The following is a 56,858-nucleotide window of genomic DNA, read 5'->3' on the forward strand; positions in this document are numbered from 1 at the left end:
AGTCATGCACGAAGGACTATCGTCGGTCTCCAGTCATACACCAAGGCGGATCCTGTTGGCGGCACAGGAGGGACTGGCCCGAAACAAATGTGGGAGCGGGTTTACCCGCGATGCGCCGCGCGGGCGGCGCTCGATCTCACAGGCACTGCAACCTTATCGTCGAACACCCCAGGCGAAAATGATTTTTGCTACCCCGATTTTGATTTGCACTGCCACACAAGTTGGCTATGGTCGGGGTTTGCCCCAGGCCCTGAGCCTGACCGCGCCATCGCAAGGACCCCGTATGAGCCTGTCACTTCTCAGCCGTTATGCCTTCTTCACCGCTTGTGTACTGTTCACCCTGGCGAGTCTGCCGTTCCTCCACCACGAATGGCTGTGGCCGTTCACCCTGGTCACCGGGGTGCTCAGCCTGATCGGGCTGTTCGACCTGCTGCAACAACGCCACGCGGTGCGCCGCAACTATCCGATCCTTGGCAACATCCGCTACCTGGTCGAGGCCATCCGCCCGGAAATCCGCCAGTACCTGCTGGAGGCCGACAGCGACGCCCTGCCCTTCTCCCGTGCCCAACGCTCGCTGGTATACGCCCGAGCCAAGAACGAAGCCTCGGACAAACCCTTCGGCACCCTGATCGACGTCTACGAGTCGGGCTTCGAATTCATCGGCCACTCCATGCGCCCGGCGCCACTGACCGACCCGGCAAGCTTCCGGGTCATCGTCGGCGGGCCGCAGTGCAGCCAGCCGTATTCGGCGTCGATCTTCAACATCTCGGCCATGAGCTTCGGTTCGCTCAGCGCCAACGCCATCCGCGCCCTGAACAAGGGCGCCAAGCTGGGCAACTTCCACCACGACACCGGTGAAGGCAGCATCAGCCCCTATCACCGCGAAAACGGTGGCGACCTGGTGTGGGAGCTGGGCAGCGGCTACTTCGGCTGCCGCACCGCTGACGGTCGCTTCGACCCCGAACGCTTCGCCGCCCAGGCCCGCACCCCGCAGGTACGGATGATCGAGATCAAGATGAGCCAAGGCGCCAAGCCCGGCCACGGCGGCATCCTGCCCAAGCACAAGGTGACCCAGGAAATTGCCGAAACCCGTGGAGTGCTGATGGGCGAGGACTGTATCTCGCCATCGCGCCACAGCGCCTTCTCCACCCCGATCAAGATGATGCACTTCATCGCCCAGCTGCGTGAACTGTCTGGCGGTAAACCGGTGGGCTTCAAGTTCTGCCTGGGCCACCCGTGGGAATTCATGGGCATCGCCAAGGCCATGCTGGAAACCGGCATCCTGCCCGACTTCATCGTGGTTGATGGCAAGGAAGGCGGCACCGGCGCCGCGCCGGTGGAGTTCACCGACCACATCGGCGTGCCGCTGCGCGAGGGCCTGCTGTTCGTGCACAACACCCTGGTCGGCCTGAACCTGCGCGACAAGATCAAGCTCGGCGCCAGCGGCAAGATCGTCAGCGCCTTCGACATCGCCAGCGTGCTGGCCATCGGCGCCGACTGGGCCAACTCGGCGCGCGGGTTCATGTTCGCCATTGGCTGCATCCAGTCGCAGAGCTGCCACACCAACAAGTGCCCGACCGGCGTGGCCACGCAAGACCCGCTGCGCCAGCGCGCCCTGGTGGTGCCGGACAAGGCCCAGCGGGTGCTGAACTTCCACCACAATACCCTGCGTGCGCTGGCCGAGATGCTGGCCGCAGCGGGCCTTGACCACCCGGCACAGCTGGAGGCCAAGCACCTGGTGCGGCGCGTGTCGGCCACCGAGATCAAGCTGTTCTCGCAGATGCATGTGTTCCTCAAGCCTGGGGAACTACTGACCGGCGAGGTCGATGGGCAGTTCTATTCGCGCATGTGGCAGATGGCCCGGGCCGACAGCTTCGAGCCGATGGCGGCCTGAGCGCGCTCAGTTGATCCGTGCCGATTGCTCGGGCATTGCAAACAGCAGTGCCCGAGAGTCGCCCTTGTCCACCTCTTCCAACTTGAGCCAATCCTGTTCCATCCGCTTCTCGATCTCAGTGACTTCACCACTGGTCACCCACCAGACCCGTTTGTATTGGCTTGCCAACGTTCGCGGTTCAGTTACGACGTGTTCAAGACTTGATGGATAAAGCAGGGTGTCCGCATCGAGTTCACCAACGCTGTAAACCAGTGGCGCCGAACCCGTCTTGTTGTAGAAATCAATCGTAAGCGACCAGAAAGCGTTGTCACTCGTCAACAATGCATCACCTGGCTGCCAGTGCGCGGCAACCTGGGCCATGACGTAATCAAGCCGGTTGTTCACCCATTCGTTGCCACCGCGCAAGTTGAACGCCCGATTATACAGATTTGCCAGACCCACCCCCTCAAAGAACAGGCAGGCGATGAGCAGTGTGACCTGCCATTTCCATCGGAGTCCATTCATTGCCACCGCCAGCAGAATGGGTAACCCGAGAAAGGCAAACACGAGGTAGCGCTCCACATACAACGGCAAAACAAAGGAGAACAGCCATGTCACACAGACGGGCACAAAACAATAGATGACTAACAATGCGCCAGCCTTATCAGGCTCTTTGCTTTGACGAGCAGCACGGGCGGCCGCGACAAAGATCAGGACCGTCAGCACCATCGTCATGATGCCCATGACCGACGAGTCGCCACCTAGCATGAATGCAATCCAGAGGCTTTGCGGTAGGGTGACCAGCGTCACAGGCGCGATCCAGCTCACCATGCCGGTATTTTCATGAACCTGCCCATACAAGGTCGGAAGCCAAGGCAGGTAAGCACTCGCAATGAGCAGATTGCACAACCACCACCGCTGCATACTGATCAGGCGCTGCCCGCCCGGTGCTCGGGCAAACAGAACATACACCCAGCCGACCAATGCCCCCAAGGCAGCAAAGTAATGGGTATACAAGCCGGCAATCATCAATAACGCATAACCCAGCAAGTAACGGCTGTACTGCTGCTGTGCCCATGACAACAACATGTAGGCGGCAGAAAGCATGAGCAAGCCGAGCAGCCCGTACATACGGGCTTCCTGGCTGTAATAAACAGCAATCGGAAACATCGCCAATAACAGACCCGCCATCACGGCAATACGTCGCGAAGCCATGCGATGCGCCAATAGCATACCCGCCGCAACTGTCACTACCCCTAGAACGACATTGAGACTACGGATAGCTACGACCCCATCGCCAAAGCCTGTCATCCACGCATGCAAGAGCAGATAGTACAGAGGCGGATGAACGTCCTGGGCTGTGAAATAAATTGCCCGATCTATCGGCATTCGAGCCAGCCATACGCTGAATGCTTCGTCGTACCAGACAACTTGCAGGTCAAGTTGGTAAAGCCGGACAGCGAGTGCCAGCAACAGAATCCCTACCACAGCGATCGGCCCCGTCACACTTGCCCGGCAATCATTTAGAATGCGCATTATTCCTCCTTGAAGGTCGAGCGTGTCTTCCGACTGCTCCGGCGTCCTGCCAAGGCCCGAATTACATAGCGTGGTCGATGCTTGGACTCCATGTAGATTCGCCCGATGTACTCACCCAGCACGCCGATGCCGATCAGCTGTACACCGCCAAGGAACAGAATGGCGGTCATCAACGAGGGATAGCCCGGCACCGGGTTGCCAAACAGCCATTTGTCGATGACCTGGCAGGCCGCGCTCAATAGCGCGAGCAATGCGATTACACCGCCTACATAAGTCCAGAGTCGCAACGGCATGGTACTGAACGAGGTAATCCCATCCAGGGCAAGATTCCACAGTTTCCAGCCATTGAAGCGGCTCTTCCCTGCCGTGCGCGAAGCGCGGTCATACTCGACCACCGCAGTCTTGAAGCCAGGCCACGACAGCATGCCTTTCATGAACAGTTGCTGTTCAGGCATCGACTTGATCACCTCCACGACCTTGCGATCGAGCAGGCGGAAATCACCGACGTTTTCCTCGATGCGAATCTGCGAAATGCGGTTCAGCAGTAAGTAGAACCCCGCTGCCGTGCAGCGTTTCAAGTAACTGTCGCATGAGCGGTCACGACGTTTGGCGAGCACGACATCGAAGCCTGCCCGCCATTGTTCGATCAGCTTGGGAATCACTTCGACCGGGTCTTGCAGGTCGACGTCTATTGGAATGACAGCATCGCCACAGGCCTGTTCCAGCCCGGCGAACAGCGCGGCTTCCTTGCCGAAGTTGCGTGAAAGGTCGATGAGGGCAACATCGGGATCACCGGCGATCAGTTGGCGGATCTGTTTTTCGGTCCCATCCAGACTACCGTCATTGATAAAAATCAGTTCGACCTGATCTGCCTGGTTGGCAAGCGCCTGGCGCACTGCGTCATAGAATGGCCTGATCGCCTGCTCCTCATTGAAAACCGGCACGATCAGCGAAATATCCATCTACGCTTCTCCGTGAAGACCCATCGCGCAAATACAAAGCCCAGCAACAGGCTGACCAGGCAGAACAGCCCGACGGTCAACGGCGGTGGCCAGCCTTGGCTGTCGGCGAGGCATCCCAGTGACACACTGAGGCTGCCCATCCCCGCCACGAATACGCAGTAGCGCATGAACGAAACGGGCACCCTGAAGGTGAACCGGGCATTGGCAATGTATGAAAAGGACAGCGCCACCATGAACGCGACCAGGTTGCTGAGGGCCTGGTCGTTGCCCGCCAGTTGCATCGCCGCAAACACCACGACATGAATAGCGGTGTTGAAGGTGCCCACGATCAGATACTTGAGGAATGCTGGCATTCTGCGATGCATGCGTGTTCGAGCCTTCCCTGCTTGGCCTTTAAGCCAAGCTAGGGGAAATCAGGCAATGGGACTACTGACAGAAATGCCAGTTGACGGTGATGGCGAAGCGGCCCGTGGCTGCAAGGTTGGACGGCGCGGCAGAGTTGCAGGATGGGGCGGGGATCGCTGGCCGGTGCAGTTGCTGACCGCATTGGGCGGGCTGGTGGCCATGCTGATGCTGGCGGGCGGGCTGGACTGGAACCAGCAGTTGGGGCAACGCGTGGCAGCGACCCCGGTGATCGGGCAAGGGGCAGCCTAGCTGCCCCCCTTTCACATCAGGAAGCCGGGCTGACGATGCCCTGCTCCTGCTTGGGTGCAAGACGGAACGCGTAATACAGCACGGTGAGCAGCACCAGGAATGCCGGGCCGATGTACAGCGCCACGCGGGTATCCTCGAAGTACGCCATCAGGCCCACTACCAGCACCAGGAAGGCCAGGGCCAGGTAGGAGCTCAGCGGCCACAGCCACATGCGGTACTTCAACGCCTTCTGCTCGGCGGTCGAGAGGCCGGCGCGGAACTTGATCTGCGCCAGCAGGATCATCACCCAGGTCCAGATCGCACCGAAGGTGGCAATCGAGGTTACCCAGACGAACACCTTTTCCGGCACCAGGTAGTTGGCCAGCACGCCCAGCAGCAGCGCACCGATCGACAGCAGCAGTGCATTGCGCGGCACGCCGCTTTTCGAAGTGCGGGCGAAGGCGGCCGGGGCCTGGCCGTTCTGCGCCAGGCTGTAGAGCATGCGCCCGGTACTGAAGATGCCGCCGTTGCACGACGACAGCGCAGCGGTAATCACCACGAAGTTGATGATCCCGGCAGCGGTCTTGATACCCAGACGCTCGAAGGTCATGACGAACGGGCTGCCCTGGCTGCCAATGCCGTCCCATGGGTAGATCGACAGAATCACGAACAGGGCGCCGACGTAGAACAGCAGGATGCGCCAGAACACCGAGCCGATCGCCTGGGGGATGGTTTTCTGCGGGTTGCGAGCTTCGCCGGCAGTAAGGCCGATCATTTCCACGCCCAGGTAGGCGAACATCACCATCTGCAGCGACATCAGCACGCCCGTCACGCCGTTGGGCATGAAGCCGCCGTTGCTCCACAGGTTGGAGATGCCCACGGCGACGCCATCATTACCGAAACCAAAAGCGATCACGCCAATGCCGCCGAGGACCATGGCAATGATGGTGACGATCTTGATCAGGGCGAACCAGAACTCGAATTCACCAAACGCCTTGACCGCGATGAGATTGACTGCGCCCATGCTGCCCAGCGCCATCAAGGCCCAGATCCAGCGCGGCACATCGGGGAACCAGATGCCCATGTAGATGGCGACGGCAGTGATTTCCGCGACGCAGGTCACCAGCCACAGGAACCAGTAGTTCCAGCCGGTGAGAAAGCCAGCCAGCGGGCCAAGGTAGTCCTGGGCATAGCGGCTGAACGAACCGGCGACCGGGTTGTGCACGGCCATCTCGCCGAGGGCACGCATGATCACCAGGATCGCCAGGCCACCAATGATGTAGGAAAGCATGATCGCGGGACCGGCCATTTCGATGGCCTTGGCCGAACCGAGGAACAGTCCGACGCCGATACAGGCGCCCAGCGCCATCAAACGGATGTGCCGTTCGCCCAGCTCACGCTTGAGCGGGCCGCCCTCGATGGGCTCGGCAGGGGCAGAAGGGTTGCCGACTGGCATAGCAATACAACCTCATTTTGTTATTGGAGTAGACCTTCGTGCAGCACCAGCCCTGCCGATAGGCGGGACGTTGGCTTGCCAGGCTGGCCTCGTGGGCCGGCTCGTGTGCCGGGCTAGAGCGGCCGGCACGGCGAAGGGCCGAGCAGTATAGGAAGTCCGATACAGGGGTTTTCGCTGTATAACCAGGAAAATTCAGCGAGTTTTTCGGAGCTGGCGCGCCAGCCCCCATTTCCACTACCACCCTACCAACAACGTCATAGGAATAAACCCACACCAAAGCCGCATAGTCCTACGCCACTATTCTCGGCTTCCTACAAATTTTTCACCTGTTCCCACCAACGTCTAAGCTTCAGACAAGCAAGACGAAGATATCTGGCCGGATAGAAGACTATGGGCGCACTGTGGCAATCGGAACCAAGCAGAACGGAAGCATCTGAAGCACCTCCGGCCATGACGCCACAACCGCAGCCCCCACGTCAGCGCAGGCTCTGGTGGCGGCTGATTTTCCTGATCCTGCTGGTGGCACTGATCGCCATCGGTTTTGCTGCCTACGACGAGTTCCGCACCTCCAACCTGCAGTCACGCGAATTCAGCAAGCTGGCCACCACCCTCACCTATTCGCTGCAGCCAGGGCCGAGCGATGCGATCATCTATCCGGGCGAAGGGCCCTTCGACAAGCGCCTGGGCTACAGCGGGCTGGGCGAGTTCCTGCCACGCCTGCTCAAGCGCGACTACCTGATCAGCGAGCAGGTGCGGTTTTCCCCGGCGCTGATGCGCTATGTCGAACACGGCCTGTTCGCGCCATACATCGAAAAGATCCAGGCCGGCCTGTCGATCACCGACTGCCGGGGCGAGACGCTGTACCAGTACAACTACCCGCAACACCTGTACCCGGATTTCGCCTCCATTCCGCCGGTGATGGTCAACAGCCTGCTGTTCATCGAGAACCGCGACCTGCTCGATACCAGGGACGTGAAGAACAACCCGGCCGTGGACTGGCCGCGCTTTGCCAAGGCCGCGTACAGCCAGGTGGCGAAGTACCTGGCCCTGCCTGGCCAGTCAGCGGGTGGCAGTACCCTGGCCACCCAGCTGGAGAAGTACCGCCACTCACCGGATGGCCTGACGGTCAATGGTGCCGAGAAGATTCGCCAGATGATCTCGGCCAGCGTACGCGCCTACCAGGGCGGCCCCGACACCAGCGAAGCGCGCCACCGGATCGTGCGTGACTACCTCAACAGCGTGCCGCTGTCGGCTGTGCCCGGGCATGGCGAAGTGCACGGCATGGCCGAGGGCCTGCGGGTGTGGTACGGCGCCGATTTCGACCAGGTCAACCAGGCGCTGAACTCCACCGCCACGGACCCGGAGAGCATGGCCGCACGCGGCCTGGCCCTGCGCCAGGTGCTGTCGCTGATGATTGCCCAGCGCCGCCCTTCGCATTACCTGTCCAAGGGCCGGGTCGAACTGGCCGAACTCACCGACGCGCATATCCGCGTACTGGCGGCCGCCAACATCATCGAGCCACCGCTGGCCAGTGCGGCGCTGGCCAGCAAGGCGGTCTACCGCGACTGGGTTGCCCAGCCGACCATCGTGCCGATCATCACCAACAAAGGCATCAGCCTGGCGCGCAACCGCCTGGCAGCCATGCTCAACCGCCCGCTGTACGATCTCGACCGCCTCGACGTGTCAGCCACCAGTACCCTGCAGGCCGACCTGCAATTGCAGGTCAGCCAGTACCTGAAAAACCTTGCCGACCCGGAGTTCGCTGCGCAGATGGGCCTGATCGGCGAACGCCTGCTCACCGCCAAGACCACCGACCAGGTGAGCTACAGTTTCACCTTGTTCGAACGCACGGCCGATGGTTCGCGGGTGCGGGTCCAAACCGACAGTACCAACCAGCCGTTCGACATCAACGAAGGCAGCAAACTGGAACTGGGTTCGACCGCCAAGCTGCGGGTGCTCACGACCTATCTGGAGATCATCGCCGAGCTGCACGACAAGTACGCCGGCAAACCTGCCGCCGAGTTGAAGAAAGTCGAAGTCGCCGAGCTCGACCGCATCACCCAGTGGTCGCTGGAATGGCTGGCACAGAACAGCAAGAACCAGAGCCTGGACGCCATGCTCGATGCGGCGCTGGAGCGCAAGTACTCGGCCAATACCGGCGAAGCCTTCTTCACCGGTGGCGGCATGCATGTGTTCAACAACTTCCGCAAGGAAGACAACAACCGCAACCCGACCCTCAAGGATGCCTTGCGCGAGTCGATCAACCTGCCGTTCATCCGCCTGATGCGCGACCTGGTGCGCTACGTCACCTACCAGCAGCCGTTCAACCGCGTGCCGCTGCTCAAGGACGACTCCGACCCACGTCGCCAGGAATACCTGGCCCGCTTCGCCGACAAGGAAGGTACCAGTTACTTGATGCGCTTCTGGAAGAAGTACCAGCGCAAGACATCGCAACAGCGCCTGGACACCTTCCTCGACAGCATGCGCGCCACCCCGCAGCGCCTGGCTGCGGTGCACCGCTACCTGTTCCCGGAAGCCGGCCAGGAAACCTTCAATGCCTTCGTCCGTGCCCACAGCAAGGATGACAAGATCGCCCTGGGCAAACTCACCGACGGCAAGCTGGCGGAGATGTACGAAGCCTATGGCCCAGGCAAGTACGACCTGCCCGACCAGGGTTACATCGCCAAGGTCCACCCGCTGGACCTGTGGCTGCTGGGCTACCTGTTGAAGAACCCGAGTTCCACGCTCACCGAAATGGTCAACGCCAGCCGTTTCGAGCGCCAGGAGGTCTACAGCTGGCTGTTCAAGAGCCGGCACCAGGGTGCGCGTGACAGCCGCATCCGCACCATGGTCGAGATCGAGGCGTTCCTCGACATCCATCAACGCTGGAAACGCGTAGGCTACCCGTTCGATCATCTGGTGCCGTCGCTGGCAACCGCCATCGGCAGCTCCGGCGACCGCCCGGCCGCGCTGTCGGAACTGGTCGGCATCATCCAGAATGACGGCGTGCGCCTGCCGACGCTGCGTATCGATACCCTGCATTTCGCCGCCCATACGCCCTATGAAACCAAGCTGGTCAGCGACCCGGACCGTGGTGTGCGGATCCTGCCTGTGGCAGTGGCGCGGGCGCTGAAGGGTGCCATGTCACAGGTGGTCGACGCCGGGACCGCACGGCGCATCTCCGGCAGCTTCAAGCTCAATGACGGCACGCCGCTGGTAATGGGCGGCAAGACCGGTACCGGCGACAACCGTATCGAAAGCTTCGGTGCTGGCGGGCGGCTGATCGGCTCGCGTTCGCTGAACCGTACCGCCACCTTCGTGTTCTTCCTCGGCGACAACCACTTCGGCACCCTGACGGCCTTCGTGCCTGGACGCTCGGCTGAGGCGTTCAAGTTCACGTCGGCATTGCCCGTCCAGGTGCTCAAGGGCATGGCACCAATCCTGATGCCGTACTTACAACCGGGCAACCCGAACGAATGCAAGCCACCGCAGATTGCGATGCATGGCAACGATTCATCCAAGACGTAGATGATAATCATCGGCATTTAGAGGCTTGTGTTTAGATATATCTTGAGTAATATCTTGCGATATATCTAAACACCGGAAGCCTGCTAATGCGTGACCATGGCGCACATGACCCTTTTGAACGCCGCCCCGCCCGTGGCGAGCGTGGCCCGCGGGTGTTCGCCCCGGGTGACCTCAAGCTGCTGATGCTGTCGATGCTCTGCGAGCAACCGGGCCACGGCTATGACCTGATCCGCCAGATCGAGAACCTGTTCGACGGCAACTACACGCCGAGCCCCGGGGTGATCTACCCCACCCTCAATTTCCTCGAAGAAGCCGAACTGATCAGTGGCCAGGTGCATGGCAGCAAACGCCTGTACGCCATCACCGCAGCCGGCCGTACCGCATTGGCCGATCAGGCCGTCGCCCTGGATGGCGTGCGCATGCGCATCGAAGTCAGCAAGCGCGCCCTGCGTGGCCATGACCGCCCGCCGGAAATCCACGAAGCGGTCGGCAATTTGCGCCATGCCCTGCACATGCACAGCGGCCGCTGGACACCGGAAGAAATCGAACGGGTACGCAACCTGCTCAACGACACTGCCAAGGCCATTGCCTGCGGGCCAACCGATCCAGTCAGGGAGAATCCTCATGAGTGACACCATTCACCGCGTCAATCACGAAATCCGCCAACGTCGCTTGCAGGTACTGCGGGTGACCGACCTCACCCCGCGCATGCGCCGCATCACCCTGGGTGGCACCGAGCTGCAGGGTTTCACCAGCCTGGGCAGTGACGACCACATCAAGTTGCTGTTCGCGGAAACTGCCGAGCAGCAGCAAGCCATCGACGCCCGCAACCTGGGCCGTGACGGCGGCGCTCGGCCAACCATGCGCGAGTACACGCCGCGCCGAATCGACCTGGCGGCCAACGAACTGGACATCGACTTCGTGCTGCACGGCGACGGCCCTGCTTCGACCTGGGCTGCACAGGCAGAACCTGGGCAGACGTTGAACATCGCCGGGCCTCGGGCATCGATGGTGGTGCCGGATATCTTCGACAGCTACCTGCTGGTGGGTGATGAGACGGCGATCCCGGCGATTGGCCGGCGACTGGAAGAACTGCCGGCGGGGCGTCGGGTGCTGGCGGTGATCCAGATCGAGGATGAACAGGAGCGCCAGCCGTTGCCGAGCAAGGCTAACGTTGAGGTGATCTGGCTCAAGCGCGATGAAGACTTGCTGGGGCTGCTCAGAAAACTGACGCTACCGGAAGGCGAGCTGTACAGCTGGGTGGCACTGGAAAAGTCGCTGACCCGCCAGGCCAAAGCCCTTTTGCTGGAAAAAGGTGTGGCGGAAGACGCCCTCAAGGCCGCCGCTTACTGGCGCGCCGATGGGACTGCAGACGGCGACTGAGGATCCCGACCGTGATCCCCTGTAGGAGCGGCCTTGTGTCGCGAAAGGGCTGCGAAGCAGCCCCAGGATTTCAGCGGCGCCGCAGATATTGCCGGGGCAGCGACGCAGCCCTTACGCGACACAAGGCCGCTCCTACAGATCAAGCAACCCTGCGCGATCCCCGCCACCGGTCCAGCGCCAGCAACACCAGGCCAATCCCCCAGAACCCCGCCAACACCCCCAGGGCATTGAGCATGACCTGCCCGTAGCCCAGGCTCGCCACGTCGATGAACGGATAGGAATACACCCCAATCTCACGCCCCCGCCACAGTGCATAGGCGAAATACACCGCTGGGTAAAGCGCCCACACCATCAGGTGCCGGAACCGCAGGCTGCCCTTGGGCACCTCGAACCACCAGTACAAGGCAAACAGCAGCGGCATCACATCGTGCAGCAGTTCATCCGCCAGCCACTGCCAGCCCTCGGGCTGCCACAGGTGGCGCAGCATCACGCTGTAGGCAAGGGCCACCAGCACGATGCTGGCAGCCACCGCCGAACTCACCGATGGCGACAGAAAGAAGCGCTTTGCCGCGGACTCGCGGCCAAAGGCCGCGTAGCTGAGCACCGTCGCCACCAGGGTATTGGTCAGTACCGTGAAGTAACCGAACACATTGATCAGTCCGCCAATCAGACTGGCCTGCTCCTGCCAGCGCGCCAGCAGCACCAGGTAAACCTGCACCGCCAGGCCGAACCAGCCAAGCAACGCCATTGACGTCAGCCAGGGGCGCCGTGGCATGTCAGGCCTGACGCTGCAGCTTCACGTACAACTGCTCGACCTTCTCCCGCGCCCAAGGGGTCTTGCGCAGGAAGGTCAGGCTCGACTTGATGCTCGGGTTGCTCTTGAAGCAGCGCACGTCAACGCGTTCGGCCAGGCCCTGCCATTGGTAGTGCGCCACCAGTTCGGTGAGGATCTGTTCGAGGGTCTTGCCGTGCAGCGCGTTGTGTTGGGCCGTGCTCATGCCAGTGCTCCGTAGGAAAGATGCGCACCTTACACGAGTGTAGTGGCGGGTGGGATGTGTGGTGCTTGTGGAAAAACCGCTGGCCAGGCGCAAAACCTCTGTGCTGAAATGGCAATGTTATATTGTAACAACACTAAATATCTGCCAAGGAACGCCTCATCCCCATGCTGCACATCCCGCTTCGTCTCTCCCCCCTGGCTGTCGCCCTGTGGCTCGCCTCATCACCCAGCCAGGCCGTGGAACTGGAACCCCAGGTCATCACTGCCAACCCGTTAGGCAATCGTCAACTGGCTGCACCCAGCACCGTCCTGGAGGGTGACGACCTGCTGCAACAGCAGCACGGCAGCCTCGGTGAAACCCTGAACAAGCAACCCGGCGTGGCCTCCACCTGGTTCGGCCCTGGCGCCAGCCGCCCGGTGATTCGTGGCCTGGATGGCGACCGCATTCGTATCCTGCGCAATGGCGTGGGGGCTCTGGATGCCTCGTCGCTGTCCTACGACCACGCGGTGCCGCTGGACCCGGTCACGGTCGACCGCGTGGAGATCGTCCGCGGCCCGGCCGCCCTGCTCTACGGCGGCAATGCCATCGGCGGCGTGGTCAACACCTTCGACAATCGCATCCCCGATTCACCGATCGAGGGCATCCACGGTGCCGGCGAACTGCGCTACGGCGGCGCCGACACCACCCGCAGCAGCGCCGGCAAGCTGGAAGCCGGTGACGGCACCTTCGCCTTGCACCTGGACGCCAACAGTCGACAGTTCAACGACCTGCGCATCCCCGGCTACGCGCAGAGCACCAAGGTCCGTGACGCCGACGCACCAGGCAGCCGCCACCGCCTGGAAAACAGCGACGGCCGCCAGGATGGAGGCGCGATCGGCGGTGCCTACAACTGGGAGCATGGCTACGCCGGCCTGTCCTACAGCCGCTACGACAGCAACTACGGTTCGGTGGCCGAATCCGGCGTGCGTCTGGACATGAAGCAAGACCACTACGCCTTTGCCTCGGAACTGCGTGATCTGGATGGCCCCTTCAGTTCGGTCAAGGTCGATGCCGGCTACACCGACTACGAGCACAGCGAGATCGAAGAAGGCGAGGTGCATACCACCTTCAGGAACAAGGGCTACGAAGCCCGTATCGAAGCGCGTCATCAGCCGTTCGGCCCGCTTGAAGGAGTGATCGGTGCGCAGGTCAGCCGCAACGAATTCTCGGCATTGGGCGAGGAAGCCTTCGTCCCGCACACCGACACCGACAGCCTGGCGGTGTTCATGCTCGAACAATGGCAGGCCACCGAGCGCCTGAACCTGAGCCTGGGCGCCCGCATGGAACATACTCGGGTCGAACCTGATGCCAAGGGTAACGAGAACTTCGTCGATGCCGACAGCGCCAGCAGTTTCAATGCTTTGAGCCTGTCTTCGGGCGCGGTGTACCAGCTCGACCCGATCTGGTCGCTGGCGGCCAACCTCAGCTACACCGAGCGGGCCCCGACGTTCTACGAGCTTTATGCCAACGGCGCCCACGTGGCCACCGGCGCGTATGAAGTCGGTGATGCCAGCCTGAACAAGGAAAAGGCCATTTCCGCCGACCTGGCCCTGCGCTTCGACAATGGCACCCACAAGGGCAGCGTCGGGGTGTTCTACAGCCACTTCCGTAACTACATCGGCCTGATCGGCACGGGTAACCTGCGTGAAGGCCATGATCACGACCATGACGAGGATGATCACGACCACGATCATGACGATGGCGGCTTCCCTGAGTACCAGTACCAGGGCGTGCGTGCGCGCTTCTACGGCATCGAGGCACAAGACCGCTGGAAGCTGCTCGAGAACCGCTATGGCAGCTTCGCGCTGGAACTGTCCGGCGACTACACCCGGGCCAAGAACCTCGACCGTGGCGAGCCCTTGCCGCGTATTGCCCCCTTGCGGCTGAACAGTGGGCTGGTATGGGAACTGGACCGCTGGCAGGCGCGGGTCGATGTGCAGCATGCCGCGTCGCAGCATCGCAAGCCTGAAAATGAGACCAGTACCGATGGCTACACCACGCTCGGCGCCAGCGTCGGCTACCGCTTCGATATCGGCCAGAGCCAGTGGCTGGCCTTCGTGCGTGGGGAGAACCTGACCGACCAGACCGTGCGCTATGCAAGTTCGATCCTGCGCGATATTGCCCCCGCGCCGGGGCGCAGTGTGGAAGTCGGGTTGCGCACCACATTCTGACCTGACGCGGTTCCTGTGGGAGCGGTTCACCTGCGAATGCGGCATGTGCGCTGGCATCGCATTCGCGGGTGAACCCGCTCCCACAGGTGGCGCATCACACCTCTGCCACAGGGTTTGTTACCAGATCGGCAACAATCAACTGCGACAATTTGTCTTTTTTTCTTACAACTTCCCCTATATCCTCCCGGCCGCAAGCTGAATCGCTTCATCCAGCATTCCCAATTGCCATATACATCGAAGAGCACGCTTTTCGGTGCGCTTGCCCTTTGCTCAATAATCAAAAAGATAGCGCTATCTCATGTTCCAACTGCCCAAAACCCGCTACACCGGCTTTGCCCTCATCGCTTTCACCGCCGCCCTGCCGAGCACGGCCAGTGCCAGCGAACCCTTCGCCAAGGACTCTCCCTGGATGTTTGGCGACTGGGGCGGCAGCCGCAGCGAGCTGCTGGACAAAGGCTACGACTTCACCCTCGGCTACACCGGCGAGATGGGCAGCAACCTGCACGGCGGCTACGACCACGACCGCACGGCCCGCTACAGCGACCAGTTCACCTTTGGCAGCCACCTGGACCTGGAGAAGATCCTCGGCTGGAACGACACCGAGCTGCAGCTGACGGTCACTGAACGCCACGGCGATAACATCAGCAATGACCGCATCAACGACCCGCGGGTCGGCGGCTTCACCTCGGCTCAGGAGGTCTGGGGCCGCGGCGAAACTTGGCGGCTGACGCAAATGTGGATCAAGCAGAAATATTTCGACGGTGCCCTGGACGTGAAAGTCGGCCGTTTCGGCGAAGGCGAGGATTTCAACAGCTTCCCCTGCGACTTCCAGAACCTGGCTTTCTGCGGCTCGCAGGTGGGCAACTGGGTTGGCGGCATCTGGTACAACTGGCCGGTCAGCCAGTGGGCCATGCGCGTGCGCTACAACCTTTCCCCTGAGCTGTACGCCCAAGTCGGCGTGTACGAGCAGAACCCGTCCAACCTGGAATCGGGCAACGGCTTCAAGCTCAGCGGCAGTGGCACCCAGGGCGCGGTGATGCCGATTGAACTGGTGTGGAGCCCACGCTTCCAAGACCTTAAAGGGGAATATCGCGTCGGCTACTACTACAGTAATGCCAAGGCACAGGATGTTCTCAAGGACGGTAATGGCCAGCCAGCTGCCATCAGTGGCGCCGCCTACCGCAGCAGCTCAAGCAAGCACGGCTTGTGGCTCGGCGCCCAGCAGCAGGTCACTTCGCTGGCGTCCGACCAGTCGCGCGGCCTGAGCCTGTTCGCCAACGCCACGGTGCACGACAAGAAGACCAATGTCATCGACAACTATGTTCAGGCAGGACTGGTTTACAAAGGCCCCTTCGACGCCCGCGCCAAGGACGACATCGGCTTCGCCGTCGCCCGCGTGCACGCCAACCCGGCCTACCGCAAGAACGCCCGCCTGGCCAATCAGGTGGCCGGGCTCGACGACTATGACAACCCGGGCTACCTGCCGGTGCAAGACACCGAATACAGCGCCGAACTCTATTACGGCATTCACCTGGCCGACTGGCTCACGGTGCGCCCGAACCTGCAGTACATCCGCCATCCGGGCGGGGTGTCGCAGGTCGACAGCGCGCTGATCGGCGGCCTGAAGATCCAAAGCACTTTCTGACCACCTTTCTACAACGGAGAACCTAAAATGAGCACTGACAGTGCCAACCAAGGAACCCGCTGGCTACCACGCCTGATGGGCGTGCTGCTGTTGCTGATGGGCCTGGCCCTGCTGGCCGGCGGCATCAAGCTGAGCCAGCTGGGCGGATCGCTGTACTACCTGATTGCCGGTATCGGCTTCGCCGTGTCGGGTGCCCTGCTGCTGGCCAAGCGCCGCCTCGCCCTGGGCCTTTATGGCCTGGTGCTGCTGGGCAGCACGGTGTGGGCCATGCTGGAAGTGGGCCTGGACTGGTGGCAACTGGTACCGCGCCTGGCCATCTGGTTCGCCATCGGCGTAGTGCTGCTGCTGCCGTGGGCACGCCGTCCGCTGACCGGCCCTGCGGCCAAGGCCAACACCGCGCTGCTGAGCGTCGCCGTGCTGGCTTCGGGCGCCTGTGCCCTGGGCAGCCAGTTCACTCACCCGGGTGAAGTGTTTGGCGAACTCGGCCGCGACAACAGCGAAATGGGCAGCGCCGCACCGGCCATGCCGGATGGCGACTGGCAGGCCTATGGCCGTACCGAGCACGGCGACCGCTATTCGCCGCTGCGCCAGATCACCCCGCAGAACGCCTACCGCCTGGAAGAAGCCTGGCGTATCCGCACCGGTGACCTGCCGACCGACAACGACCCGGTCGAACTGACCAACGAAAACACCCCGCTGAAAGCCAACGGCATGCTCTATGCCTGCACCGCCCACAGCAAGGTGCTGGCCCTGGACCCGGACACCGGCGCCGAAATCTGGCGCTACGACCCACAGATCAAGACCCCGGTCGGCACGTTCAAGGGCTTCGCCCACATGACCTGCCGCGGCGTCTCGTACTATGACGAGAACAGCTACGTCAGCCGCGACGGCAGCCCGGCACCTAAGGTGTCCGACGCCGGCCAGGCCGTGGCTCAGGCCTGCCCGCGCCGCCTCTACCTGCCGACCGCCGACGCCCGCCTGATTGCCATCAACGCCGACAACGGCAAGGTCTGCGAAGGCTTCGCCAACCAGGGTGCGATCGACCTGACCACCGGTATCGGCCCGTTCACCGCAGGCGGCTATTACTCCACCTCGCCCGTGGCGATCACCCGCAGCCTGGTGATCATCGGTGGCCATGTGACCGACAACGAGTCGACCAACGAACCGTCTGGCGTGATCCGCGCCTATGACGTGCACGATGGCCACCTGGTATGGAACTGGGACAGCAACAACCCGGACGACACCAAGCCACTGGCCCCCGGCAAGATGTACAGCCGCAACTCGGCCAACATGTGGTCGCTGGCCAGCGTCGACGAGGACCTGGGCATGGTCTACCTGCCGCTGGGCAACCAGACCCCTGACCAGTGGGGCGCCGACCGCACCCCAGGCGCCGAGAAGTACAGTGCCGGCGTGGTTGCCCTGGACCTTGCCACCGGCAAGGCACGCTGGAACTACCAGTTCACCCACCACGACCTGTGGGACATGGACGTCGGCAGCCAGCCGACCCTGGTGCACCTCAAGACCAAGGACGAGATCAAGCCAGCGATCATCGTGCCGACCAAGCAGGGCAGCCTGTATGTGCTCGACCGCCGCGACGGCACGCCGATCGTGCCGATTCGCGAGATCCCGGTTCCGCAAGGCGCGGTCAAGGGTGACCACACCGCACCGACCCAGGCCCGCTCTGACCTCAACCTGCTTGGCCCTGAGCTGACCGAGCAGGCCATGTGGGGCGCCACCCCGTTCGACCAGATGCTGTGCCGCATCCAGTTCCGCGAGCTGCGCTACGAGGGCCAGTACACCCCGCCGTCCGAACAGGGCAGCCTGGTCTACCCAGGCAACGTCGGCGTGTTCAACTGGGGCAGCGTGTCGGTCGACCCGGTACGCCAGCTGCTGTTCACCTCGCCTAACTACATGGCCTTCGTGTCGAAGATGGTGCCGCGTGAGCAGGTGGCTGCCGGGAGCAAGCGCGAAAGCGAGACCAGCGGCGTGCAGCCGAATACCGGCGCGCCCTACGCAGTGACCATGCACCCGTTCATGTCGCCAATCGGCATCCCTTGCCAGGCGCCTGCCTGGGGCTACGTGGCGGCCATCGACCTGTTCACCAACAAGGTGGTATGGAAGCGCAAGAACGGCACTACCCGTGACAGCACCCCGGTGCCGATCGGCATGCCGGTGGGCGTACCGAGCATGGGCGGCTCGATCGTCACCGCAGGTGGCGTCGGCTTCCTCAGTGGCACCCTCGACCAGTACCTGCGCGCCTATGACGTGAACAACGGCAAGGAACTGTGGAAGGCCCGCCTGCCAGCGGGTGGCCAGGCCACACCAATGACCTATACCGGCAAGAACGGCAAGCAGTACGTGCTGATCGTCGCCGGCGGCCATGGCTCGCTGGGCACGAAAATGGGCGATTACATCATCGCTTACAAATTGGCTGAGTAAGCGCTGCCAGTCTGACATGCACGACCCTGTGGGAGCGGCCTTGTGTCGCGAAAGGGTCGCGCAGCGGCCCCATGATCTCTGCTGGTGCACAGATTTTGGGGCTGCTGCGCAGCCCTTTCGCGACACAAGGCCGCTCCCACACCATTGAAACCCATTCTCCCCCGCCCCATCTAAGCACCATAGTCATTCACGCAGGTGCCCCATGAGCGACCAGCAGGATTTCCCGGAACAACCCGACGAACACAACGCAATCGAACAGCCTGACACCAAGGTCGATATCGGCCACGCCCTCGCCCTGCCCGGCCAGCAGTTGCCGGACAAGGTCTACGTGATCCCGATCCACAACCGCCCGTTCTTCCCCGCACAAGTGCTGCCGGTGATCGTCAATGAAGACCCCTGGGCCGAAACCCTCGACCTGGTGGCCAAGACCGAACACCATTCGCTGGCACTGTTCTTCATGGACACACCGCCGGAAGACCACCGCCATTTCGACACCTCGGCCCTGCCGGAGTACGGCACCCTGGTCAAGGTGCATCACGCCAGCCGCGAAAACGGCAAGCTGCAGTTCGTCGCCCAGGGGCTGACCCGGGTGCGCATCCGCACCTGGCTCAAGCATCATCGCCCGCCGTACCTGGTCGAGCTCGAATACCCGCGCCAGCCAGCGGAACCGACCGACGAGGTCAAGGCCTACGGCATGGCACTGATCAACGCGATCAAAGAGCTGCTGCCGCTCAACCCGCTGTACAGCGAAGAGCTCAAGAACTACCTCAATCGCTTCAGCCCCAACGACCCGTCGCCGCTCACCGACTTTGCCGCTGCACTCACCTCCGCCACTGGTAACCAGCTGCAGGAAGTGCTCGACTGCGTGCCCATGCTCAAGCGCATGGAAAAAGTCTTGCCGATGTTGCGCAAGGAAGTGGAAGTGGCGCGCCTGCAAAACGAGATTTCCGCCGAGGTCAACCGGCAGATCGGCGAGCACCAGCGTGAGTTCTTCCTCAAGGAACAGCTCAAGGTCATCCAGCAGGAGCTGGGCCTGACCAAGGACGATCGCAGCGCCGACCTCGAGCAGTTCGAGCAGCGGCTTGCCGGCAAGACCCTGCCCGAGCAGGCGAAAAAGCGCATCGATGAAGAAATGGGCAAACTGGCCATCCTCGAGACCGGCTCGCCCGAATACGCGGTCACCCGCAATTATCTGGAATGGGCCACCGCCCTGCCCTGGGGGCTGTACGGCAAGGACAAACTCGACCTCAAGCATGCGCGCAAAGTGCTCGACCAGCACCATGCTGGCCTGGACGATATCAAGGAGCGCATCCTCGAATTCCTCGCCGTTGGCGCCTGGAAGGGCGAGATCAGCGGCTCGATCGTGCTGCTGGTGGGCCCGCCCGGGGTGGGCAAGACCAGCATCGGCAAGTCCATCGCCGAATCCCTCGGCCGGCCGTTCTACCGCTTCAGCGTCGGCGGCATGCGCGACGAGGCCGAGATCAAGGGCCATCGCCGCACCTACATCGGCGCCCAGCCGGGCAAGCTGGTGCAGGCGCTGAAGGAAGTCGAGGTGATGAACCCGGTGATCATGCTCGACGAGATCGACAAGATGGGCCAGAGCTACCAGGGCGACCCCGCCTCGGCGTTGCTGGAAACCCTCGACCCGGAGCAGAACGTCGATTTCCTCGACCATTACCTGGACCTGCGCCTGGACCTGTCCAAGGTGCTGTTCGTGTGCACCGCCAACACCCTCGACTCGATCCCCGGGCCGCTGCTCGATCGCATGGAAGTGATCCGCCTGTCCGGCTACATCACCGAAGAGAAAATGGCCATTGCCAAGCGTCACCTGTGGCCCAAGCAGCTGGAAAAGGCCGGTGTGGCCAAGACCAGCCTGAGCATCAGCGACAGCGCCCTGCGCACGGTGATCGAGGGCTATGCCCGGGAAGCTGGCGTGCGCCAGCTGGAGAAACAGCTGGGCAAGCTGGTGCGCAAGGCCGTGGTCAAGCTGCTGGACGACCCGGATGCCAAGCTCAAGATCGGCAACAAGGACCTCGAGGCCGCCCTGGGCATGCCGGTGTTCCGCAGCGAGCAGGTTTTGGCAGGCAAAGGTGTGATCACCGGCCTCGCCTGGACCAGCATGGGCGGTGCGACCCTGCCGATCGAGGCGACGCGTATCCACACCCTGAATCGCGGCTTCAAGCTAACCGGCAAGCTGGGTGATGTGATGAAAGAATCCGCTGAAATCGCCTACAGCTACGTCAGTTCCAACCTTAAACAGTTTGGCGGTGACCCCGGCTTCTTCAACGAAGCGTTCATTCACCTGCATGTGCCCGAAGGTGCGACGCCCAAGGATGGCCCGAGCGCCGGCATCACCATGGCCAGCGCGCTGTTGTCGCTGGCCCGCGACCAGGCGCCGAAGAAAGGCGTGGCCATGACCGGCGAGCTCACCCTCACCGGCCAGGTACTGCCGATCGGTGGCGTGCGCGAGAAGGTGATCGCGGCGCGGCGGCAGAAGATCTTCGAGCTGATCCTGCCGGAGCCGAACCGTGGGGACTTCGAAGAGCTGCCGGACTACCTGCGCGACGGCTTGACCGTGCATTTCGCCAAGCGCTTCGCTGACGTGGCCAAAGTCCTGTTCTGAACCTTTACCGGCCTCTTCGCGGCTAAAGCCGCTCCCACAGGGAAATCACAGTTTTCCAGCGCTGTGCCGTACTTGTGGGAGCGGCTTTAGCCGCAAGAGGCCGGCACTGGCAGCACAAAATTCCTCGATCATCGGGTATCCTCAGGCCATCGCCAGTCTTCGGAGCCACCATGACCGCACCTCGCCTGCTCGTTCCCCTGAGCCTCGCCCTGCTCGCCGCCTGCGCCCAACAGCCGAAGCAAACCGTCGAACTGGACGCCGAAAGCGAATGCCCCAAGCGCCTGCAGGTCGGCCAGAACCTCACCCTGACGCTGCCCAGCAACCCCACCACCGGCTACCGCTGGCTGGTACAGAATCCGGCCTCCAACGTGCTGCACAGCCTGGGCCCCGAGGTCTACAGTGCCCCCGAGGACACCGGTATCGTCGGCAGCTCGGGCATTTCGACCTGGCGTTACCAGGCCCGCGCCGCCGGTGAAGGCCATTTGGTGCTGGTCTACCAGCAGCCCTGGGCGCCGGAAGTACGCCCGGTACAGACCTTCGATTGCGCCATCCGGGTCAACTGAACGCAAAGCGCTGGTCAGCCAACCATGCATCCAACTCGCGGTTTGGCTAGAATGCCGGCCCTGCATATCGCCAGCCGCCTGGATTCACCGTGAGCAAACAACCCGACCGCCTTTTCGCCCAACCTCTGGAGCAAGTCCCCGACTTCGTGTTCAACGAAGATGTGGTGCGTGTGTTCCCGGACATGATCAAGCGCTCGGTGCCCGGTTACCCGACCATCGTCGAAAACCTCGGCGTGCTGGCCGCGCGCTTCGCCCAGCCGAACTCTGCACTTTACGATCTGGGCGCCTCGCTGGGCGCCGTCAGCCAGTCGCTGCGCCGCCATGTGCGCAGCGACGGTTGCCGGGTGATAGCGGTGGACAATTCCGCCGCCATGGTCGAACGTTGCCGCCAGTACCTCACCGCCCAGGACTCGATGTTCCAGGAACTGCTGCCGGTCGAGGTGCTGGAAGCCGATATCCTCACCCTGCCCTTCGAGCCGGCTTCGGTGGTGGCAATGAACTTCACCCTGCAGTTCATCGCCCCTGAACAACGCCTGGCGCTGCTCAGCCGGATCCGCCAGGCGCTGCTGCCCGGCGGTGCGCTGATCCTCTCGGAGAAACTGCGCTTCGCCGATGACAACGAGCAGACCCTGCTCAACGAACTGCACCTGGACTTCAAGCGGGCCAATGGCTACAGCGAACTGGAAATCGCCCAGAAGCGCAGCGCCATCGAGAACGTGATGAAGCCCGACACCCTGCAAGCCCATCAGGAACGCCTGCACGCGGCCGGCTTCACCAAGGTGGTGCCGTGGTTCCAATGCCTCAATTTTGCCTCGCTGATAGCCCTGCCATGATCGATCTGTCCCCCCTCGTCCGCCGCCTGGCGGGCACGCCCCTGGCTTCCTGGTCCCAGGGCCTGCAAGCACAACTGCAAGCCAAGCTGGAAAAAGGCCACGGCGACCTCGACCGCTGGCGCGGCGCGCTGGATGCGCTGCCGGCCCTGCAGCCCAGCGAAATCGACCTGGCTGATGGCCTGCGCCTGGATTGCGAGTGCGATGACGCCACCCGTGCGCAGATGCGCCAGGCGCTGATGGGCCTGTCACCTTGGCGCAAGGGGCCGTTCGACCTGTTCGGCGTGCATGTCGACACCGAGTGGCGCTCGGACTGGAAGTGGTCGCGGGTCGGCCCGCACCTCGACCTCAAGGGCAAGCGCGTGCTCGACGTTGGCTGCGGCAACGGCTATTACCAGTGGCGCATGCTCGGTGCTGGTGCCGACATGGTCATCGGCGTCGACCCCAACTGGCTGTTCTTCTGCCAGTTCCAGGCCGTGCAGCGATACCTGCCCGACCTGCCCGCCTGGCACCTGCCATTCGCCCTGGAAGAGCTGCCGGCCAACCTCGAAGGCTTCGACACCGTGTTCTCCATGGGCGTGTTCTACCACCGCCGCTCGCCCATCGAGCACCTGCTGGCGCTCAAGGACTGCCTGGTCAAAGGCGGCGAGCTGGTGCTGGAAACCCTGGTGATCGAGGGCGACGAAAACCAGGTACTGGTGCCCGAAGACCGTTACGCGCAGATGCGCAATGTCTGGTACCTGCCATCGGTACCGGCCTTGGAGCGCTGGTTGCGCCGTGCCGGGTTCAGCGAGGTGCGCTGCGTGGACGTGAGCGTTACCAGCATCGAGGAGCAGCGCAGCACCGAATGGATGCGCTACCAGTCGCTGGGCGATTTCCTCGACCCCGACGACCACAGCAAGACCATCGAAGGCCTGCCCGCCCCACGCCGCGCCACCCTGTTGGCGCGCAAATAAAAAGGGCGTCCATGTGGACGCCCGAATCACAGCTGTACCGGGGAGCAGTGCCGGCACAGCTGCCGTTGCCTTAGTCCTTGGCCACCTCGCGGGCCTTCTCCTGCGCCTTGCGCTCGCGCTCGGCGATCGCCTGTTGCGTGTCGCCGTGCAGGCGCTCCTGGTCCTGACGGAATGCTTGCCAGAACTGCTTGGAACGTTCGCCGCCGCCTTCGGCGTAGGCGCTGGCAGCGCCCAGGGCGAGGGTCGCCAGCAACAGGTATCGGGTCAGGTTCATCATGCTTGCCTCGTTGATAAGCGATCAGACTGGGCCATCGTATCCTCGGGCAGCTAACGGCAAGGTGAGGCGCGCATTACAGTCTTGCAATGTGGCCTTGGCAGACAGGCAGATAACACCAGGATTACAAATCCGTTATCTACGCCGATGGGCCATTTGCATGCCGTAACATCCTGCGGCTTGACCCTGAAGCCCCTTCAGGCTTGAGAATCCTGCCCTTTTCCAGCCATACCGAGCCCACCCATGCGCCTGCTGATCATCGAGGACGAACTGCGTACCGCCGACTACCTGCAACAAGGCCTGCGTGAAAACGGCTACGTGGTCGACTGCGCCCACACGGGCACCGACGGCCTGCACCTGGCGCGCCAGCAGCCTTATGAGCTGATCATTCTCGACGTCAACCTGCCCGAACTCGATGGCTGGACGGTGCTGCAGCGTCTGCGCGCCGAATCGGCCACGCGAATCATGATGCTGACGGCCCATGGCCGCTTGTCGGACCGGGTCAAAGGCCTGGACCTGGGCGCAGATGACTACCTGCTCAAACCGTTCGAATTCCCCGAGTTGCTGGCGCGCATCCGCAGCCTGCTGCGGCGTAACGATCAACAACTGCAACCGAGCACACTGCGCGTCGCCGACCTTGAGCTCGACCCCGGCCGCCACCGCGCCTACCGCGCCGGCAAACGCATCGACCTGACCGCCAAGGAGTTCGCCCTGCTCCACCTGCTGATGCGCCAGAGCGGCGAGGTGCTGTCGCGCACGCAGATCATCTCGCTGGTGTGGGACATGAATTTCGACTGCGATACCAATGTGGTCGAGGTTTCGATCCGCCGCCTGCGGGCGAAGATCGACGATCCGTTCGAAGACAAGCTGATCCACACCTTGCGCGGCGTCGGCTACGTACTGGAGGCCCGTGTGTGAAGTACGCCAGCCTGTCCCTGCGCCTGGGCCTGAGTGTGACCCTGATGGGCGCCGCGCTGATATTGCTGCTCGCCTGCCTGGCGGTGTTCGCCCTCGACCACGAACTGGACAGCCGCGCCCGCAGGGACCTCGCGCGCAAGATGTTGCAGGTGGAACATAACCTGCGGGTCGACCTGCGCAGCGAAGACCTTGGCAGCCGCGCCCATCCGTTGCTCGACCTGGTGATGGGCCACGACAACCTCAGCCTCAGCATACTGGCCCTTGAGGGGCGCCACCCGCACCTGCTCAGCCTCGGCCCGGCCCTTGAATCCCGGGTGGGCGAATTGCATACCGATGCACGGCTGAACTACCACGAATGGCGTGACAGCAGCGGTAATCAGATCCTTACCGCCACCCGGCAGATGCGCCTGCGCGACGACACCCCGGTGCGGGTGATGATGTCGCTCAACCGCGCCGACGACCATGCCCTGCTGCAAGCCTACCTGCACTCGACGCTGCTGGCCCTGCCCCTGCTGCTGCTGCTGATCGGCGCTGGCGCCTGGTGGCTCGTGCAACGCGGCTTGCAGCCGCTGCGCCACTTCCGTCGCATCGCCGGCAAGGTCTCCGCCCAAGACCTGCAACACCGCCTGCCCGCGACCGGCTTACCGCTGGAGCTGGCAGAGCTGGCGCGCAGCATCAATGTGATGCTCGATCGCCTGGACCAAGGGGTGCGCCAGCTTTCGCAGTTTTCCGATGACCTTGCCCACGAGCTGCGCACCCCGCTGAGCAACCTGATGGGCAAGGCCCAAGTCACCCTGGCCCGTGAACGCGATGGCGAACACTACCGGGAAGTGCTGGAAGACAGTGTCGAAGAGCTGACCCGGCTCAACCGCATCATCAACGACATGCTGTTCCTCGCCCAGGTCAGCCAACCCCAGGCGCAGGTGGCGCTCAAGCCGCTGGCGTTGGCGGACGAAGCGGCGCAGGTGAGCGAGCTGTTTGCCTTCAGTGCCGAACTCAAGAACATCGAGCTGCGCTTGCAGGGCTGGGGGACGGCGCTGGGGGACCGTTTGATGTTCCAGCGGGCGCTGTCGAACCTGTTGAGCAATGCCATTCGCCATGGGCCTGAAGGACAGGCGGTGAAGCTGGGCATCGAGCGGCAAGGCAGTGAGGTACGGGTGTGGGTGGAGAACCAGGGGCCGGGGATTGCCGAAGAACACTGGCCGCAGCTGTTTGAGCGGTTCTATCGCGTGGGATCGGGGCGATCGCGGCTGGAGGGCGGGACGGGATTGGGGTTGGCGATCGTGAAGTCAATCATGCAGTTGCATGGGGGGCGGGTCGAGGTCCGCAGCAGGCCTGAGGGACCCACGCGGTTTACCCTGCTGTTTCGGGCTGAGTAAGGGGTTACCTGCACTGGCCCTTTCGCGGGCATGCCCGCTCCCACAGGTACTCCACAGGCCTTGAGGCTTGCGCAATACCTGTGGGAGCGGGCTTGCCGGCGAAGATGCCATTACAGGCAGCCAAGGGATCAGCGCGAAGCCGCGACGATCAATGCCTTCATTTCGGCCACAGCGGCCTTGAAGCCTACGAACAGCGCATGCGCAACCAAGGCATGGCCGATGTTCAGCTCATTGATGCCCTTGATCGCTGCCACAGCCTCGACGTTATGGTAATGCAGGCCATGCCCGGCATTGACGATCAGCCCCTGGCCCACGCCAAACGCAACGCCATCGACGATGCGTTGCAGTTCCTCCGCCACTTCGGTCGGGGTCTGTGCATCGGCATAACGCCCGGTGTGCAACTCGATAGCCGGCGCACCGACACGGCGCGAAGCCTCGATCTGCCGCTCGTCGGCATCGATGAACAGCGACACTTCAGCACCGGTACGCGATAAGCGCTCGACCGCCGCCTTGATCCGCGCCTCCTGGCCGGCCACGTCCAGGCCACCTTCGGTGGTCAGCTCCTGACGGGTCTCTGGGACCAGGCAGATATGCGCCGGGCGAATCTTCTCGGCAAAGGCCATCATCTCTTCAGTGACGCCCATTTCGAAGTTCATGCGCGTCTGCAGCACGTCCTTGAGCAGCAGCACGTCGCGCTCCTGGATATGCCGACGGTCTTCGCGCAGGTGCACGGTAATGCCATCGGCGCCCGCTTCCTCGGCATCCAGCGCAGCCTTGACCGGGTCCGGATAGCGGGTACCGCGGGCCTGGCGCAGGGTTGCCACGTGGTCGATGTTGACGCCGAGAAGCATGCGGTTGCTGTGAGTCACGAAAGGCTCTCCTGAGGATTGAGCCACACAGCATACGACGTGCTCAGCGCTTGCGAAACAGTTCCCGGCTGACCAGCGGTTTTGCCCCCAGATGCACTGCCAGGGCCTGACGCATCAGGCGCTTGGCCGCCAGCAGGGCGCCGGGGGCGTCCCAGTCGGCCTGGGCCAGGGCCAGCAGCTCGGTGCCGTTGAACAGTCCGGGCTGGGCCAGGTACACCCGTTCCAGGCCGGCATCGACCCGCAGCCGGTACAGGCCGTCGGCTTCGATCAGGTCGTCGTTGACGTCGTGGTGGAGCGAAAAGGCGTAGCCCAAGTCCTCCAGCAGCCGCCACTCGAAGGAGCGCAGCAAGGGTTCCAGCGACCTTCCCTCGGCCAAGGCCTGCAGGGTCAGCGCGTAATGCTCGAACAGTTCAGGTTGCGGTGCCTCGGCAGGCAGCAGGCGCATCAGTAGTTCATTCAGGTAGAGGCCGCTGAACAGCGCGTCGCCATGCAGCCACGCAGCAATACCGACCGTGTCCAGGCGCCTGACGTTCTTCAGCTCACCTTTGCCGAACAGTTCCACTTCCAGCGGTACGAACGGCCGCACCAAGCTGCCACCCTTGCCGCGTGCACGGCGCAGCACCGCACGCAGGCGGCCCTGGGGCGTGAAGAAGTCCACCAGAGCACTGGTTTCCTTGTAGGCGCGGCTGTGCAGGACGTAGGCCGGCTGCGGGGTGGGTTGGTCCATTTACGATCTCTGAGCGGGCTTGACGCGACCTCTGTAGGAGCGGCCTTGTGTCGCGAAAGGGCTGCGCAGCAGCCCCAGAATCTGTGTGCTTGTTGAGATCTTGGGGCCGCTCCGCGCCCCTTTCGCGACACAAGGCCGCTCCTACAGGTGTGCGCGCTAAGGCTTAGAGGTCGCCGTAGCCCAGCGAACGCAGGGCGCGTTCGTCGTCGGACCAGCCGCCTTTGACCTTGACCCAGAGGTTGAGCATGACCTTGGAGTCGAGCAGCACCTCCATGTCCTTGCGCGCCTCGGAGCCGATGCGCTTGATCCGTTCGCCCTTGTCACCAATGATGATTTTCTTCTGGCCATCGCGCTCGACCAGGATCAGTGCATGGATGTGCAGCACGTGGCCCTGCTGCTTGAATTCTTCGATTTCCACGGTGATCTGGTACGGCAGCTCGGCGCCCAGCTGGCGCATGATCTTCTCGCGCACCAGTTCGGCGGCGAGGAAACGGCTGCTACGGTCGGTGATCTGGTCTTCCGGGAAGAAATGATCGTTTTCCGGCAGGTGCTTGGCGATCTGGGCTTCCAGCGCGTCCAGGTTGTGGCCCTGCTGCGCGGAAATCGGCATCACTTCGGCGTTCGGCAGTTGTTCCTGCAGCCACTGCAGGTGCGGGATCAATTCGGCCTTCTCTTCCATGCGGTCGGTCTTGTTGACAGCGATGATCAGCGGGCCGGTCACGTACTGCACGCGCTCAAGCACCAGCTGGTCCTCGTCGGTCCACTTGGTGCGGTCGACCACGAAGATCACCACGTCGACGTCCTTCAGGGCCGCCGAGGCGTTGCGGTTCATGTAGCGGTTCAAGGCCTTGTCGTTGGCCTTGTGCATGCCCGGGGTATCGACATAGATCGCCTGCACGTCACCCTCGGTCTTGATACCGAGCATGTTGTGGCGTGTGGTCTGCGGCTTGCGCGAGGTGATCGCCAGCTTCTGGCCGAGGATGTGGTTCAGCAAGGTCGACTTGCCCACGTTCGGGCGGCCGACGATGGCCACGTAACCGCAGCGGGTCGGATTGTTATCAGTCATTGCCATTCTCCACGCCCAGGGCGATCAGTGCAGCAGCGGCGGCGACCTGCTCGGCGATACGCCGGCTGACGCCCTGGCCACGGCTCTTGTTGTTCAGCAGCACCACTTCGCATTCGACGAAGAAGGTGCGGCAGTGCGGTTCGCCCTGGATGTCGACCACCTCGTAACGCGGCAGCTCGCAGCTGCGCGATTGCAGGAACTCCTGCAGGCGGGTTTTCGGGTCCTTGTTGGTGTCGACCAGGGTCAGGCCTTCGAACTCGTCGGTCAGCCAGGCGAGAACACGCTCGCGCGCGGTCTGCATGTCCGCATCCAGGTAGATGGCGCCGATCAGCGCCTCCAGGGCATCAGCCAGGATCGACTCGCGGCGGAAGCCACCGCTCTTGAGCTCACCCGAGCCCAGGCGCAGGTAATCACCCAGGTCGAAGCCACGGGCCAGGCGGGCCAGGGTCTCGCCCTTGACCAGGCGGGCGCGAAGGCGCGACAACTGGCCTTCACGGGCCTGTGGGAAGCGCTCGAACAGCGCCTCGCCGGCGACGAAGTTGAGAATGGCGTCACCGAGAAACTCCAGGCGCTCGTTGTTGCGCCCGGCGTAGCTGCGGTGAGTCAGGGCCAGCAGCATCTGCTCCTGGTTCTTGAAGGTGTAGCCGAGCTTGCGCTCGAGACGGGCAAGGGAAGCACTCATGCAGCCACCCGTTGGTTGTTCAACGCGTTGTTCAAATCAACATCCTGAAAGACTGTTTGGCTGTGGTCCGTCGCGGCGAGCGGCGAATCTCTCGTTCCTTGAGAACACAGCCTATGTCAGAAATGCATTCGGCGCTGTCTGCAGGACAGCGCCGAAGGGTATCAATGGATCAGGCCGACCCGCGACAGGTTGGGCAAGTGGCTGAGCTTGGGCTCTGGCCAGCTCATCCACACCGCGAAGGCCTTGCCGACGATGTTCCGGTCCGGAACCATGCCGTGCAGCTCTTTAGGGATTTTCGGATCATCCCAGTAGCGGCTGTCGTTGGAGTTGTCGCGGTTGTCGCCCATCATGAAGTAATGGCCGGCCGGCACGGTCCATTGCTGGTCCGGCGGCATGCGATAACGGGTCATCTCCTTGCGGATCAGGTGCTCGGCTTCGCCGAGCTTTTCCTTGTACAGCTCGGCACTGCCCAGGGTACCTGGCTCGGCACCGACCAGCTGCTCGGCAATCGGCTGGCCGTTGACGAACAGCCGCTTGTCGCTGGTGTAGCTGATCTTGTCGCCTGGCAGGCCGACCACACGCTTGATGTAGTTGACGTTCGGGTCGCTTGGGTAGCGGAACACCATCACATCGCCGCGTTGCGGGTCACCCACCTCGATGACCTTCTTGTCGATCACCGGCAGGCGGATGCCATAGGAGAACTTGTTCACCAGGATGAAATCGCCCACTTCCAGGGTGGGCTTCATCGACCCTGAAGGGATCTGGAACGGCTCGACCAGGAACGAGCGCAGCACCAGCACGATGAACAGCACCGGGAAGAACGACTTGCCGTATTCGACCAGCAGCGGCTCTTTGCTCAGGCGCTCGACCACCGCCATTTCTGGTTGGGTGACGCTGCCCTGGTAGTTGGCGATCGCTGCCCGCCGGCGCGGAGCCAGGAACAGCAGATCGATCAAGCCCAGCAGACCGCAGACAAAGACGGCGATGACTAGCAACAGCGGGAAATTTAGCGACATAGGACCTAGCTATCCAACCTGAGCACGGCGAGGAAGGCTTCCTGTGGAATCTCCACGTTGCCCACCTGTTTCATGCGTTTCTTACCGGCCTTCTGCTTCTCCAGCAGTTTCTTCTTACGGCTGACGTCACCACCGTAGCACTTGGCCAGTACGTTCTTTCGGAGCGCCTTGACGGTCGTCCGCGCGATGATCTGGCCGCCAATGGCAGCCTGGATCGCTACGTCGAACATCTGCCGAGGGATCAGCTCCTTCATCTTCTCGGTCAACGCACGGCCCTTGTAGGCCGCGTTGTCGCGGTGCACGATCAATGCCAGTGCATCGACCTTGTCGCCGTTGATCAACACATCCAGCTTGACCAGGTTGGCCGACTGGTAGCGATCGAAATGATAGTCCAGCGAAGCATAGCCGCGGCTGGTCGACTTCAGGCGATCGAAGAAGTCAAGTACCACTTCGTTCATCGGCATGTCGTACCGCACTTGCACCTGGCTGCCGAGGAACTGCATGTCGCGCTGCACGCCACGCTTCTCGATGCACAGGGTGATGACGTTGCCCAGATGCTCCTGCGGCACCAGGATGGTCGCGGTGACGATCGGCTCGCGGAAATCGGCCACGGACGAGACATCCGGCAGCTTCGACGGGTTGTCGACGACGATGGTTTCGCCGGTCTTGAGTTCGAGCTCGTAGATCACGCTTGGCGCGGTGGTGATCAGGTCCAGGTCGTATTCGCGCTCCAGGCGCTCCTGGATGATCTCCATGTGCAGCATGCCGAGGAAGCCGCAACGGAAGCCGAAGCCCAGGGCGTCGGAGCTTTCCGGCATGTACTGCAGCGACGAGTCGTTGAGGGTCAGCTTCTGCAGGGCGTCGCGGAAGTCCTCGAAATCGTCGGAGCTGACCGGGAACAGACCGGCATACACCTGCGGCTGGATCTTCTTGAAGCCTGGCAGCACTTCGACCTCAGGGGTCGAGGACAGGGTCAGGGTGTCACCGACCGGCGCGCCGTGAATGTCCTTGATGCTGGCAATGATGAAGCCTACTTCACCGGCCTTCAGGTCGGCGGTCTGGGTGTGCTTCGGGGTGAACACACCGACGCTGTCGACCAGGTGCACCTTGCCGGTGGACTTGACCAGGATCTTGTCACCTTTCTTGACGCGGCCGTGGCGCACACGCACCAGCGAGACCACGCCCAGGTAGTTGTCGAACCAGGAGTCGATGATCAGCGCCTGGAGTGGCGCTTCAATATCACCTTCCGGCGCAGGGATGGTCTGTACCAGACGCTCCAGCACCTCGTCCACGCCCATGCCGCTCTTGGCGCTGCAGGCTACGGCGTCGGTGGCGTCGATGCCGATGATCTTCTCGATCTCGTCCTTGACGCGGTCCGGATCGGCCTGGGGCAGGTCCATCTTGTTCAGCACCGGCATGACTTCCAGGCCTTGCTCGATGGCGGTGTAGCAGTTGGCCACCGACTGGGCTTCGACGCCCTGGCCGGCGTCGACCACCAGCAGCGCACCTTCACAGGCTGCCAGCGAACGCGAAACTTCATAGGTGAAGTCGACGTGGCCTGGGGTATCGATGAAGTTCAGCTGGTAGACCTTGCCGTCCTGCGCCTTGTAGTTGAGCGTGACGCTGTGGGCCTTGATGGTGATACCGCGCTCGCGCTCCAGGTCCATGGAATCCAGTACCTGGGCCTCCATTTCGCGCGCCGACAGGCCACCGCACATTTGAATGAAACGGTCGGCCAGCGTCGACTTGCCATGGTCGATGTGGGCGATGATGGAGAAATTGCGGATATGACTCAAATCACTCACGGGTCAACACTCGGAAAAGGCTGCGAGCCGGACGCCCGCCGAAAAATAGCCGGGAATTGTACCTTAAGCTGCTGGGATATGGGAGATTCCTCTATCGGACTGTACACAGCATTCGTGCCTGCAATTGTGAACTTTCATGAAAAAGGGCAGCCGAAGCTGCCCTCTGCTACCCCCGAGCCCGCTTATTCAGCGAGTTTGAAGGTGATAAAGCTGGCACGGCCCTGACGCAGCACGCGCATCGACACCGAACGGTTCTTCGGCAGGTCCTTGGCAATTTCAGTGAACTGCTTGGCTGACACCACCGCCTGGTTGTTCAGGTGGCTGATGATATCGCCCGGACGCAGACCGATCATCGCCGCCGGGCCGTCCTGAACTTCCTTGATGACCACGCCACCCTTGAGCTCAAGGGTCTTCTTCTGTTCGGCGGTGAGGTCAGACACGGACACGCCCAGGCGGTTGCTGTTGCGCTCGGCGCCGCCTTCGGGGCCGGTACCGGCGCCGATGTCAGCATCGTCATCCGGCATCGGGCCGACGGCGACGTCCAGGGTCTGGCGCTTGCCGTTGCGGATGATTTCGAGCTTGGCCCTCTCGCCATCCTTCAGGCTGCCGACCAGGTGCGGCAAATCGGCCGACATGACGATCGGCTGGCCGTTCATGCTCAGGATCACGTCACCCACCTGCAGGCCGCCCTTGGCAGCCGGGCCGTTTTCCAGCACCTGCGCCACCAGGGCGCCCGCCGGCTTGTCGAGGCCGAACGATTCAGCCAGGTCCTTGTTGACCTCCTGGATCACCACGCCCAGCCAGCCACGGCTGACCTTGCCGTCTTTCTTCAGCTGATTGGACACATCGAGGGCCACGTCGATCGGGATGGCAAAGGACAAGCCCATGAAGCCACCGGAACGGGTGAAGATCTGCGAGTTGATACCGACCACCTCGCCCTTCATGTTGAACAGCGGGCCACCGGAGTTACCCGGGTTGATGGCCACGTCGGTCTGGATGAACGGTACATAGGTGTCGTTGGGCAGGGTACGGCCCTTGGCGCTGACGATGCCTTTGGTCACCGAGTGGTCGAAGCCGAACGGCGAACCAATGGCCAGCACCCACTCACCGACCTTGAGCTTCTCGGAGTCACCCAGCTTGACGGTCGGCAGGTTCTTGCCCTCGACCTTCAGCAGGGCCACGTCGGTGCGCGGATCGGTGCCGATCAGCTTGGCTTGCAGCTCGCTGCGGTCAGACAGGCGGACGATGATCTCGTCGGCATCGGCGACCACATGGTTGTTGGTCAGTACATAACCATCGCTGGAGATGATGAAGCCCGAGCCCAGCGACATGGCCTCGCGCTGGCGGTCACCGCGCGGCGAACGCGGCTGCTGTGGCATGTTGCGTTCGAAGAACTCGCGGAACATCGGCGGCAGGCCTTCGAGGTCCGGCATCTGCCCGGAGGCGACACGGTCCGGCAGTTTCTGCTTGGTGCTGATGTTGACCACGGCCGGCGAGGCCTGCTCGACCAGGGTGGTGAAGTCCGGCAGGGCTTCATCGGCCTGGGCACTGAGCACCTGGCCGAGCATCAGCACAGCGGCGAACATCGTTAGGTAGGATTTCAAACGTGGTATTGACATACGGCTCCCGTCACAACGAGCGGTAGTTGGAAATAGCCCTGCACAAAGCAGCAAAGGCCAGACTCCTGGAAGCCTGACCTATAAAAAATTTGCCGAAGGATTGCAAATGACAATGCTTTAATTTCATTTCAGCCGCGTGTCCGTTCGCCTTTGCATTGCCCTTGATCCGGCCCGCAAAAGCGCGCCGTCACTGGCGCGCCTGGGCATCCTGAGGCCGCATCGACAGCGCGATACGTTCTGCCGTACCCAGCGGTATTTCGCCCACCACGGTGACCTGAACTTTGCCTTTGGGCGTGTTCAGTCGCCGGGAAACGGCCGAGGTCGGGCCAAGCTGGGTGCGTACATCGGCACCGGCGTCATCCTTCACGGGTTCGAGGAACACCGAGAAACGGGCCAGGCCATCGTCATACATCAGGCTGCTGATCGAACTGTTCCGCTCCGGGTCGCGGCGTACCGTGCTGTTGATCAGTTCGAAGCCCGGCGGCAGCCAGTCGGAGCGCCAACCGCCAACCGCCTCGCGGGTGCTGTTGGCCACATGCTCGACAGGCTTGCACGCGGCGCTGGCTTGCAGCTCCTGGTCGGTAGGCAAGTCGTCGGTGTCCAGGCGGGTCATCTGGAAGCGCTCGAGCAGTTGCCCTTTGTCATTGAGCATCAATGAGCGCAGCGGCAAGCCGGTACGGCGGTCCAGATGGAGTTCGAATGCGTAGCGGTGCTGGTCACGCGGTGTCAGCGTGACAATCACCGCGTCACGGTCTGCAACCCGAGACTTGCCCGCCACCGTGAGGTCATACCAGCTCATCAGTTTCAGAGGATCGAGCGAGCGCTGTGCAGAATCGGGAGGGTTGCCCACCCCGCTTGCCAAGGCACCACTGACGCACTGCACCTTACCGTCCACGCGCACGATTTCCTGGGCGGAGCCATCGAGCTGAAGAAGCCGCTCGCTGACCTTGCCGTCCTGAACGCGATGCCAGATATCGTGGGAAGAGAAGCTGCCGTTACGTTCGTAGACGAAAGAGCCTTGGTAGCTCTGGTTTTGCTCGGCCTGTGCCAGCTTGTTCAACCATTCGCTCGCCTCGGGCGAGGAGTTGGCCGCCAACGCTGGCACCGTCATGCAGCTGCCTAACAGCAGCGACAGGAGAGGTAGCGCGCGCATGATCCTCCTTACTTAGCGGTTTTCCAGGCTGGCGGCGCGGGCATACGGCAATGCGGTTTCAGTGCCCTTGAGCGCGGATTCCTGCGCATGCTGGCGCAGATAGCCTGGCAGACGCTGATCCCAGCCGGCCTGGTTCTGCAGCACGCCGTTGGCCATCGGCCCGGTCGGTTGCTCACTGCTTTCACTATAGCCTGCCAAAACAGCCGGGCCCTGACTTTGTGGCATGCTCAGGCCTTGCTGCGCAGGCTGCTGGGCAGCCAGCTCGGCGCCGGTGATCTCGTCCTGGTTGTACATGCGCACACCCGCCAGCACCGCTACGGTGACCGACGCAGCGACGGCCAGGCGGCCAATGCTACGCCATGGGCCCTGCTTGACCTTGGCCGGCACGGCTTCGTCAGCCAGCGCGGCGGAGACCGCCGAGGCGATATCCAGGTTTGGCAGCAACAGCTCCTTGTGCATCGCTGCGCGGGCTACCTGGTAACGCGACCAGGTGGCACGGGTTTCGGAATCGTCGACGGCATTCAACACCCGGCGTAATTCCAGTTCGTCCGCTTCGTTATCCATAACCGCGGACAGCGATTCCTGCAAAGCTTCACGACTCATGGCGGTTCCTCTCTTGGCTGTCGCCGCTGTCTCAGGTTTCCTGCAACAACGGCTGCAGGGCTTTGTCTATGGCCTCCCGAGCGCGGAAGATTCGAGAGCGCACGGTACCCACCGGACATTGCATGACGCTGGCAATGTCTTCGTAACTCAACCCGTCGAATTCACGCAGGGTCAATGCCGTGCGCAAATCTTCGGGCAGTTGCTGGATGGTGCGATGGACAGTGCCTTCGATTTCATCCCGCAACAACGAGCGCTCTGGGGACTCGAGATCCTTGAGACCATGATCGCCGTCGTAAAACTCCGCATCCTCGGAGCTCACATCGCTGTCTGGTGGCCGTCTTCCACGGGACACCAGGTAGTTCTTCGCCGTGTTGATGGCGATGCGGTACAGCCAGGTATAAAACGCACTGTCACCGCGAAAATTGCCAAGCGCACGGTAGGCCTTGATAAAGGCCTCCTGCGCCACATCCTGGGCCTCGTGGGTGTCGTGAACGAACCGCACGATCAACCCTAGAATCTTGTGCTGATACTTCAGCACCAACAGATCGAACGCTCGCCTGTCTCCGCGCTGCACGCGCTCGACAAGCTGCTGATCCTCTTCCTGGGTTAGCATGAACACTCCTCAGTGAACTCGAAGGAGCGTTGCCACAGCCTTTGTTCAGGCTTGCAACCATAGACTCGGGCTTTGCGCAAAAGTTCTCCCCTCCAAGCAAGTTTCCTGCGGCCCTTGGTCGGCTCGCACGGAAGACGCGGCACGGTCACGGCCCGCTGCGTCGATAATCAGGATTCGAATACGCAGGTGTCAGCCCGTATAGAGCTGCCGCCCGCGTCGCCGCGGCAAATTATGGCGTGCGGGCAGCCTTCATAGGATTTCCGGCCGTATCGGAAAGTTCCCACAAAGATTGACGCAACGTCCGTAGTGGCATGGAAATTGGCTACCGCAGGCTGCTATAAAGGCACCCCGGCCAGCATTCACGATAGTTTCACATTGCCATCTGCACGTGACTATTGTGCCGCGCCCTTTCCAAAGATTACTAGTGTCCCGACATGAGCCAACAATTCCAACATGATGTCCTGGTGATCGGCAGCGGCGCAGCCGGTCTCAGCCTGGCACTGAACCTCCCCGGCCATCTGCGCATTGCCGTGCTGAGCAAGGGCGACCTGGCCAACGGCTCGACCTTCTGGGCCCAGGGTGGGGTCGCCGCCGTACTCGATGACACCGACACCGTGCAGTCGCATGTCGAAGATACCCTCAATGCCGGTGGTGGTCTGTGCCACGAAGAGGCTGTGCGCTTTACCGTCGAGCACAGCCGCGAAGCCATCGAGTGGCTGATCGAGCAAGGTGTACCGTTTACCCGAGACGAACACTACAGCGTCGATGATGGCGGTTTCGAATTCCACTTGACCCGGGAAGGCGGCCACAGCCACCGACGCATCATCCATGCTGCCGACGCCACCGGCGCGGCGATTTTCACCACGCTGCTGGAGCAAGCCCGCAAGCGCCCGAACATCGAGCTGCTGGAGCAACGCGTGGCGGTCGACCTGATCACCGAGCGCCGCCTGGGGCTGGCGGGTGACCGATGCCTGGGGGCTTACGTACTGAACCGCAGCAGCGGAGAGGTCGACACCTTCGGAGCGCGCTTCACCGTGCTTGCCACGGGGGGCGCAGCCAAGGTCTACCTTTATACCAGCAACCCTGACGGCGCCTGCGGCGATGGCATTGCCATGGCCTGGCGCGCCGGCTGTCGGGTGGCGAACCTGGAGTTCAACCAGTTCCACCCGACCTGCCTGTACCACCCCCAGGCCAAGAGCTTTCTGATCACCGAAGCCTTGCGTGGCGAAGGTGCGCTGTTGCGCCTGCCCAATGGCGAGCGTTTCATGCCGCGCTTCGACCCGCGTGAAGAACTGGCACCGCGCGATATCGTCGCCCGCGCCATCGACCACGAAATGAAGCGGCTGGGCGTCGACTGTGTCTACCTGGACATCACCCACAAGCCGGCCGATTTCATCAAGGGCCACTTCCCCACCGTATATGAGCGCTGCCTGGGCTTCGGCATCGACATCACCCGTCAGCCGATCCCGGTGGTTCCTGCGGCCCATTACACCTGTGGCGGAGTCATGGTCGATGATCGTGGCCACACCGATGTCCCTGGCCTGTACGCCATCGGCGAAACCAGCTTCACCGGCCTGCATGGTGCCAACCGCATGGCCAGCAACTCGTTGCTGGAGTGCTTTGTCTATGGCCGTGCCGCAGCGGCGGACATCGAGGCGCATCTGGATCAGATCGACATGCCCAGAGCCCTGCCCTGCTGGGATGCCAGCCAGGTCACCGACTCCGACGAAGACGTGATCATCGCGCACAACTGGGACGAGCTGCGGCGCTTCATGTGGGACTACGTGGGTATCGTGCGCACCAGTAAACGCCTGCAGCGCGCCGAGCACCGGGTTCGCCTGCTGCTCGACGAGATCGACGAGTTCTACAGCAACTACAAGGTCAGCCGCGACCTGATCGAACTGCGCAACCTGGCTCAGGTAGCCGAGCTGATGATTCGCTCGGCAATGCAGCGCAAGGAAAGCCGCGGGCTGCATTACACCCTGGATTATCCGGGGATGCTGCCCGAGGCCAAGGACACCATCCTCAGCCCGGCCTGAACAAGGCAGCGAACCTGCGCCGGCTGAACTTCAGCCTCACTCGCAAACGTCGGTGCTGGTCAGCATCCAAGGCATCCCGTGGCACGCACTGGCTCTCGCCAAGCCAGTGCCCTGCCCTGACGAACCGCAACACCACCAGCCCCGGCAGCGCCACGCTGTCCCGAGCCAAGGCCACCGGCTGCCAGCCCAGCGCCCGGCTGAAGACCTGCCAGCCCGTCGCATCGCGGCGCAAACCGGTAACGGCACGGGGATCAGTCAGCAGGATGCGCAGGGGAATCACCCAGCGAGCGTGGGCGATACAAGCAGCAAGCATACAAAAGCCGAGCCACCAGGGCAGCGCGCTCAGCCACAAGACCAGTAGCGCCAGCCCCTGGCAACCCAGGTAGGCCGCCAGCAGCAGGCGTGAGCCCTGCCAACGGCACTGGAAACACTCACTTGGGCTGGACACGATCCAGAATGATGCGGACCATGCGCTGCAGCTCCGGGTCTTCCGACTCGGTGCGCTCCATGAACCAGCCGAACATGTCCTGATCTTCACAGCTCAACAGGCGGACATAAAGTTCGCGGTCGGCTTCGCTCAGGGTCGGGTAGACCTCCTGGGTGAATGGCACCAGCAGTACGTCCAGTTCCAGCATGCCGCGGCGGCTGTGCCAGAAAAGCCGGTTGAGTTCAGTTTGTTCGACCATGGGGCCCTCCTCGAATGGTCGCGCAGTATACCGCGCAGTGAACGAAGCGGCACAGGGCGTTGGTCTAGTCACCTACCTATTTTGTTACTGGCGTTCTATGATGGCCCCCAGTCTTTAGCCACCGCGATGACCCATGGCCGATTCCGCTTTCTTCAGCCCCCTGTCCCACGAGGGCATCCTCGCCGTCCGCGGCTCCGACGCCGGCAAGTTCCTGCAGGGCCAGCTGACCTGCAACATCAACTACCTCAGCCTGGAGCACGCCAGCCTTGGCGCGCGCTGCATGGTCAAGGGGCGCATGCAGTCCAGCTTCCGCATCCTGCCCGAGGGCAACGGTTACCTGCTGGCCATGGCCAGCGAGTTGCTGGAGCCTCAACTGGCAGACCTGAAGAAGTACGCCGTCTTTTCCAAGGCCACGCTCACTGATGAGAGCGCAGCCTGGGCACGCTTCGGCCTGCAAGGTGGCAGCGCCGCGCTGCAGGCACTGGGCCTGGACCTCCCGCCAGCGCCGGGCAGCACCGTTCGCCATGATGGCCTGATCGCTATTGCAGTCTCTGCCGACCGTGCCGAACTTTGGGTACCGGTAGCCCAGGCCGACAGCGTTCGCCAACAACTGGCAGCCGCATTGCCGCAAGGCAGCCTCAACGACTGGCTGCTCGGGCAGGTGCGCGCCGGTATCGGCCAGGTCACGGGCCCGACCCGTGAGCTGTTCATCCCGCAGATGATCAACCTGCAGGCCGTTGATGGCGTGAGTTTCAAGAAAGGCTGCTACACCGGCCAGGAAATCGTCGCGCGCATGCAGTACCTGGGCAAGCTCAAGCGCCGCCAGTACCGGCTGGCACTCGAGCAGCAGGCTATTCCCGCTCCGGGAACGGAAATCTTCTCGCCGACCCATGGCTCGTCAGTTGGCGAGGTCGTGCTGGCCGCCAGCACAGGGCAGGGTTGCGAGCTGCTAGCGGTGCTCAGCGCCGAGTCGGTAGAGGACGACAACCTGCACCTGGGCAGCCTCGAAGGCCCCAGCCTGCAGGTGTTGAGCCTGCCGTACGAGCTGGACCGCGATCAGGAAATCCAGCGCTGAACAGTGCACCACCCTTGCCGTTGAGACGTTCATGAACAAGCTGGCCGAGATGGTTCAAGCGCAGTTGCTGGCTGCCATCGATAACGATGACCTGGTCCTGCCAACCCTGCCCGAGGTAGCCCTGAGCATTCGCGAGGCCGCCGAAGACAGCGAGATCAGCGTTGCTGCCCTGAGCAAGGTGATCGGCCGTGATGCCGCCCTGTCGGCGCGCCTGATCAAGGTGGTCAACAGCCCGCTGTTGCGTGCCGCGGTCGAAGTCACCGACTTGCACACGGCCATCACCCGCATGGGCATCAACTACAGCTGCAACCTGGCCATCGGCCTGGTGATCGAACAGATCTTCCATGCCCGCTCGCCGGCAGTTGAACAGAAGCTGCGCGATATCTGGTCGAACAGCCTTGAAGTTGCCGGCATCAGCTACGAAATTTGCCGCCGCTTCACCCAACTGAAACCCGACCAGGCAACACTTGGTGGGCTGGTCAACCAGATCGGTGCACTACCGGTGCTGATCTACGCCGAAGAACACAACGAGCTGCTTTCCGACCCGGTCTGCCTGCATTATGTGATCGAGCAGATCCAGCCAGTACTGGGCGACAAGATCCTCTCTTCGTGGGAGTTTCCCGAGCAGCTGGTCAACCTGCCGAGCCAGGTCCAGGACCTGGACCGACGCACCGACAAGGTTGACTACATCGATGTGGTGCAGATCGCCAAGTGCCTGAGCCAGCGCGCGCGCAGCCGGCCGTTGGCGGCGTTGCCTGCCTATCGCCATCTTGGGCTGCCGTTTGGCACCGAACTGGAGGTTGCCGAGTTGCTGGAAGCGCGGAGCATGTTGCGCTGACTTGTTTTGCCTGCGCCGGCCTCCTCGCGGGCATGCCCGCGAAGGGGCCGGCACAGGCAACCCATCAGTCGGCAATAAAACTCACCCGCACTTTCAACCCGCCCTTCTCGCCATCATGCAGGCTGATCTGCGCCAGGTGCGCCCTGCAGATTTCACCGACGATGGCCAACCCCAGCCCACTGCCCTGCACGCCCCTGCGATAGAAACGCTCGAACACCCGCTCACGCTCTGCTTCGGGAATCCCCGGCCCATCATCCTCGACCTCCAGCACTGCCGGCGGCAGCACCCGCAGGATCACATTGCCGCCCGTCGGGGTATGCGCCAGCGCATTGTCCACCAGGTTGCTGAGCAGCTCGTTGAGCAGCGTCGGCTCGCCCTTCAACCACACCGGCGCCTCGGCCTCCAGGGCCAAGGCGACGCCCCGGTTGTAGGCCAGTGGCGCCATGGCCATGCCCAGTTCACGGGCCAGCTGGCTCAGATCCAGGCGCTGGGCACCGCCTTCGGCAATCGCCCGGGCACCGTTCTCGACCCGCGCCAGCGACAGTAACTGATTGGCCAGATGAGTCAGGCGATCAGTGCCTTGTGCAGCCGACTCCAGGGTCTGCCGCCATTCTTCGGGCTGCTGCGAACGCAACCCCAGCTCGACTCGCGCCTTCAGTGCCGCCAGCGGGGTGCGCAGTTCGTGGGCAGCCTCGGCAATGAATTGCGCCTGGCGTTCGAACTGCCCGCGCAATCGTTCGGTGAAGTGATTCAAGGCGCGCACCAGTGGGCCAAGTTCACGTTGCACCTGGACCACCGGCAACGCCCGCAGGTCATCCGGCTGACGCTCCTCTACCGCCGTACGCAGGCGCTCCAGCGGGCGAAGTGCCGCGCTGACCGCGAACCCCACCATGACCAGCGCGCCCAGCGCCAGCATACCCAGACGCAGCAGGGTATCGGCCATCAACCCACGGGCCATGCGCACCCGCGCCTCTTCGGTCTCGGCCACGCGGATTTCCGCCATGCCGTTCATGTTCGGCTCGCTCACCGCCTTCAGCAGGCTGACCACTCGCACATCCTGGCCAAGGTAGGTGGCGTCGTAGAAGCGCGCCAGCGCCGGATAGTCGTCAGTGCGCGGCGTGCCGGGCGGTGGTGGCGGCAAGTGCTCATAACCGGAAATCAGCTTCTGATTGATGTCCAGAACCTGATAGTAGATACGCCCGGCGCTGTCGTAGGCGAAGGTGTCCAGCGCCACATAGGGCACATCGGCGCTCAGGCTGCCGTCCCGCTGGGACAGCCCGGCAGCGATGGTCCGCGCCGAAGCCAGCAAGGTGCGGTCATACGCGGTATCGGCTGCTTCGCGACCGTTCCAGTAGGCGCTAAGGCCGCTGGCCAGCATCAGCACCACCAGCAGCAGTGCCAGGTTGCCCAGCAGCCGCCCGCGCAAGCTGCCGTTGTCACGCATCGCGGTGCTCGAGCAGGTAACCCAGGCCACGGAAGGTGACGATGGCGACCGAGTGGCCATCGAGTTTCTTGCGCAGGCGATGGATGTAGATTTCGATGGCATCCGGGCTTGCTTCCTCATCCAGGCCGAATACCTGGGCGGCCAGCTGTTCCTTGCTCATCACCCGGCCCGGGCGGGCGATCAGAGCCTCCAGCACGCTCTGTTCGCGCGAGGTCAGGGTCAGGTTGTCCTCGCCGAGGCTGAAGCGCCGGGTGTCCAGGTCATAGACCAGCGGCCCGCAGCGCTGCTGGCGTTCGCCGCCCAGCACACTGCGCCTGAGCAGCGCCTTTACCCGGGCTTCAAGTTCGGTCAGTTCAAAAGGCTTGGCCAGGTAATCATCGGCGCCAAGGTTCAGGCCATGCACACGGTCCTTCACATCGCTGCGCGCGGTAAGCATCAGCACCGGCAAGGTCTTGCCACGACCGCGCAGGCGCGCCAGCACCTCGAAACCGTCCATCCGCGGCAGGCCCACGTCGAGCACGGCAACGGCATATTCCTCGCTGGCCAAGGCCAGGTCGGCAGCTACGCCATCGTGCAATACATCCACGGTCAGGCCTTGGCTCTTCAGGGCCTGGGCCACGCTTTCGGCCAGTTGCAGATGGTCTTCGACCAACAGCACACGCATCGGATTCTCCCTGCTCGGGTGGGGCGGTGGCGCGGAGTGTACCGCTGTCGGCAAGCCTGTGAAGCCCCTCGGAACAAACCTTTCACGCTGAAAGGTTAGCGAAAGGTTCATTACCTAGCATCGCACCACGGTCGCCCCACGCGCCGAAAAAAAGCACCAGCAAGGTGCAACGAATAAGAACAAAAAAACGGAGTCATCCCGATGCTGTCATCGCAGCCTCAGGCGTTCGCGCCTAGCCGTTACCTGTCCGCACGTCCTTCTGCCATCGCCTGCGCCCTTGCACTAGCCGGTGTCGCCCCGCTGAGCCAGGCCGCCTTCTTCGAAGACAGCACGGCGACCTTCGAAACCCGCAACATGTACTTCAACCGCGACTTCCGCGATGGCACCAGCGCGCAACAATCCAAGCGCGACGAGTGGGCCCAGGGCTTCATGCTCAACTTCGAGTCCGGCTATACCGATGGCACCGTGGGCTTCGGCCTGGATGCGCTGGGCATGATGGGCATCAAGCTCGATTCCAGCCCCGACCGCACCGGCACCGGCCTGCTGCCGACCCACGATGACGGCAAGGCCGCCGACGAGTATTCCAAGCTCGGCCTGACCGGCAAGGTCAAAGTGTCGAAGACCGAACTGAAGATCGGTACCCTGATCCCGGAACTGCCGACCCTGCAGCCCAACGACGGGCGCATCCTGCCGCAGACCTTCGAGGGCGGCCTGCTGACCTCCCAGGAGATCAAGGGCCTGACCTTCACCGGCGGGCGCCTGGACAAGGCCAAGGACCGCAACGACACCAACTGGGAAGACCTGGCCCTCAACAACAAGAACGGCCGCTTCGGTGGCACGTTCAGCGCCGACAACCTCGACCTGGCCGGCCTGGACTACAAGTTCACCGATCGCATCACCGGCAGCTACCACTTCGCCCAGCTCGACGACATCTATCGCCAGCACTTCATCGGCATGCTTGCCACCCAGCCGTGGGGCCCGGGCACCTTCGGCGCCGACGTGCGCCTGGCGATCAGCGACGATGCCGGCGCGGCCAAGGCCGGGCGCATCGACAACACCACCTTCAACACCATGCTCAGCTACAGCCTGGGCGGGCACAAGGTCAGCGCGGCCTGGCAGCAGCTTTCCGGCGACAGCGCCTTCCCCTACGTCGATGGCGCCGATCCATACCTGGTCAACTTCGTCCAGATCAACGACTTTGCCGGTGCCGACGAGCGCTCGTGGCAAGCGCGCTACGACTACAACTTCGCCGCCCTCGGCGTCCCCGGCCTGACCTTCATGACCCGCTACATCAACGGCGACAACGTCAGCCGTGCCGCCGGTGGCGAGGGCAAGGAGTGGGAACGCAACACCGAACTGAAGTACGTGGTACAAAGCGGCCCGTTGAAGAACGTCGCCGTGCGCCTGCGCAACGCCACCTTCCGCTCCAACTTCGCTCGCGATGCGGACGAAGTGCGGCTGCTGGTGAGCTACAGCGTAGCGCTCTGGTAACCCATGCGGTAACCCAAAACAAAAACGCTCACGGAGACATTCGATGACCTTTTCACTGCGCCGCCTCGTCCTCGCCACCGGCTGCCTGCTGTTGGCCGGCAATGCCCTCGCCGCCGAACCGAAACGCCCTGAATGCATCGCCCCGGCCTCGCCCGGCGGTGGCTTCGACCTGACCTGCAAACTGGTGCAGAGCGCCCTGGTGGAGGAGAAGATCCTCAGCAAGCCGATGCGCGTGACCTACATGCCTGGCGGTGTCGGTGCAGTCGCCTACAACGCCGTGGTTGCCCAGCGCCCGGCCGACGCTGGCACCCTGGTGGCCTGGTCCAGTGGTTCGCTGCTGAACCTGGCCCAGGGCAAGTTCGGCCGCTTCGACGAGAACGCGGTGAAGTGGTTGGCCGCAGTCGGCACCAGCTATGGCGCCATCGCGGTGAAGAGTGATTCGCCCTACAAGACCCTCGACGACCTGGTCGCGGCACTGAAGAAGGACCCGAGCAAGGTGGTGATCGGCTCCGGCGGCACCGTCGGCAGCCAGGACTGGATGCAGACCGCACTCATCGCCAAGGCAGCCGGCATCAACCCGCGCGACCTGCGCTACGTGGCCCTGGAAGGCGGCGGCGAAATCGCCACCGCGCTGCTGGGTGGGCATATCCAGGTCGGCTCTACCGACATCTCCGACTCCATGCCGCACATCCAGAGCGGCAACATGCGCATCCTCGCGGTGTTCTCGGAACATCGCCTGGACGAGCCGGAGATGAAAGATATCCCCACCGCCAAGGAACAGGGCTACGACATCGTCTGGCCGGTGGTGCGCGGTTTCTACCTGGGGCCGAAGGTGAGCGACGAGGACTACGCCTGGTGGAAAGACTCGTTCGACAAGATGCTGGCATCGGAAGACTTCGCCAAGCTGCGTGACCAGCGCGAGCTGTTCCCGTTCGCCATGACCGGTGCGGAGCTGGACGGCTATGTGAAGAAGCAGGTGACTGAATACAAGGCACTGGCCAAGGAATTCGGCCTGATCCAGTAAGCCCCATGCGCGGTCCGCTCTTTGTGGGAGCGGCCTTGTGTCGCGAAAGGGCTGCGCAGCAGCCCCGGCAATATGCGCAGCGCCGCTGAAATCCTGGGGCCGCTACGCGGCCCTTTCGCGACACAAGGCCGCTCCCACAAAGGCTCCGCGTCTCGTCGATAACAACGAGGATTCCTTCATGATCCTGCAACGCATCTTCGCCCTGGCCCTGCTGGCGGTGTGCGCCGCCCTGGCCGTGATGGCCTGGCCTTACCAGGCCGCGTTTTCCTACGAACCGGTGGGGCCACGCGCCTACCCGTTGCTGATGCTCGGCCTGATGAGCCTGGGCTTGCTGTACCTGGCCATCCGCCCCACGCCTATCGTGCGCAAGGACGACGAGCCGGCGCTCGACCGCGAAACCCTGATCAAGATCACCGCCTGCGTCGGCCTGCTGATCATCTTCGCCGCCACCTTTGAAGCCCTGGGCTTCATCCTCAGCGCCATCCTGGTCGGCATCCCCATGGCGCGCCTGTATGGCGGCCGCTGGTTGAACAGCACCCTCGTGGTGGTGGGCATGAGCGTGTTCCTCTACTGGCTGTTCGACCGCGTCATGGACGTACCCCTGCCCCTCGGCCTGCTGAGCGTACTGGAGAACTGACACATGGATACCTTGAGCTACCTGGGCCAGGGCTTCGGCGTCGCCCTGTCCCCTTACAACCTGGTCACCGCCCTGTCGGGCACGCTGATTGGCACCGTGGTCGGCCTGCTGCCGGGCCTGGGCCCGATCAATGGCGTGGCCCTGCTGATCCCGATCGCCTTTGCCCTGGGCCTGCCGCCGGAGTCGGCGCTGATCCTGCTGGCCGCGGTGTACCTGGGTTGCGAATACGGCGGCCGGATCAGCTCGATCCTGCTGAACATTCCGGGCGAAGCCTCGACCGTGATGACCACCCTCGATGGCTACCCGATGGCGCGCCAGGGCCTGGCTGGCGTGGCCTTGTCGCTGTCGGCATGGAGTTCGTTCATCGGCGCGTTCATCGCCACCTGCGGCATGGTGCTGTTCGCCCCGCTGCTGGCGAAATGGGCGATTGCCTTCGGCCCGGCGGAATACTTCGTGCTGATGGTGTTCGCCATCGTCGCCCTCGGCGGCATGGCCGGTGACAAGCCACTGAAGACCTTCATTGCCGCACTGATCGGCCTGTTCCTGTCGGCAGTCGGTATCGATGCCAACAGCGGCGTGTACCGCTTCACGGGTGACAGCGTACACCTGGCCGACGGTATCCAGTTCGTGGTGCTGGTGCTGGGCCTGTTCTCCGTCAGCGAAATCCTGCTGTTGCTGGAAAAGACCCACCATGGCCACGAGGCGGTCAAGGCCACCGGGCGCATGCTGTTCAACCTCAAGGAAGCGGCCTCGGTGTTCGTGGTCAACATCCGCTGCGGCCTGCTGGGCTTCATCATGGGCGTGCTGCCGGGTGCCGGCGCGACCCTGGCCAGCGCCGTGGCCTACATGACCGAGAAACGCATCGCCGGAGAAAAGGGCAAGTTCGGCAAAGGCGACGCCCGCGGCCTGGCAGCCCCGGAAACCGCCATCGGTGCATCCTGCTGCGGCGCCCTGGTGCCGATGCTGACCCTCGGCGTTCCAGGTTCGGGCACGACGGCGGTGATGATCGGCGCGCTGACCCTGTACAACATCACCCCGGGCCCGCTGCTGTTCGAACAGCAGCCAGACATCGTCTGGGGCCTGATCGCCTCGCTGTTCATCGCCAACATCATGCTGGTGATCCTGAACATCCCGATGATCCGCATCTTCACCCGCATCCTTGCCGTGCCGAACTGGGCGCTGGTGCCGGTGATCGCGATCATCACCGCGATCGGCGTGTACGCCGTGCATGCCACCACCTTCGACCTGTTCCTGATGGTCGGCATCGGCATCATGGGCTACATCCTGCGCAAGCTGGACTTCCCGCTGTCGCCGATCCTGCTCGGCTTCATCCTCGGCGGGCTCATGGAGCAGAACCTGCGCCGGGCGCTGTCGATTTCCAACGGTGAGCTGGGCATCCTCTGGTCGAGCCCGATCAGCCTGTCGGTGTGGGTGCTGACGATCTGCATGCTGACCCTGCCGCTGCTGCGCATCTGGCGCAAGCGCAGCCTGCAGCGCCAGGCCATGGCGGATGCCTGATCGCTCACTGCCGCTGTTTGTCGCAACCGGGCTGGTCGGCCTTGCTGGCGGTTTTGCCGCCAGCAAGGTCGGCTGGCCTTTGCCGTGGATGGTCGGTGCGTTGCTGGCGATCATCCTGGTGCGCTGCCTGACGCCCTGGCAGCTGTCGGAAATCCCCAATGGCCGCAAGTGCGGGCAATGCATCATCGGTATCGGGATCGGCCTGCACTTCACCCCGGCGGTGATCGAGCAGGTCGCCAGCCACTTCGCGCTGATCTTCTTCGGCGCACTGTTTACCACGCTTTCCAGCGTGATCAGCGTTTGGCTGCTGCGGCGCACCGGTGAAGACCGCGCCACGGCGTTCTTTGCCAGCATGCCCGGTGGCTCAGGGGAGATGGTCAATCTTGGCGCTCGCAATGGCGCGGTGCTCAGCCAGGTCGCGGCGGCGCAGAGCCTGCGCGTGCTGGCCGTGGTGCTGTGCGTGCCGGCGCTGTTCAAGTACCTGCTGGGTGACGGTGTGCCGCTGAATCACGCTGGCAGTGTCAGTTGGGGCTGGCTGGCGCTGATCGTGCCACTGGGCGTGGCGCTGGGCTTCGCCTGGCAGCGCCTGCGCCAGCCCAACCCTTGGCTGTTCGGGCCGTTGCTGGTCGCCGCGTCGGTAAGCCTGGCAGGCAACCTGCAGATCGGCTTGCCCAACGGTGCCAGCCAGATCGGCCAGTGGCTGATCGGCAGCGGCCTGGCCTGCCATTTCAACCGTGCGTTCTTCCGCCGCGCCCCCTCCTTCCTCGCCCGCACACTGCTGGCCACGGCGCTGTGCATGGCGATTGCCGGCAGCGCAGCGTGGGGATTGAGCGTGCTGACCGAACTGGACCTGCGTTCGCTGACCCTGGGGATGATGCCGGGCGGCATCGCCGAGATGAGCCTGACGGCCGAAACCCTGCAGCTGTCGGTGCCGCTGGTGACGGCGCTGCAGGTGGTGCGGTTGATCCTGGTGCTGTTTCTGGCCGAGCCGTTGTTCAGACTTTGGAACACCAACACTCAGTAATCGCGTCGCCTGCTTCGCGGGGCAAGCCCGCTTCCACAGGGACTGCACAGTCCTTGAGGTCTGCGCTATCCCCTGTGGGAGCGGGCTTGCCCGCGAAGAAGGCGACGCGGTTTCAGAGTGGCGGCAATGCCCAGTTGATGGGCGCCATGCCACGCTGTTCGAGGAAGCTGTTGGTGCGGCTGAAGTGTCCGCAGCCGAGGAACCCGCGATAGGCCGACAGCGGCGATGGGTGCACCGACTTGAGTACCAGGTGCCTGGTGCCATCGATCAGCTTCTGCTTGCTCTGGGCATGCGCGCCCCACAAAAGGAACACCACGTTCGGGCACTGCTCGCTGACCACCTGGATGATCCGGTCGGTAAACAACTCCCAGCCCTTCTTCGCATGCGAGGCTGCATTGGCGCGCTCTACGGTCATGGTCGTGTTGAGCAGCAGCACGCCCTGCTCGGCCCAGCTCTGCAGGTAGCCATGGCTGGCAATCGGGATGTTCAGGTCACGTTGCAGCTCTTTATAGATGTTGACCAGCGAGGGTGGTGCCGGCACGCCCGGCTGCACCGAGAAGCACAGACCATGGGCCTGGCCCGGGCCGTGATACGGGTCCTGGCCGAGGATCACCACCTTGACCTGATCCAGCGGCGTGGAGTTGAGCGCATTGAAGATCAGCGGCCCCGGCGGATAGATTTCCTTGCCGGCAGCGTACTCCTGGCGCAGGAACTCCCGCAGCTGTTGCATGTAGGGCTGGTCGAACTCGGCGCGCAGTGCAGCCTTCCAGCTGGGTTCGAGTTTGATTCGATCGTCTTCAGTCATGGGGCCATCCGTAAACAATGGCGCGACACTAGGTAAGCCATTTGCCCTTGTCAATCGATCCGACCGACGACCGGCATGATCGGCCACGCGGGCCATACTTGGGGGATGACTTGTGCGAGGTAGTCCATGGCCATCCATTGCGAGGTACTCACCGGCGCCGATGGCGCCCGAATCGGCATCGCCACACTCGATGCCCCCAAGGCGCTCAATGCCCTCAACCTGCCGATGATCGAAGTGCTTGGCGAACAGCTGCACAGTTGGGCCAGCGACCCTGGGGTCGTCTGTGTGCTGTTGCGTGGCAATGGTGCCAAGGCTTTTTGCGCCGGCGGCGATGTGCGGGCGCTGGCCCAGGCCTGCCTGGCCCGCCCCGGCAGCGTTCCTGCGCTGGCTGCGACCTTCTTTGCCGCTGAATACCACCTGGATTACCGCCTGCATACCTACCCGAAACCGCTGCTGTGCTGGGGCCACGGGCATGTGCTGGGCGGCGGCATGGGGCTGATGCAGGGCGCCAATGTACGCATCGTCACCCCAAGCAGCCGCCTGGCCATGCCAGAAATCAGCATCGGCCTTTACCCGGATGTGGGAGCCAGCTGGTTTCTCGCCCGCCTGCCCGGCAAGCTCGGCTTGTTCCTCGGGCTGACCGGCGCACCGATCAACGCCCGAGATGCACTCGACCTGGGCTTGGCTGATCGGTTCTTCGGCGAGGAACAGCAAGAGGCATTGCTCGAGGAGCTGCTGCAATTGAACTGGCAGGAGCAGACCGACCTGCAGTTGAACAGCCTGCTCAAGGCCGAACAGCATCGTGCCTGGGCCGAACTGCCAGCGGCGCAATGGCTGCCGAGGCGCCAGGTGATCGACGAGCTGCTGGATGTGGCCGACCCGGCTGCCGCCTGGCGCGCCTTGGCAAGCCTCAAGCATCACCCTGATCCATTGCTGGCCGAGGCCGGCCAACGGCTGCATGAAGGCTGCCCGCTGACGGCGCACCTGGTCTGGGAACAGATCCGGCGTGCCCGGCACCTGTCACTGGCCCAGGTGTTCCAGATGGAATACAGCATGAGCCTCAACTGCTGCCGACACCCGGAATTCAGTGAAGGCGTGCGCGCGCGCCTGCTGGACAAGGACAACCAGCCACGCTGGCACTGGCCCGATGTGGCGCAGGTGCCAGCGGCGGTGGTCGAGGCGCATTTCGCCAAGGTGTGGGAAGGTCGGCATCCGTTGGCCGACCTCGGGGCATGAGGCGGTCAGCGGCGCCAGTCATGGTCCCTTCCGCGCCCACGATCCGACTGACGGTCGTCATCCCCGCGGTTGTTCGAATGCCAGCGATCATGTTGGTAGCGCTGGCTGCCATCGCGATAGTCATGGCGGTCGCGATCACGGCCATAGTCGTAGCGCTGGCGATTGCCGTAGTCGTAGCGTGGATTGCCATGCCACTGGTTCATCCCCGGCGTCGGGCCCGGCCGGTAATAGGGAGCCGGTGCGGGCCGGTAGTAACGGGGCGCCGGCTGGTAGTAATAGCGCGGCTGCGGCGTCACATAGTAACGGTCATAGCGGTAATACCCCGGCGCGACATAACGATCGGTCGAATAGTATTCGGAACGGGAATAGCCACCGCCCTCATAGTAGGGCGCACAGGCGGACGTCATCAGACCCAGCAGGGCGATCAACAGAATTCGATAGGACATGGCGGCCTCCTGGACCGCTGGGGGTGCTCGAACAGCGGCGCTGGCGAGCGTCGACGCAAATGCGTTCATCGACAATGAATCAGACAACGGCACTCAGGTGCAGTGCCATTTCAGCAACAAATTGATACAGGTGGAAATAACCCTTAAAAACATGCAGTCATTTACCTGTCATCCCAATAGAATGAGCCCCCCGGCACACAATATGGGAAGATCATGCTCGCACGCTCCGCCCTGTTTTCACAGCGCTCGCTGATCCTCGCCTTGCTGTCGTTGCTGACCTGCGGCTTTCTCGCCACATCGCTGATCAGCTATTTCGCCTCGCGCAGCACAATCCGCGACGGCATCATCAATACCGAGCTGCCGCTCACCTCCGATACCGTCTATTCGGAAATCCAGAAAGACTTGATCCGCCCGGTGCTGATCGCCTCGATGATGGCCCAGGATACCTTTCTGCGCGACTGGGTACTGGCGGGTGAGCAGGACACCCAGCGCATCACTCGCTTTCTTGGCGAGGTCATGGGCAAGCAGGACACCTTCACCTCCTTCTTCGTCTCCGACCGCACCCTGACCTACTACCAGGCCAAGGGCATACTCAAGCAGGTGGTACCTGACACCTGGCGCGACGCGTGGTACTTCCGCTTGCGCGAGCTGAACGCGCCGTACGAGATCAACGTCGACCTGGACATGGCCAACCAGGACAACCTGACGGTGTTCATCAACTATCGGGTGCTGGACTACCAACAGCGCTTCATTGGCGCCACCGGGGTGGGCCTGAGTGTCAACGCGGTGGTCAAGCTGATCGACAAGTACCAGCGCCGTTACCAGCGCTCGGTGTTGTTCACCGACGCCACGGGCAAGGTCATCCTGACCGGCTCGGAGGGAGGCCTTCATGGCCTGAAGATCGGGCAGCCCTTGACCGACAATGCCGACCTGAACGATTTGCTGGCGCAGCGTGCGACCCCCACCGAAGGCAGCCACGAGTACAAGGACAGCAAAGGCCACAGCCACTTCCTCAATGTGCGGCAATTGCCTGAACTGGGCTGGTACCTGCTGGTCGACAAGCGCGAGACCGGAGCCCTGGACCCTATTCGCCACTCGCTGTACCTGAACCTGGTGATCTGCGCGATGATCACCCTGGTCGTTCTGTTGCTGCTCAATGGCATGCTCAGGCGCCACCAAGCCAGTACCGAGGCGCTGGCGACCCTCGACAGCCTGACCGGGCTGCCCAACCGGCGCAGCTTCGACCTGCTGGCCGCCCAGGCCCTGCAGGAGGCCCAGCGCGATTGCGCGCCGCTGGCCGCCTTGCTGATCGATCTCGATCACTTCAAGGTGCTCAACGATACCCATGGCCACCTGGCCGGCGACGAAGTGCTGCGCCAGTTTGCCAACGTGCTGCAGGGCAGCCTTCGGCAGTCGGATATACTCTGCCGCTGGGGCGGTGAGGAATTCATCGTGCTGCTGCGCGAGGCCGAGGGCCGGCAGGCCATCGACGTGGCAGAGAAGATCCGCCGTCGTACCGAGCAATTCACGTTCAGTTACGAAGGCCAACCTTTGCCCCTCACCACCAGTATCGGCCTGAGCGCCTTGCAGCCCGGTGATACGCTGCACGCCCTGCTGACCCGCGCCGACCGTGCGCTTTATCGTGCCAAGCAGGCCGGCCGCAACCGCGTCTGCAGTGAAACACCCGGAACCGGACATGAATGACAACCAGCACTGCCCCGCCTGCGGTGCCCTCAACCAGTGCAGCCTGGCCGACCCTCGCAGCGCCACCCAGGCCTGTTGGTGCTATGGCGTGACCATCGACCCCGCCGTACTCCAGGCCCTGCCTGCCGAACTGCGCGACAAGGCCTGCCTGTGCCCGCGCTGCGCCGCCGTGCAAGACCAGCTTGAAACTGCAGGTGGGCGCGACTGTTTTGCTCGATATTAAAAGTTGCCGCGATCCCTGTGGCAGCGGCTTTAGCCGCGAAGCAGGCGACACGCTGCCTGGCACCGGCTTTGCCGATGTTCGCGGCTGAAGCCGCTCCCACAACGTTCTCCTTGAGTCAGATACTTACATGCGCCTCGACCGCTTCCTCGCCAACCTGCCCTGCTACAACCGTCAGCAAGTGCGCCTGCTGCTGGTGCAGCGCCGGGTGCGCCTGGACCATGAAGTGGTCAGCGACCCCAAGGCAGAGGTCCGGGCATTCAGCCGCGTGGAGGTGGACGGGCAACTGCTGCAGGCCGGCCGCCCCGCACGTTACTTGATGCTGCACAAGCCCGCGGGCTGCGTCAGCGCCACGCAAGACCCGCAGCACCGCACCGTGCTCGACCTGCTGCCCGGCGAATTGCGCGAGGACCTGCACATCGCCGGGCGCCTGGACTTCAACACCACCGGCCTGATGATCCTGACCAACGACGGCCAGTGGTCGCGGCGCTTGACCCAACCGGCCACCAAGCTGCCCAAGCACTACCTGGTGGAAACCGAAGACGAGATCGGCGCGCACTATGTTGCCAAGTTCAGCGAAGGGTTCTATTTCGCCTTCGAAGACCTGACCACCCTGCCCGCCCGACTCGACATCCTTGGCCCGCGTCAGGCACGGCTGGCCATCGTCGAAGGACGCTACCACCAGATCAAGCGCATGTTCGGCCATTTCGACAACAAAGTGGTTGGCCTGCATCGCGAAAGCATGGGCACGATCCAGCTCGATCCGGGCCTGCAACCTGGCCAATTCAGGGCTCTGACAGCGGACGAAATCGCTTCGGTCCGAATGCCGTAATACCGCCATACGACCGCTGAGCGGCCCGAGTCACAAATTTGCGCAAACGGCACTTGCGGGATCGCTGTGCCACTGCTTGACTCCTAGCTTGTCAGTCCGCGAGTGACCACCCAGTCACGCCTGCCGTTCATGACACCTTTTGCCGGCCACCCGAAGCCCAGATGCCTTGGGGCACGGCAAATTGCCCGCCACAACAATATCGTCGACAAATGTGCCAAGGATCGACACAGGGCCCCCCGATTTATTCAGGCGAATGCCTACCTGTCATAAAGAACGTGCACCCTAGGTGACGCGATTACCCTTTTTGCGCCAGGAGTCGATGACATGAGGCCAGAAATCGCTGTACTTGATATCCAAGGTCAGTATCGGGTTTACACGGAGTTCTATCGCGCGGATGCGGCCGAAAAGACGATCATCCTGATCAATGGGTCGCTGGCCACCACCGCCTCGTTTGCCCAGACGGTGCGCAACCTGCACCCGCATTTCAATGTTGTGCTGTACGACCAGCCCTATGCCGGCAAGTCCAAGCCACACAACCGCCAGGAACGGCTGATCAGCAAGGAGGACGAGGCGCAGATCCTTCTCGAACTGATCGATCGCTTCCAGTGCGATCACGTCATGTCCTTCTCCTGGGGCGGGGCCTGCACGCTGCTGGCGCTGGCGCACCAGCCGCGGCGGGTGAAGAAGGCGGTGGTCAGCTCGTTCTCGCCGATCATCAACGAGCCGATGCGCGACTACCTTGAGCGTGGTTGCCAGTATCTGGCCGCCTGTGATCGCTACCAGGTCGGCAACCTGGTCAACGACACCATCGGCAAGTACCTGCCATCACTGTTCAAGCGCTTCAATTACCGGCATGTCAGCGGCCTGGACAGCCATGAGTACGCGCAGATGCACTTCCACATCAACGAAGTGCTGCAGCGTGACTTGCAACGGGCGTTGAACGGCGCGCGCAACATCGACATCCCGGTGCTTTTCATCAACGGCGAGCGCGACGAATACACCACGGTCGAAGATGCACGGGAATTCGGCAAGCATATCGGCAACAGCCAGTTCAGCGTGATCCGCGATGCTGGCCACTTCCTCGACATGGAACACAAGGCAGCCTGTGATGACACCCGTAACGCCATGCTCGGGTTCCTCAAGCCGACCATGCGCGAGGCCCGTCAACGCAGTCACGCATACATCCAGCAGGGGCAGCATGCATTGGCCATCTGAGCGCATCGGCGCCCCGACACCCGCAGGTCACGGGGCGCCGACAAGCTTTTTTATAACGTGGGCTTCTAATTCGGAGAGGGTTCTGGTAAAAAGTCCAGCGCAGACGCGGGTATAGTTTAGTGGCAAAACGAAAGCTTCCCAAGCTTTAGTTGAGGGTTCGATTCCCTCTACCCGCTCCACATCGTGCATTTCCCCGCATGGCGTTCAGCAACGTCATCGCTGTCAAAAGGAGCCCAAGGCTCCTTTTTTCGTTTCTGCCCTTTCATTGATATGGCCCATGGCCGCGTTCGATACCTTCCGCTTCAATTCGCATGCAAGCGAAACGGCGTGGGGCGCATATGCTTCATGGAACCGTGAAACATTTCGAAAGGACGACGCATGTTTCTGTCCCGCTGGCTACCCGGCCTTGCCAACCTCCTGCACTACCGTCGTGAATGGTTCCAGCCCGACCTCCAGGCCGGGCTGTCGGTGGCCGCGATCCAGATCCCCATCGCCATCGCCTACGCGCAGATCGTCGGCCTGCCGCCGCAATACGGCCTGTATGCCTGCGTGCTGCCAATGATGGTCTATGCCCTGATCGGCAGCTCGCGGCAGTTGATGGTCGGCCCGGACGCCGCCACCTGCGCCATGATCGCGGGCGCCGTGGCGCCACTGGCCATGGGCGACCCGCATCGCATTGCCGAACTGTCGGTGATCGTCACCGTGCTGGTTGGGGTGATGCTGATTGTCGCCGGCCTGGCGCGCGCCGGGTTCATCGCCAGCTTCTTCTCGCGGCCGATTCTGATCGGTTACCTCAACGGCATCGGCCTGAGCCTGATTGCCGGGCAACTGTCGAAGGTCGTGGGGTTCAAGATCGAGGGTGACGGCTTCATCCTCAGCGTGGTGAATTTCTTCCAGCGCCTGAACGAGATCCACTGGATGACCCTGGCCATCGGCCTGGCCGGGCTGGCGCTGCTGGTCTGGCTGCCGCGCCGCTACCCGCGCCTGCCAGCGGCCCTGGTGACCGTGGCGATCTTTACATTGCTGGTCGGCCTGCTCGGCCTCGACCGTTTTGGCGTCGCCATTCTCGGGCCCGTGCCGTCCGGCATCCCCACGCTTGCCTGGCCGCACAGCAACCTCGGTGAAACCAAGAGCCTGCTGCGCGATGCCCTGGGCATCGCCACCGTAAGCTTCTGCAGCGCGATGCTCACCGCGCGCAGCTTCGCCGCACGCCACGGCTATGCGATCAACGCCAACCACGAGTTCGTCGCCCTCGGCGTGAGCAACCTGGCCGCCGGCATCTCCCAAGGGTTTGCCATCAGCGGCGCCGACTCGCGCACGGCAGTCAATGACATGGTCGGCGGCAAGAGCCAGCTGGTCGGCATCATCGCTGCACTGGTCATCGCCTTGATCCTGCTGTTCTTCACCGCACCCATGGCGTGGATCCCGCAGGCGGTACTGGGCGCCGTGCTGCTGATGGCCGGCTGGGGCCTGATCGACATCAGGTCGCTGGGCAGCATCAGGCGCCTGAGCCGCTTCGAGTTCTGGCTGTGCCTGCTGACCACAGTCGGCGTGCTCGGTCTGGGCGTGCTGCCGGGCATCGTGTTTGCCGTGACCCTGGC

Annotated in this window: 51 protein-coding genes and 1 tRNA gene (1 of these 52 running past the window's edge); 29 read left to right on the plus strand and 23 right to left on the minus strand. The window is 62.9% G+C overall.

The features are described 5' to 3' along the window. Positions 1 to 283: 283 nt before the first annotated feature. Positions 284 to 1,894 carry an FMN-binding glutamate synthase family protein gene (locus tag APH33_RS10040; protein ID WP_054884982.1) on the plus strand — a complete coding sequence of 537 codons (1,611 nt, stop codon included), beginning with the start codon at positions 284 to 286 and terminating at the stop codon, positions 1,892 to 1,894. A 6-nt stretch (positions 1,895 to 1,900) separates the two neighbouring features. Here the strand turns inward: APH33_RS10040 and APH33_RS10045 are convergent, their stop codons facing one another. The 3 genes from APH33_RS10045 to APH33_RS10055 are packed head-to-tail and all read right to left on the minus strand — an operon-like array spanning position 1,901 to position 4,724. Beyond that, the gene (locus APH33_RS10045) at positions 1,901 to 3,409 is read right to left on the minus strand and encodes a glycosyltransferase family 39 protein (RefSeq protein ID WP_054884983.1); all 1,509 of its coding nucleotides are present in this window, start codon (positions 3,407 to 3,409) and stop codon (positions 1,901 to 1,903) included. Next, the gene (locus APH33_RS10050; RefSeq protein ID WP_054884984.1) at positions 3,409 to 4,371 is read right to left on the minus strand and encodes a glycosyltransferase family 2 protein; all 963 of its coding nucleotides are present in this window, start codon (positions 4,369 to 4,371) and stop codon (positions 3,409 to 3,411) included. The genes APH33_RS10045 and APH33_RS10050 overlap by 1 nt, the downstream gene beginning before the upstream one ends. Continuing rightward, positions 4,356 to 4,724 (minus strand): GtrA family protein, encoded by a 369-nt coding sequence (locus tag APH33_RS10055; RefSeq protein WP_256218611.1) that lies wholly within the window; start codon positions 4,722 to 4,724, stop codon positions 4,356 to 4,358. Before APH33_RS10055 ends, APH33_RS10050 begins: the two co-directional genes overlap by 16 nt. Positions 4,725 to 4,791: 67 nt before the next feature. On the opposite strand from APH33_RS10055, the gene APH33_RS27195 reads away from it, so the two are divergent. Then, positions 4,792 to 5,025, plus strand: coding sequence for a hypothetical protein (locus APH33_RS27195; protein ID WP_156351926.1), 234 nt, complete (start codon positions 4,792 to 4,794; stop codon positions 5,023 to 5,025). 16 nt (positions 5,026 to 5,041) lie between these two features. Here APH33_RS27195 and APH33_RS10060 read toward each other — a convergent pair whose 3' ends face one another. Further along, positions 5,042 to 6,460, minus strand: coding sequence for an amino acid permease (locus APH33_RS10060; protein WP_054884986.1), 1,419 nt, complete (start codon positions 6,458 to 6,460; stop codon positions 5,042 to 5,044). Positions 6,461 to 6,850: 390 nt separating this feature from the next. Between APH33_RS10060 and APH33_RS10065 the strand changes: the two genes are divergently transcribed. From APH33_RS10065 to APH33_RS10075, 3 genes are all read left to right on the plus strand, one after another. Next, a complete protein-coding gene (locus APH33_RS10065; RefSeq protein ID WP_054884987.1) occupies positions 6,851 to 9,988 on the plus strand; it encodes a biosynthetic peptidoglycan transglycosylase in 3,138 nt (1,045 codons plus the stop codon). 86 nt (positions 9,989 to 10,074) lie between these two features. Then, positions 10,075 to 10,620: a PadR family transcriptional regulator gene (locus APH33_RS10070; protein WP_054884988.1), complete on the plus strand. Its 546-nt coding sequence runs from the start codon at positions 10,075 to 10,077 to the stop codon at positions 10,618 to 10,620. Continuing rightward, a complete protein-coding gene (locus APH33_RS10075; protein WP_054884989.1) occupies positions 10,613 to 11,371 on the plus strand; it encodes a siderophore-interacting protein in 759 nt (252 codons plus the stop codon). The genes APH33_RS10070 and APH33_RS10075 overlap by 8 nt, the downstream gene beginning before the upstream one ends. Before the next feature lie 139 nt (positions 11,372 to 11,510). Here the strand turns inward: APH33_RS10075 and APH33_RS10080 are convergent, their stop codons facing one another. After that, positions 11,511 to 12,146, minus strand: a complete 636-nt coding sequence (locus APH33_RS10080; protein ID WP_054884990.1) for a Pr6Pr family membrane protein — start codon at positions 12,144 to 12,146, stop codon at positions 11,511 to 11,513. Position 12,147: 1 nt separating this feature from the next. Continuing rightward, entirely contained in the window at positions 12,148 to 12,369 is a 222-nt protein-coding gene (locus APH33_RS10085; RefSeq protein WP_023378991.1) for a VF530 family DNA-binding protein, read from the minus strand. A gap of 164 nt (positions 12,370 to 12,533) precedes the next feature. On the opposite strand from APH33_RS10085, the gene APH33_RS10090 reads away from it, so the two are divergent. The 7 genes from APH33_RS10090 (at position 12,534) to cmoB (ending at position 23,635) form a co-directional block, all read left to right on the plus strand. Beyond that, positions 12,534 to 14,579 carry a TonB-dependent receptor gene (locus APH33_RS10090; RefSeq protein ID WP_054884991.1) on the plus strand — a complete coding sequence of 682 codons (2,046 nt, stop codon included), beginning with the start codon at positions 12,534 to 12,536 and terminating at the stop codon, positions 14,577 to 14,579. A gap of 298 nt (positions 14,580 to 14,877) precedes the next feature. Continuing rightward, positions 14,878 to 16,224: a carbohydrate porin gene (locus tag APH33_RS10095; protein WP_054884992.1), complete on the plus strand. Its 1,347-nt coding sequence runs from the start codon at positions 14,878 to 14,880 to the stop codon at positions 16,222 to 16,224. 27 nt (positions 16,225 to 16,251) lie between these two features. Further along, positions 16,252 to 18,663, plus strand: coding sequence for a glucose/quinate/shikimate family membrane-bound PQQ-dependent dehydrogenase (locus tag APH33_RS10100; RefSeq protein ID WP_054884993.1), 2,412 nt, complete (start codon positions 16,252 to 16,254; stop codon positions 18,661 to 18,663). A gap of 202 nt (positions 18,664 to 18,865) precedes the next feature. Next, on the plus strand, positions 18,866 to 21,286 hold the full coding sequence (gene lon, locus APH33_RS10105; protein ID WP_054884994.1) for an endopeptidase La: 2,421 nt from the start codon (positions 18,866 to 18,868) through the stop codon (positions 21,284 to 21,286). Between the two features lie 170 nt (positions 21,287 to 21,456). Continuing rightward, on the plus strand, positions 21,457 to 21,849 hold the full coding sequence (locus APH33_RS10110; protein ID WP_054884995.1) for a protease inhibitor I42 family protein: 393 nt from the start codon (positions 21,457 to 21,459) through the stop codon (positions 21,847 to 21,849). 89 nt (positions 21,850 to 21,938) lie between these two features. Continuing rightward, positions 21,939 to 22,682 (plus strand): carboxy-S-adenosyl-L-methionine synthase CmoA, encoded by a 744-nt coding sequence (gene cmoA, locus APH33_RS10115; RefSeq protein ID WP_054884996.1) that lies wholly within the window; start codon positions 21,939 to 21,941, stop codon positions 22,680 to 22,682. After that, positions 22,679 to 23,635 carry a tRNA 5-methoxyuridine(34)/uridine 5-oxyacetic acid(34) synthase CmoB gene (cmoB, locus tag APH33_RS10120; RefSeq protein WP_054884997.1) on the plus strand — a complete coding sequence of 319 codons (957 nt, stop codon included), beginning with the start codon at positions 22,679 to 22,681 and terminating at the stop codon, positions 23,633 to 23,635. The genes cmoA and cmoB overlap by 4 nt, the downstream gene beginning before the upstream one ends. A 70-nt stretch (positions 23,636 to 23,705) precedes the next feature. Here cmoB and APH33_RS10125 read toward each other — a convergent pair whose 3' ends face one another. Next, positions 23,706 to 23,909, minus strand: coding sequence for a hypothetical protein (locus APH33_RS10125; RefSeq protein WP_054885088.1), 204 nt, complete (start codon positions 23,907 to 23,909; stop codon positions 23,706 to 23,708). Between the two features lie 243 nt (positions 23,910 to 24,152). On the opposite strand from APH33_RS10125, the gene APH33_RS10130 reads away from it, so the two are divergent. Then, positions 24,153 to 24,827, plus strand: coding sequence for a heavy metal response regulator transcription factor (locus tag APH33_RS10130; protein ID WP_054884998.1), 675 nt, complete (start codon positions 24,153 to 24,155; stop codon positions 24,825 to 24,827). Continuing rightward, a complete protein-coding gene (locus APH33_RS10135; RefSeq protein WP_054884999.1) occupies positions 24,824 to 26,206 on the plus strand; it encodes a heavy metal sensor histidine kinase in 1,383 nt (460 codons plus the stop codon). The genes APH33_RS10130 and APH33_RS10135 overlap by 4 nt, the downstream gene beginning before the upstream one ends. A 128-nt stretch (positions 26,207 to 26,334) precedes the next feature. Here the strand turns inward: APH33_RS10135 and pdxJ are convergent, their stop codons facing one another. The 10 genes from pdxJ to rpoE form a co-directional block, all read right to left on the minus strand. Further along, the gene (gene pdxJ / locus APH33_RS10140) at positions 26,335 to 27,057 is read right to left on the minus strand and encodes a pyridoxine 5'-phosphate synthase (RefSeq protein WP_189660492.1); all 723 of its coding nucleotides are present in this window, start codon (positions 27,055 to 27,057) and stop codon (positions 26,335 to 26,337) included. Between the two features lie 61 nt (positions 27,058 to 27,118). Then, positions 27,119 to 27,802 carry a DNA repair protein RecO gene (recO, locus tag APH33_RS10145; protein ID WP_054885001.1) on the minus strand — a complete coding sequence of 228 codons (684 nt, stop codon included), beginning with the start codon at positions 27,800 to 27,802 and terminating at the stop codon, positions 27,119 to 27,121. A 163-nt stretch (positions 27,803 to 27,965) separates the two neighbouring features. Beyond that, entirely contained in the window at positions 27,966 to 28,868 is a 903-nt protein-coding gene (gene era, locus APH33_RS10150; RefSeq protein WP_054885002.1) for a GTPase Era, read from the minus strand. Beyond that, complete coding sequence (gene rnc, locus APH33_RS10155; protein ID WP_027917873.1) at positions 28,861 to 29,550, minus strand: ribonuclease III; 690 nt, start codon at positions 29,548 to 29,550, stop codon at positions 28,861 to 28,863. Before rnc ends, era begins: the two co-directional genes overlap by 8 nt. Positions 29,551 to 29,711: 161 nt before the next feature. Continuing rightward, positions 29,712 to 30,566: a signal peptidase I gene (lepB, locus tag APH33_RS10160; RefSeq protein ID WP_054885003.1), complete on the minus strand. Its 855-nt coding sequence runs from the start codon at positions 30,564 to 30,566 to the stop codon at positions 29,712 to 29,714. 5 nt (positions 30,567 to 30,571) lie between these two features. Next, positions 30,572 to 32,371 (minus strand): translation elongation factor 4, encoded by a 1,800-nt coding sequence (gene lepA / locus APH33_RS10165; RefSeq protein WP_054885004.1) that lies wholly within the window; start codon positions 32,369 to 32,371, stop codon positions 30,572 to 30,574. 182 nt (positions 32,372 to 32,553) lie between these two features. Then, positions 32,554 to 33,990 (minus strand): DegQ family serine endoprotease, encoded by a 1,437-nt coding sequence (locus APH33_RS10170; protein ID WP_054885005.1) that lies wholly within the window; start codon positions 33,988 to 33,990, stop codon positions 32,554 to 32,556. Between the two features lie 187 nt (positions 33,991 to 34,177). Then, a complete protein-coding gene (locus APH33_RS10175) occupies positions 34,178 to 35,143 on the minus strand; it encodes a MucB/RseB C-terminal domain-containing protein (RefSeq protein WP_054885006.1) in 966 nt (321 codons plus the stop codon). Positions 35,144 to 35,155: 12 nt separating this feature from the next. Continuing rightward, positions 35,156 to 35,746 (minus strand): sigma-E factor negative regulatory protein, encoded by a 591-nt coding sequence (locus APH33_RS10180; protein WP_054885007.1) that lies wholly within the window; start codon positions 35,744 to 35,746, stop codon positions 35,156 to 35,158. Between the two features lie 31 nt (positions 35,747 to 35,777). Then, complete coding sequence (rpoE, locus tag APH33_RS10185; protein ID WP_003252049.1) at positions 35,778 to 36,359, minus strand: RNA polymerase sigma factor RpoE; 582 nt, start codon at positions 36,357 to 36,359, stop codon at positions 35,778 to 35,780. A 434-nt stretch (positions 36,360 to 36,793) separates the two neighbouring features. Between rpoE and nadB the strand changes: the two genes are divergently transcribed. Next, complete coding sequence (gene nadB / locus APH33_RS10190; protein ID WP_054885008.1) at positions 36,794 to 38,398, plus strand: L-aspartate oxidase; 1,605 nt, start codon at positions 36,794 to 36,796, stop codon at positions 38,396 to 38,398. Here the strand turns inward: nadB and APH33_RS10195 are convergent. Further along, positions 38,385 to 38,846: a protein YgfX gene (locus APH33_RS10195; protein WP_054885009.1), complete on the minus strand. Its 462-nt coding sequence runs from the start codon at positions 38,844 to 38,846 to the stop codon at positions 38,385 to 38,387. The two genes, nadB and APH33_RS10195, sit on opposite strands and share 14 nt — an antisense overlap. Next, the gene (locus tag APH33_RS10200; RefSeq protein WP_008094993.1) at positions 38,830 to 39,084 is read right to left on the minus strand and encodes a succinate dehydrogenase assembly factor 2; all 255 of its coding nucleotides are present in this window, start codon (positions 39,082 to 39,084) and stop codon (positions 38,830 to 38,832) included. Before APH33_RS10200 ends, APH33_RS10195 begins: the two co-directional genes overlap by 17 nt. A gap of 133 nt (positions 39,085 to 39,217) precedes the next feature. Between APH33_RS10200 and APH33_RS10205 the strand changes: the two genes are divergently transcribed. Next, a complete protein-coding gene (locus APH33_RS10205) occupies positions 39,218 to 40,159 on the plus strand; it encodes a folate-binding protein YgfZ (RefSeq protein ID WP_054885010.1) in 942 nt (313 codons plus the stop codon). A 31-nt stretch (positions 40,160 to 40,190) separates the two neighbouring features. After that, entirely contained in the window at positions 40,191 to 40,997 is an 807-nt protein-coding gene (locus APH33_RS10210) for an HDOD domain-containing protein (protein ID WP_054885011.1), read from the plus strand. A 64-nt stretch (positions 40,998 to 41,061) separates the two neighbouring features. Here APH33_RS10210 and APH33_RS10215 read toward each other — a convergent pair whose 3' ends face one another. After that, positions 41,062 to 42,441, minus strand: coding sequence for a sensor histidine kinase (locus tag APH33_RS10215; protein WP_054885012.1), 1,380 nt, complete (start codon positions 42,439 to 42,441; stop codon positions 41,062 to 41,064). Continuing rightward, complete coding sequence (locus tag APH33_RS10220; RefSeq protein ID WP_054885013.1) at positions 42,434 to 43,105, minus strand: response regulator; 672 nt, start codon at positions 43,103 to 43,105, stop codon at positions 42,434 to 42,436. Before APH33_RS10220 ends, APH33_RS10215 begins: the two co-directional genes overlap by 8 nt. 201 nt (positions 43,106 to 43,306) lie before the next feature. Here APH33_RS10220 and APH33_RS10225 point away from each other — a divergent pair, with 201 nt between their 5' ends. From APH33_RS10225 to APH33_RS10245, 5 genes are all read left to right on the plus strand, one after another. Next, positions 43,307 to 44,596, plus strand: coding sequence for an OprD family porin (locus APH33_RS10225; protein ID WP_054885014.1), 1,290 nt, complete (start codon positions 43,307 to 43,309; stop codon positions 44,594 to 44,596). A 43-nt stretch (positions 44,597 to 44,639) separates the two neighbouring features. Beyond that, positions 44,640 to 45,620, plus strand: coding sequence for a tripartite tricarboxylate transporter substrate binding protein (locus APH33_RS10230; RefSeq protein ID WP_054885015.1), 981 nt, complete (start codon positions 44,640 to 44,642; stop codon positions 45,618 to 45,620). A gap of 178 nt (positions 45,621 to 45,798) precedes the next feature. Beyond that, on the plus strand, positions 45,799 to 46,257 hold the full coding sequence (locus APH33_RS10235) for a tripartite tricarboxylate transporter TctB family protein (protein ID WP_054885016.1): 459 nt from the start codon (positions 45,799 to 45,801) through the stop codon (positions 46,255 to 46,257). A 3-nt stretch (positions 46,258 to 46,260) separates the two neighbouring features. After that, complete coding sequence (locus APH33_RS10240; RefSeq protein WP_054885017.1) at positions 46,261 to 47,775, plus strand: tripartite tricarboxylate transporter permease; 1,515 nt, start codon at positions 46,261 to 46,263, stop codon at positions 47,773 to 47,775. After that, positions 47,768 to 48,799 (plus strand): AbrB family transcriptional regulator, encoded by a 1,032-nt coding sequence (locus tag APH33_RS10245; protein ID WP_054885018.1) that lies wholly within the window; start codon positions 47,768 to 47,770, stop codon positions 48,797 to 48,799. Before APH33_RS10240 ends, APH33_RS10245 begins: the two co-directional genes overlap by 8 nt. Positions 48,800 to 48,911: 112 nt before the next feature. On the opposite strand, the gene ung is transcribed toward APH33_RS10245, so the two are convergent. Then, positions 48,912 to 49,604 (minus strand): uracil-DNA glycosylase, encoded by a 693-nt coding sequence (gene ung / locus APH33_RS10250; RefSeq protein ID WP_054885019.1) that lies wholly within the window; start codon positions 49,602 to 49,604, stop codon positions 48,912 to 48,914. Positions 49,605 to 49,730: 126 nt separating this feature from the next. Between ung and APH33_RS10255 the strand changes: the two genes are divergently transcribed. Further along, a complete protein-coding gene (locus APH33_RS10255; protein ID WP_054885020.1) occupies positions 49,731 to 50,840 on the plus strand; it encodes an enoyl-CoA hydratase/isomerase family protein in 1,110 nt (369 codons plus the stop codon). Between the two features lie 5 nt (positions 50,841 to 50,845). Here APH33_RS10255 and APH33_RS10260 read toward each other — a convergent pair whose 3' ends face one another. After that, positions 50,846 to 51,286, minus strand: a complete 441-nt coding sequence (locus tag APH33_RS10260) for a hypothetical protein (RefSeq protein ID WP_054885021.1) — start codon at positions 51,284 to 51,286, stop codon at positions 50,846 to 50,848. Between the two features lie 213 nt (positions 51,287 to 51,499). Between APH33_RS10260 and APH33_RS10265 the strand changes: the two genes are divergently transcribed. From APH33_RS10265 to APH33_RS10290, 6 genes are all read left to right on the plus strand, one after another. Next, on the plus strand, positions 51,500 to 52,990 hold the full coding sequence (locus tag APH33_RS10265) for a sensor domain-containing diguanylate cyclase (RefSeq protein ID WP_054885022.1): 1,491 nt from the start codon (positions 51,500 to 51,502) through the stop codon (positions 52,988 to 52,990). Continuing rightward, entirely contained in the window at positions 52,983 to 53,213 is a 231-nt protein-coding gene (locus tag APH33_RS10270) for a cysteine-rich CWC family protein (RefSeq protein ID WP_054885023.1), read from the plus strand. The genes APH33_RS10265 and APH33_RS10270 overlap by 8 nt, the downstream gene beginning before the upstream one ends. Positions 53,214 to 53,340: 127 nt before the next feature. Further along, positions 53,341 to 54,042, plus strand: coding sequence for a pseudouridine synthase (locus APH33_RS10275; protein WP_054885024.1), 702 nt, complete (start codon positions 53,341 to 53,343; stop codon positions 54,040 to 54,042). Positions 54,043 to 54,366: 324 nt separating this feature from the next. Continuing rightward, positions 54,367 to 55,257, plus strand: coding sequence for an alpha/beta fold hydrolase (locus APH33_RS10280; protein WP_054885025.1), 891 nt, complete (start codon positions 54,367 to 54,369; stop codon positions 55,255 to 55,257). Between the two features lie 105 nt (positions 55,258 to 55,362). Continuing rightward, positions 55,363 to 55,436, plus strand: a tRNA-Gly gene (locus APH33_RS10285). A 199-nt stretch (positions 55,437 to 55,635) separates the two neighbouring features. Continuing rightward, positions 55,636 to 56,858, plus strand: partial view of a SulP family inorganic anion transporter gene (locus APH33_RS10290; RefSeq protein WP_054885026.1) — the 5' portion only. Its footprint extends 478 nt past the window's final position; only the first 1,223 of its 1,701 coding nucleotides appear in the window; it begins with the start codon at positions 55,636 to 55,638; its stop codon lies beyond the right edge, outside the window.

This window comes from Pseudomonas sp. NBRC 111130, assembly GCF_001320485.1.
Lineage (GTDB): Bacteria > Pseudomonadota > Gammaproteobacteria > Pseudomonadales > Pseudomonadaceae > Aquipseudomonas > Aquipseudomonas vlassakiae.

What these genes read in the sequence shown, in the direction of transcription:
- APH33_RS10040 (WP_054884982.1), top strand. Translation starts at nt 284, where the DNA reads ATGAGCCTGTCACTTCTCAGCCGTTATGCCTTCTTCACCGCTTGTGTA.
- APH33_RS10045 (WP_054884983.1), bottom strand. Translation starts at nt 3,409, where the DNA reads ATGCGCATTCTAAATGATTGCCGGGCAAGTGTGACGGGGCCGATCGCT.
- APH33_RS10050 (WP_054884984.1), bottom strand. Translation starts at nt 4,371, where the DNA reads ATGGATATTTCGCTGATCGTGCCGGTTTTCAATGAGGAGCAGGCGATC.
- APH33_RS10055 (WP_256218611.1), bottom strand. Translation starts at nt 4,724, where the DNA reads ATGCCAGCATTCCTCAAGTATCTGATCGTGGGCACCTTCAACACCGCT.
- APH33_RS27195 (WP_156351926.1), top strand. Translation starts at nt 4,792, where the DNA reads ATGGGACTACTGACAGAAATGCCAGTTGACGGTGATGGCGAAGCGGCC.
- APH33_RS10060 (WP_054884986.1), bottom strand. Translation starts at nt 6,460, where the DNA reads ATGCCAGTCGGCAACCCTTCTGCCCCTGCCGAGCCCATCGAGGGCGGC.
- APH33_RS10065 (WP_054884987.1), top strand. Translation starts at nt 6,851, where the DNA reads ATGGGCGCACTGTGGCAATCGGAACCAAGCAGAACGGAAGCATCTGAA.
- APH33_RS10070 (WP_054884988.1), top strand. Translation starts at nt 10,075, where the DNA reads ATGCGTGACCATGGCGCACATGACCCTTTTGAACGCCGCCCCGCCCGT.
- APH33_RS10075 (WP_054884989.1), top strand. Translation starts at nt 10,613, where the DNA reads ATGAGTGACACCATTCACCGCGTCAATCACGAAATCCGCCAACGTCGC.
- APH33_RS10080 (WP_054884990.1), bottom strand. Translation starts at nt 12,146, where the DNA reads ATGCCACGGCGCCCCTGGCTGACGTCAATGGCGTTGCTTGGCTGGTTC.
- APH33_RS10085 (WP_023378991.1), bottom strand. Translation starts at nt 12,369, where the DNA reads ATGAGCACGGCCCAACACAACGCGCTGCACGGCAAGACCCTCGAACAG.
- APH33_RS10090 (WP_054884991.1), top strand. Translation starts at nt 12,534, where the DNA reads ATGCTGCACATCCCGCTTCGTCTCTCCCCCCTGGCTGTCGCCCTGTGG.
- APH33_RS10095 (WP_054884992.1), top strand. Translation starts at nt 14,878, where the DNA reads ATGTTCCAACTGCCCAAAACCCGCTACACCGGCTTTGCCCTCATCGCT.
- APH33_RS10100 (WP_054884993.1), top strand. Translation starts at nt 16,252, where the DNA reads ATGAGCACTGACAGTGCCAACCAAGGAACCCGCTGGCTACCACGCCTG.
- lon (WP_054884994.1), top strand. Translation starts at nt 18,866, where the DNA reads ATGAGCGACCAGCAGGATTTCCCGGAACAACCCGACGAACACAACGCA.
- APH33_RS10110 (WP_054884995.1), top strand. Translation starts at nt 21,457, where the DNA reads ATGACCGCACCTCGCCTGCTCGTTCCCCTGAGCCTCGCCCTGCTCGCC.
- cmoB (WP_054884997.1), top strand. Translation starts at nt 22,679, where the DNA reads ATGATCGATCTGTCCCCCCTCGTCCGCCGCCTGGCGGGCACGCCCCTG.
- APH33_RS10125 (WP_054885088.1), bottom strand. Translation starts at nt 23,909, where the DNA reads ATGAACCTGACCCGATACCTGTTGCTGGCGACCCTCGCCCTGGGCGCT.
- APH33_RS10130 (WP_054884998.1), top strand. Translation starts at nt 24,153, where the DNA reads ATGCGCCTGCTGATCATCGAGGACGAACTGCGTACCGCCGACTACCTG.
- pdxJ (WP_189660492.1), bottom strand. Translation starts at nt 27,057, where the DNA reads ATGCTTCTCGGCGTCAACATCGACCACGTGGCAACCCTGCGCCAGGCC.
- recO (WP_054885001.1), bottom strand. Translation starts at nt 27,802, where the DNA reads ATGGACCAACCCACCCCGCAGCCGGCCTACGTCCTGCACAGCCGCGCC.
- era (WP_054885002.1), bottom strand. Translation starts at nt 28,868, where the DNA reads ATGACTGATAACAATCCGACCCGCTGCGGTTACGTGGCCATCGTCGGC.
- rnc (WP_027917873.1), bottom strand. Translation starts at nt 29,550, where the DNA reads ATGAGTGCTTCCCTTGCCCGTCTCGAGCGCAAGCTCGGCTACACCTTC.
- lepB (WP_054885003.1), bottom strand. Translation starts at nt 30,566, where the DNA reads ATGTCGCTAAATTTCCCGCTGTTGCTAGTCATCGCCGTCTTTGTCTGC.
- APH33_RS10170 (WP_054885005.1), bottom strand. Translation starts at nt 33,990, where the DNA reads ATGTCAATACCACGTTTGAAATCCTACCTAACGATGTTCGCCGCTGTG.
- APH33_RS10175 (WP_054885006.1), bottom strand. Translation starts at nt 35,143, where the DNA reads ATGCGCGCGCTACCTCTCCTGTCGCTGCTGTTAGGCAGCTGCATGACG.
- APH33_RS10180 (WP_054885007.1), bottom strand. Translation starts at nt 35,746, where the DNA reads ATGAGTCGTGAAGCTTTGCAGGAATCGCTGTCCGCGGTTATGGATAAC.
- rpoE (WP_003252049.1), bottom strand. Translation starts at nt 36,359, where the DNA reads ATGCTAACCCAGGAAGAGGATCAGCAGCTTGTCGAGCGCGTGCAGCGC.
- nadB (WP_054885008.1), top strand. Translation starts at nt 36,794, where the DNA reads ATGAGCCAACAATTCCAACATGATGTCCTGGTGATCGGCAGCGGCGCA.
- APH33_RS10200 (WP_008094993.1), bottom strand. Translation starts at nt 39,084, where the DNA reads ATGGTCGAACAAACTGAACTCAACCGGCTTTTCTGGCACAGCCGCCGC.
- APH33_RS10205 (WP_054885010.1), top strand. Translation starts at nt 39,218, where the DNA reads ATGGCCGATTCCGCTTTCTTCAGCCCCCTGTCCCACGAGGGCATCCTC.
- APH33_RS10210 (WP_054885011.1), top strand. Translation starts at nt 40,191, where the DNA reads ATGAACAAGCTGGCCGAGATGGTTCAAGCGCAGTTGCTGGCTGCCATC.
- APH33_RS10215 (WP_054885012.1), bottom strand. Translation starts at nt 42,441, where the DNA reads ATGCGTGACAACGGCAGCTTGCGCGGGCGGCTGCTGGGCAACCTGGCA.
- APH33_RS10220 (WP_054885013.1), bottom strand. Translation starts at nt 43,105, where the DNA reads ATGCGTGTGCTGTTGGTCGAAGACCATCTGCAACTGGCCGAAAGCGTG.
- APH33_RS10225 (WP_054885014.1), top strand. Translation starts at nt 43,307, where the DNA reads ATGCTGTCATCGCAGCCTCAGGCGTTCGCGCCTAGCCGTTACCTGTCC.
- APH33_RS10230 (WP_054885015.1), top strand. Translation starts at nt 44,640, where the DNA reads ATGACCTTTTCACTGCGCCGCCTCGTCCTCGCCACCGGCTGCCTGCTG.
- APH33_RS10235 (WP_054885016.1), top strand. Translation starts at nt 45,799, where the DNA reads ATGATCCTGCAACGCATCTTCGCCCTGGCCCTGCTGGCGGTGTGCGCC.
- APH33_RS10240 (WP_054885017.1), top strand. Translation starts at nt 46,261, where the DNA reads ATGGATACCTTGAGCTACCTGGGCCAGGGCTTCGGCGTCGCCCTGTCC.
- APH33_RS10245 (WP_054885018.1), top strand. Translation starts at nt 47,768, where the DNA reads ATGCCTGATCGCTCACTGCCGCTGTTTGTCGCAACCGGGCTGGTCGGC.
- ung (WP_054885019.1), bottom strand. Translation starts at nt 49,604, where the DNA reads ATGACTGAAGACGATCGAATCAAACTCGAACCCAGCTGGAAGGCTGCA.
- APH33_RS10255 (WP_054885020.1), top strand. Translation starts at nt 49,731, where the DNA reads ATGGCCATCCATTGCGAGGTACTCACCGGCGCCGATGGCGCCCGAATC.
- APH33_RS10260 (WP_054885021.1), bottom strand. Translation starts at nt 51,286, where the DNA reads ATGTCCTATCGAATTCTGTTGATCGCCCTGCTGGGTCTGATGACGTCC.
- APH33_RS10265 (WP_054885022.1), top strand. Translation starts at nt 51,500, where the DNA reads ATGCTCGCACGCTCCGCCCTGTTTTCACAGCGCTCGCTGATCCTCGCC.
- APH33_RS10270 (WP_054885023.1), top strand. Translation starts at nt 52,983, where the DNA reads ATGAATGACAACCAGCACTGCCCCGCCTGCGGTGCCCTCAACCAGTGC.
- APH33_RS10275 (WP_054885024.1), top strand. Translation starts at nt 53,341, where the DNA reads ATGCGCCTCGACCGCTTCCTCGCCAACCTGCCCTGCTACAACCGTCAG.
- APH33_RS10280 (WP_054885025.1), top strand. Translation starts at nt 54,367, where the DNA reads ATGAGGCCAGAAATCGCTGTACTTGATATCCAAGGTCAGTATCGGGTT.